The organism is Photorhabdus laumondii subsp. laumondii, from assembly GCF_003343245.1.
Lineage (GTDB): Bacteria > Pseudomonadota > Gammaproteobacteria > Enterobacterales > Enterobacteriaceae > Photorhabdus > Photorhabdus laumondii.
The window spans coordinates 3,056,589-3,114,259 of record NZ_CP024901.1; the positions used below are offsets into that span (position 1 = coordinate 3,056,589).

Annotated in this window: 50 protein-coding genes (2 of these 50 cut by a window edge); 18 read left to right on the forward strand and 32 right to left on the reverse strand. The window is 41.5% G+C overall.

Features of this window, described 5'->3' with window-relative positions; genetic code table 11:
* A protein-coding gene (gene pykF, locus PluTT01m_RS13435) for a pyruvate kinase PykF (protein WP_011146835.1) crosses the window boundary here: on the forward strand, positions 1–1,381 show its 3' portion. 29 nt of this gene lie to the left of the window's left edge; the window shows 1,381 of its 1,410 coding nt (coding positions 30–1,410); its start codon lies beyond the left edge, outside the window; its stop codon occupies positions 1,379–1,381.
* 252 nt (positions 1,382–1,633) lie between these two features.
* Here pykF and PluTT01m_RS13445 read toward each other — a convergent pair whose 3' ends face one another.
* Positions 1,634–2,485 carry an enoyl-CoA hydratase-related protein gene (locus PluTT01m_RS13445; RefSeq protein WP_011146836.1) on the reverse strand — a complete coding sequence of 284 codons (852 nt, stop codon included), beginning with the start codon at positions 2,483–2,485 and terminating at the stop codon, positions 1,634–1,636.
* Between the two features lie 441 nt (positions 2,486–2,926).
* Between PluTT01m_RS13445 and PluTT01m_RS13450 the strand changes: the two genes are divergently transcribed.
* Positions 2,927–3,163 carry a major outer membrane lipoprotein gene (locus tag PluTT01m_RS13450; RefSeq protein WP_011146837.1) on the forward strand — a complete coding sequence of 79 codons (237 nt, stop codon included), beginning with the start codon at positions 2,927–2,929 and terminating at the stop codon, positions 3,161–3,163.
* 110 nt (positions 3,164–3,273) lie between these two features.
* Here PluTT01m_RS13450 and PluTT01m_RS13455 read toward each other — a convergent pair whose 3' ends face one another.
* The 7 genes from PluTT01m_RS13455 to sufA form a co-directional block, all read right to left on the reverse strand.
* Positions 3,274–4,356, reverse strand: coding sequence for a L,D-transpeptidase family protein (locus tag PluTT01m_RS13455; protein ID WP_011146838.1), 1,083 nt, complete (start codon positions 4,354–4,356; stop codon positions 3,274–3,276).
* 121 nt (positions 4,357–4,477) lie between these two features.
* Positions 4,478–4,894 (reverse strand): cysteine desulfuration protein SufE, encoded by a 417-nt coding sequence (gene sufE, locus PluTT01m_RS13460; RefSeq protein ID WP_011146839.1) that lies wholly within the window; start codon positions 4,892–4,894, stop codon positions 4,478–4,480.
* Positions 4,895–4,931: 37 nt separating this feature from the next.
* On the reverse strand, positions 4,932–6,170 hold the full coding sequence (gene sufS / locus PluTT01m_RS13465) for a cysteine desulfurase SufS (RefSeq protein WP_011146840.1): 1,239 nt from the start codon (positions 6,168–6,170) through the stop codon (positions 4,932–4,934).
* Complete coding sequence (gene sufD, locus PluTT01m_RS13470; protein ID WP_011146841.1) at positions 6,167–7,483, reverse strand: Fe-S cluster assembly protein SufD; 1,317 nt, start codon at positions 7,481–7,483, stop codon at positions 6,167–6,169. Before sufD ends, sufS begins: the two co-directional genes overlap by 4 nt.
* Complete coding sequence (gene sufC / locus PluTT01m_RS13475; protein ID WP_011146842.1) at positions 7,458–8,204, reverse strand: Fe-S cluster assembly ATPase SufC; 747 nt, start codon at positions 8,202–8,204, stop codon at positions 7,458–7,460. The genes sufD and sufC overlap by 26 nt, the downstream gene beginning before the upstream one ends.
* A 57-nt stretch (positions 8,205–8,261) precedes the next feature.
* Positions 8,262–9,758 carry a Fe-S cluster assembly protein SufB gene (gene sufB / locus PluTT01m_RS13480; RefSeq protein ID WP_011146843.1) on the reverse strand — a complete coding sequence of 499 codons (1,497 nt, stop codon included), beginning with the start codon at positions 9,756–9,758 and terminating at the stop codon, positions 8,262–8,264.
* 12 nt (positions 9,759–9,770) lie between these two features.
* Positions 9,771–10,139 carry a Fe-S cluster assembly scaffold SufA gene (gene sufA / locus PluTT01m_RS13485; RefSeq protein WP_011146844.1) on the reverse strand — a complete coding sequence of 123 codons (369 nt, stop codon included), beginning with the start codon at positions 10,137–10,139 and terminating at the stop codon, positions 9,771–9,773.
* A gap of 884 nt (positions 10,140–11,023) precedes the next feature.
* Here sufA and PluTT01m_RS13490 point away from each other — a divergent pair.
* Together PluTT01m_RS13490 and PluTT01m_RS13495 are read left to right on the forward strand one after the other, a co-directional pair.
* A complete protein-coding gene (locus PluTT01m_RS13490) occupies positions 11,024–11,182 on the forward strand; it encodes a Hok/Gef family protein (RefSeq protein ID WP_071824117.1) in 159 nt (52 codons plus the stop codon).
* A 546-nt stretch (positions 11,183–11,728) separates the two neighbouring features.
* Complete coding sequence (locus PluTT01m_RS13495; protein WP_071824117.1) at positions 11,729–11,887, forward strand: Hok/Gef family protein; 159 nt, start codon at positions 11,729–11,731, stop codon at positions 11,885–11,887.
* A gap of 655 nt (positions 11,888–12,542) precedes the next feature.
* On the opposite strand, the gene PluTT01m_RS13500 is transcribed toward PluTT01m_RS13495, so the two are convergent.
* From PluTT01m_RS13500 to ydiJ, 4 genes are all read right to left on the reverse strand, one after another.
* A complete protein-coding gene (locus tag PluTT01m_RS13500) occupies positions 12,543–13,625 on the reverse strand; it encodes a DUF262 domain-containing protein (RefSeq protein ID WP_011146845.1) in 1,083 nt (360 codons plus the stop codon).
* Positions 13,622–14,212 carry a hypothetical protein gene (locus tag PluTT01m_RS13505; protein WP_049789780.1) on the reverse strand — a complete coding sequence of 197 codons (591 nt, stop codon included), beginning with the start codon at positions 14,210–14,212 and terminating at the stop codon, positions 13,622–13,624. The genes PluTT01m_RS13500 and PluTT01m_RS13505 overlap by 4 nt, the downstream gene beginning before the upstream one ends.
* Positions 14,213–14,410: 198 nt before the next feature.
* Positions 14,411–14,827: a 1,4-dihydroxy-2-naphthoyl-CoA hydrolase gene (gene menI / locus PluTT01m_RS13510; RefSeq protein ID WP_011146847.1), complete on the reverse strand. Its 417-nt coding sequence runs from the start codon at positions 14,825–14,827 to the stop codon at positions 14,411–14,413.
* Positions 14,824–17,883, reverse strand: a complete 3,060-nt coding sequence (gene ydiJ / locus PluTT01m_RS13515) for a D-2-hydroxyglutarate dehydrogenase YdiJ (RefSeq protein WP_011146848.1) — start codon at positions 17,881–17,883, stop codon at positions 14,824–14,826. The genes menI and ydiJ overlap by 4 nt, the downstream gene beginning before the upstream one ends.
* 356 nt (positions 17,884–18,239) lie before the next feature.
* On the opposite strand from ydiJ, the gene ydiK reads away from it, so the two are divergent.
* Positions 18,240–19,349 carry an AI-2E family transporter YdiK gene (gene ydiK, locus PluTT01m_RS13520; RefSeq protein ID WP_011146849.1) on the forward strand — a complete coding sequence of 370 codons (1,110 nt, stop codon included), beginning with the start codon at positions 18,240–18,242 and terminating at the stop codon, positions 19,347–19,349.
* A 444-nt stretch (positions 19,350–19,793) separates the two neighbouring features.
* Here ydiK and ppsA read toward each other — a convergent pair whose 3' ends face one another.
* Positions 19,794–22,172 carry a phosphoenolpyruvate synthase gene (gene ppsA / locus PluTT01m_RS13530; protein ID WP_011146850.1) on the reverse strand — a complete coding sequence of 793 codons (2,379 nt, stop codon included), beginning with the start codon at positions 22,170–22,172 and terminating at the stop codon, positions 19,794–19,796.
* Positions 22,173–22,384: 212 nt separating this feature from the next.
* Between ppsA and ppsR the strand changes: the two genes are divergently transcribed.
* The 8 genes from ppsR to PluTT01m_RS13570 all read left to right on the forward strand — a co-directional run bounded on the left by ppsR (position 22,385) and on the right by PluTT01m_RS13570 (position 30,646).
* Positions 22,385–23,266: a posphoenolpyruvate synthetase regulatory kinase/phosphorylase PpsR gene (gene ppsR, locus PluTT01m_RS13535; RefSeq protein ID WP_011146851.1), complete on the forward strand. Its 882-nt coding sequence runs from the start codon at positions 22,385–22,387 to the stop codon at positions 23,264–23,266.
* 141 nt (positions 23,267–23,407) lie between these two features.
* Positions 23,408–24,454: a 3-deoxy-7-phosphoheptulonate synthase gene (locus PluTT01m_RS13540; RefSeq protein ID WP_011146852.1), complete on the forward strand. Its 1,047-nt coding sequence runs from the start codon at positions 23,408–23,410 to the stop codon at positions 24,452–24,454.
* Between the two features lie 172 nt (positions 24,455–24,626).
* The gene (hemP, locus tag PluTT01m_RS13545; RefSeq protein ID WP_011146853.1) at positions 24,627–24,824 is read left to right on the forward strand and encodes a hemin uptake protein HemP; all 198 of its coding nucleotides are present in this window, start codon (positions 24,627–24,629) and stop codon (positions 24,822–24,824) included.
* Between the two features lie 89 nt (positions 24,825–24,913).
* Entirely contained in the window at positions 24,914–26,935 is a 2,022-nt protein-coding gene (locus tag PluTT01m_RS13550; RefSeq protein WP_011146854.1) for a TonB-dependent hemoglobin/transferrin/lactoferrin family receptor, read from the forward strand.
* Positions 26,936–26,965: 30 nt separating this feature from the next.
* A complete protein-coding gene (locus PluTT01m_RS13555; RefSeq protein ID WP_011146855.1) occupies positions 26,966–28,039 on the forward strand; it encodes a hemin-degrading factor in 1,074 nt (357 codons plus the stop codon).
* Positions 28,036–28,854 carry a heme/hemin ABC transporter substrate-binding protein gene (locus tag PluTT01m_RS13560; RefSeq protein ID WP_011146856.1) on the forward strand — a complete coding sequence of 273 codons (819 nt, stop codon included), beginning with the start codon at positions 28,036–28,038 and terminating at the stop codon, positions 28,852–28,854. The genes PluTT01m_RS13555 and PluTT01m_RS13560 overlap by 4 nt, the downstream gene beginning before the upstream one ends.
* Positions 28,851–29,852, forward strand: a complete 1,002-nt coding sequence (locus tag PluTT01m_RS13565; protein WP_011146857.1) for a FecCD family ABC transporter permease — start codon at positions 28,851–28,853, stop codon at positions 29,850–29,852. The genes PluTT01m_RS13560 and PluTT01m_RS13565 overlap by 4 nt, the downstream gene beginning before the upstream one ends.
* Positions 29,852–30,646: a heme ABC transporter ATP-binding protein gene (locus PluTT01m_RS13570; RefSeq protein ID WP_011146858.1), complete on the forward strand. Its 795-nt coding sequence runs from the start codon at positions 29,852–29,854 to the stop codon at positions 30,644–30,646. Before PluTT01m_RS13565 ends, PluTT01m_RS13570 begins: the two co-directional genes overlap by 1 nt.
* Positions 30,647–30,695: 49 nt before the next feature.
* Here PluTT01m_RS13570 and PluTT01m_RS13575 read toward each other — a convergent pair whose 3' ends face one another.
* On the reverse strand, positions 30,696–31,310 hold the full coding sequence (locus PluTT01m_RS13575) for a hypothetical protein (protein WP_011146859.1): 615 nt from the start codon (positions 31,308–31,310) through the stop codon (positions 30,696–30,698).
* A gap of 263 nt (positions 31,311–31,573) precedes the next feature.
* On the opposite strand from PluTT01m_RS13575, the gene PluTT01m_RS13580 reads away from it, so the two are divergent.
* A complete protein-coding gene (locus PluTT01m_RS13580) occupies positions 31,574–31,939 on the forward strand; it encodes a helix-turn-helix domain-containing protein (RefSeq protein ID WP_011146860.1) in 366 nt (121 codons plus the stop codon).
* Between the two features lie 828 nt (positions 31,940–32,767).
* Here PluTT01m_RS13580 and PluTT01m_RS13585 read toward each other — a convergent pair.
* From PluTT01m_RS13585 to PluTT01m_RS13595, 3 genes are all read right to left on the reverse strand, one after another.
* Complete coding sequence (locus PluTT01m_RS13585) at positions 32,768–33,241, reverse strand: hypothetical protein (protein ID WP_011146861.1); 474 nt, start codon at positions 33,239–33,241, stop codon at positions 32,768–32,770.
* Positions 33,242–34,058: 817 nt separating this feature from the next.
* Entirely contained in the window at positions 34,059–34,514 is a 456-nt protein-coding gene (locus tag PluTT01m_RS13590) for a hypothetical protein (RefSeq protein WP_011146862.1), read from the reverse strand.
* Between the two features lie 156 nt (positions 34,515–34,670).
* Positions 34,671–35,558: a LysR family transcriptional regulator gene (locus PluTT01m_RS13595; RefSeq protein ID WP_011146863.1), complete on the reverse strand. Its 888-nt coding sequence runs from the start codon at positions 35,556–35,558 to the stop codon at positions 34,671–34,673.
* A gap of 427 nt (positions 35,559–35,985) precedes the next feature.
* On the opposite strand from PluTT01m_RS13595, the gene PluTT01m_RS13600 reads away from it, so the two are divergent.
* The 3 genes from PluTT01m_RS13600 (at position 35,986) to PluTT01m_RS13610 (ending at position 41,890) form a co-directional block, all read left to right on the forward strand.
* Positions 35,986–38,736, forward strand: a complete 2,751-nt coding sequence (locus tag PluTT01m_RS13600) for an amino acid adenylation domain-containing protein (RefSeq protein WP_011146864.1) — start codon at positions 35,986–35,988, stop codon at positions 38,734–38,736.
* Positions 38,737–38,781: 45 nt separating this feature from the next.
* A complete protein-coding gene (locus PluTT01m_RS13605) occupies positions 38,782–39,981 on the forward strand; it encodes an MFS transporter (protein WP_011146865.1) in 1,200 nt (399 codons plus the stop codon).
* Between the two features lie 109 nt (positions 39,982–40,090).
* A complete protein-coding gene (locus tag PluTT01m_RS13610; protein ID WP_011146866.1) occupies positions 40,091–41,890 on the forward strand; it encodes a formyltransferase family protein in 1,800 nt (599 codons plus the stop codon).
* Positions 41,891–41,974: 84 nt separating this feature from the next.
* On the opposite strand, the gene PluTT01m_RS13615 is transcribed toward PluTT01m_RS13610, so the two are convergent.
* The 4 genes from PluTT01m_RS13615 to PluTT01m_RS13630 are packed head-to-tail and all read right to left on the reverse strand — an operon-like array spanning position 41,975 to position 46,666.
* Positions 41,975–43,252, reverse strand: coding sequence for an HlyD family secretion protein (locus PluTT01m_RS13615; RefSeq protein WP_011146867.1), 1,278 nt, complete (start codon positions 43,250–43,252; stop codon positions 41,975–41,977).
* Positions 43,245–44,723, reverse strand: coding sequence for a TolC family protein (locus PluTT01m_RS13620; RefSeq protein ID WP_011146868.1), 1,479 nt, complete (start codon positions 44,721–44,723; stop codon positions 43,245–43,247). Before PluTT01m_RS13620 ends, PluTT01m_RS13615 begins: the two co-directional genes overlap by 8 nt.
* Entirely contained in the window at positions 44,716–45,930 is a 1,215-nt protein-coding gene (locus tag PluTT01m_RS13625) for an ABC transporter permease (protein WP_041380106.1), read from the reverse strand. The genes PluTT01m_RS13620 and PluTT01m_RS13625 overlap by 8 nt, the downstream gene beginning before the upstream one ends.
* Positions 45,923–46,666 carry an ABC transporter ATP-binding protein gene (locus PluTT01m_RS13630; protein ID WP_244213445.1) on the reverse strand — a complete coding sequence of 248 codons (744 nt, stop codon included), beginning with the start codon at positions 46,664–46,666 and terminating at the stop codon, positions 45,923–45,925. Before PluTT01m_RS13630 ends, PluTT01m_RS13625 begins: the two co-directional genes overlap by 8 nt.
* A gap of 315 nt (positions 46,667–46,981) precedes the next feature.
* Here PluTT01m_RS13630 and PluTT01m_RS13635 point away from each other — a divergent pair, with 315 nt between their 5' ends.
* Positions 46,982–47,398: a flagellar protein FlhE gene (locus tag PluTT01m_RS13635; RefSeq protein WP_228902392.1), complete on the forward strand. Its 417-nt coding sequence runs from the start codon at positions 46,982–46,984 to the stop codon at positions 47,396–47,398.
* Positions 47,399–47,551: 153 nt separating this feature from the next.
* On the opposite strand, the gene PluTT01m_RS13640 is transcribed toward PluTT01m_RS13635, so the two are convergent.
* The 11 genes from PluTT01m_RS13640 to arnB all read right to left on the reverse strand — a co-directional run.
* Positions 47,552–48,094: a GNAT family N-acetyltransferase gene (locus tag PluTT01m_RS13640; protein WP_011146872.1), complete on the reverse strand. Its 543-nt coding sequence runs from the start codon at positions 48,092–48,094 to the stop codon at positions 47,552–47,554.
* Complete coding sequence (locus PluTT01m_RS13645; RefSeq protein ID WP_041380892.1) at positions 48,078–48,371, reverse strand: type II toxin-antitoxin system TacA family antitoxin; 294 nt, start codon at positions 48,369–48,371, stop codon at positions 48,078–48,080. The genes PluTT01m_RS13640 and PluTT01m_RS13645 overlap by 17 nt, the downstream gene beginning before the upstream one ends.
* Positions 48,372–48,553: 182 nt before the next feature.
* Positions 48,554–49,483 carry a sialate O-acetylesterase gene (locus PluTT01m_RS13650; protein ID WP_011146874.1) on the reverse strand — a complete coding sequence of 310 codons (930 nt, stop codon included), beginning with the start codon at positions 49,481–49,483 and terminating at the stop codon, positions 48,554–48,556.
* Between the two features lie 1,009 nt (positions 49,484–50,492).
* Positions 50,493–50,978 (reverse strand): C40 family peptidase, encoded by a 486-nt coding sequence (locus PluTT01m_RS13655; protein ID WP_011146875.1) that lies wholly within the window; start codon positions 50,976–50,978, stop codon positions 50,493–50,495.
* 105 nt (positions 50,979–51,083) lie between these two features.
* Positions 51,084–51,464: a 4-amino-4-deoxy-L-arabinose-phosphoundecaprenol flippase subunit ArnF gene (gene arnF, locus PluTT01m_RS13660; protein ID WP_011146876.1), complete on the reverse strand. Its 381-nt coding sequence runs from the start codon at positions 51,462–51,464 to the stop codon at positions 51,084–51,086.
* Positions 51,461–51,802, reverse strand: coding sequence for a 4-amino-4-deoxy-L-arabinose-phosphoundecaprenol flippase subunit ArnE (gene arnE / locus PluTT01m_RS13665; RefSeq protein ID WP_011146877.1), 342 nt, complete (start codon positions 51,800–51,802; stop codon positions 51,461–51,463). Before arnE ends, arnF begins: the two co-directional genes overlap by 4 nt.
* On the reverse strand, positions 51,799–53,460 hold the full coding sequence (gene arnT / locus PluTT01m_RS13670; protein ID WP_011146878.1) for a lipid IV(A) 4-amino-4-deoxy-L-arabinosyltransferase: 1,662 nt from the start codon (positions 53,458–53,460) through the stop codon (positions 51,799–51,801). Before arnT ends, arnE begins: the two co-directional genes overlap by 4 nt.
* 7 nt (positions 53,461–53,467) lie before the next feature.
* Positions 53,468–54,361, reverse strand: a complete 894-nt coding sequence (arnD, locus tag PluTT01m_RS13675; RefSeq protein WP_011146879.1) for a 4-deoxy-4-formamido-L-arabinose-phosphoundecaprenol deformylase — start codon at positions 54,359–54,361, stop codon at positions 53,468–53,470.
* Positions 54,361–56,343, reverse strand: coding sequence for a bifunctional UDP-4-amino-4-deoxy-L-arabinose formyltransferase/UDP-glucuronic acid oxidase ArnA (arnA, locus tag PluTT01m_RS13680; protein WP_011146880.1), 1,983 nt, complete (start codon positions 56,341–56,343; stop codon positions 54,361–54,363). Before arnA ends, arnD begins: the two co-directional genes overlap by 1 nt.
* On the reverse strand, positions 56,344–57,321 hold the full coding sequence (gene arnC, locus PluTT01m_RS13685; protein WP_011146881.1) for an undecaprenyl-phosphate 4-deoxy-4-formamido-L-arabinose transferase: 978 nt from the start codon (positions 57,319–57,321) through the stop codon (positions 56,344–56,346).
* A protein-coding gene (gene arnB / locus PluTT01m_RS13690) for a UDP-4-amino-4-deoxy-L-arabinose aminotransferase (protein WP_011146882.1) crosses the window boundary here: on the reverse strand, positions 57,322–57,671 show its end. It continues 796 nt past the right edge of the window; the window shows 350 of its 1,146 coding nt (coding positions 797–1,146); its start codon lies beyond the right edge, outside the window — the gene reads right to left on this strand; it ends in the stop codon at positions 57,322–57,324.

Below are 57,671 nucleotides of genomic sequence, written 5' to 3' on the forward strand. Positions count from 1 at the left end.
CGGACCAAAAACAGAATCCGAAGAAAAACTGGCCGAACTGTTGAATGCCGGCATGAATGTTATGCGCCTCAACTTTTCACACGGAGACTATGAAGAGCACGGCCAGCGTATTCAAAATATCCATTCAGTTATGACTAAGACAGGTAAACAAGCCGCTATTTTGCTGGATACTAAAGGCCCTGAAATTCGAACTATGAAGCTGGAAGGCGGTAACGATGTCTCTCTAACCGCAGGTCAGACCTTCACTTTTACCACTGACACTTCCGTTATCGGTAATAAAGACCGTGTTGCTGTCACTTACCGCGGTTTCCCCGCGGATCTGGCTCCCGGTAATACCGTGCTAGTTGATGACGGCTTGATCGGCATGACAGTTAAAGAAGTCACTAAGTCAGAGGTTATTTGCCAAGTTTTGAATAACGGTGATTTGGGGGAAAATAAAGGTGTTAATCTGCCGGGTATTTCCATCAGCCTGCCTGCCCTGGCTGAAAAAGATAAGCAAGATTTGATCTTTGGTTGCCAACAAGGTGTTGATTTCGTCGCCGCTTCTTTTATCCGCAAGCGCTCCGATGTTCTGGAAATCCGTGAACATCTGAAAGCGCACGGCGGTGAAAACATTCAAATCATCTCTAAGATTGAAAATCAGGAAGGTCTGAACAATTTTGATGAAATTCTGGAAGCTTCTGACGGGATCATGGTTGCTCGTGGTGATCTTGGCGTTGAAATTCCGGTTGAAGAAGTGATCTTCGCCCAGAAGATGATGATTCAAAAATGTAATATCGCTCGCAAAGTTGTTATCACTGCAACTCAAATGCTCGATTCTATGATTAAAAACCCGCGCCCTACCCGTGCGGAAGCCGGTGACGTCGCTAACGCTATTTTGGATGGTACTGATGCAGTTATGCTTTCTGGCGAAAGTGCAAAAGGCAAATATCCAATAGAAGCAGTGACTATCATGGCAACGATTTGTGAACGTACAGACCGCGTTATGCCAAGCCGTATCGAAGCCGTCCATTGCCGTAACCTGCGCGTGACCGAAGCGGTGTGTCGTGGTGCCGTTGAAACAGCAGAAAAACTGGAAGCCCCTCTGATTGTGGTCGCAACCTATGGCGGTAAATCTGCCAAATCCATTCGTAAGTATTTCCCTGACGCGCCCATTCTGGCATTAACGACTAATGAAGTGACTGCCCGCCAATTACTGCTTGTTAAGGGTGTTTTTACCCAAATTGTTAAAGAAATCGCCTCTACCGACGATTTCTACCGCATTGGTAAAGAAGCGGCGCTAGCAAGTGGCCTAGCGAAGAAAGGTGAAATCGTGGTTATGGTATCTGGTGCCCTGGTTCCAAGCGGCACAACCAACACGTCGTCTGTTCACGTCCTTTAATTTAATAAGTCGCTTTATTTCTGAAACACCGTAAATATGGCGGTGTTTCAGGATATTGAATATCTGGTTTTCTCCGCCAATACCAAATTACTTTCCCAATCGTCATATTATACCCGTTAAGATTAATAATAATGCCATTCTCTGTTTTCTCGCGGTCAGAAAATGGCTTAACTCTCAACAATGATGGCATTTTCCAGCACTACATTATTTGTGGAGAATCCACTTTACATATCATCAATATCTTTGTCTTAATCATGGCTCATCGAAAGCTTTACCGACTTCACTTAAATTTTGGAACTCACTTTTTGTTCCGGTCGCTTTCGCTTGAATCGAGCACAGGATATCTTGACGGCTAAAAATCGAAGCTTGCAAAAGTGCTATTTGTTGCAATGATTCGTAAACACCATGATCACGGCTGTAAAGCATGGCTCGTTTAACCCCGTTAATAGCAATTGGTGGCCGATCAGCAATACGCCGGGCAGTCGCGAGAGCACCTTCGATTAGTGTTTCCGTAGAAGGGAACACTTTTACCACCAGCCCCAAATCATGAGCCTGAACCGCACTCAACGTATCCCCAGTTAGCGCGAGATAGCGAGCTATACCACTTGGGATCAAATGTTGCAAACGTTGAAGAATACCTAAGTCAGCCATCATACCAATATTGGTTTCTTCTATACGAAACTTCGCATTTTCAGCAGCAAAACAAAAATCGCACGCAGCAATTAAATCAAAACCTGCACCAAGACAAGCGCCTTGTACTGCGGCAATAATGGGGAATCGGGCATGTTCCAATACGCTTATCGCCTCTTGCATTTGCAATAAGCTGAACTGCATCGCTTCCCGCTCATTAGGATTAGCCGTATTAGCCTCTTTGCTAGAGGCAAAGATTTGCAAGTCAAGCCCACCACAAAATGTGTTTCCCTGTGCAGATATCACCATTGCCCGCACTTCACCTGAACGACTGAGTTGTTCTACTGTTTCAGGAAACCGTTTCCAAAACCCAAGCGCCAAACTATTTGCCTTTTCGGGACGACTGAGTTGTAAATGAGCGACTCCGTTGTCAATGCTGATGTTAAAATATTCGTTAGATTGATCACTTAACATAACAAACTCCTCTTACCAGTTTGAATTTGAGCCTAGGATTCAACCTGAACATTGTCAAGTTATTCATCTACAATAAGATTTACTTAACAAATTTGTTTTAAGAGAAACCCTAAATTTATGTATAAAAAAATAGCTTCATAAATGAGATACTCCGATAGTTCAATAGAGGTAAGATGACCTGGATGTTGTATTTCTTATTTATAAGAATTTTTAACTAAAATTATTTCGAAGAATATCATTCCCTCATGGAATAGGCTTTTTTTGATTAAAATGTTACTCAACGGTTTTGTTTTTTTACATTTAGATGAAAATTATCCGCTCACTAAAGAGAAAAATTGAAATAATTGGTTTTCATGATAAAAATTTATTCTCTTTCTAAAAAACTTTGTGTAATACTTACATGGCTACTTGGAGATTAACTTAAATCTAGAGGGTATTATAATGAATCGTACTAAAATTGTACTGGGTGCAGTAGTTCTGGCTTCTACTCTGTTGGCTGGTTGTTCAAGCACTGCTAAGGTTGACCAACTGACTTCTGATATTCAGACTCTGAATGCAAAAGTTGATCAACTGAGCAATGACGTGAACGCAGTACATACTGACGTTCAAGCCGCTAAAGACGATGCAGCTCGTGCGAATCAGCGTCTGGATAATCAAGTTCGTTCCTACAAAAAATAATTTTTTGTAATTATGTACAAAAATGGCACACAGTCCATCTGTGTGCCATTTTTTTATCATCAGATTCTGTCAGGTAAATATTCGCTGACTTCCTTGTCCGCAATAAAATATTAATTTTCCCGATAGATTGGCCCAGGCTGATATAACGGCGGTAATTTAAACGATTCAGATACATCGTTATTCACTGCCTGTTCTGCACCTTTAACATCATCTTCCATCGGCACGATATTCTCTTCTGGATTCTCTTCTGGTAAATCCTGTTGTGTTTCAGGCTCTATACCTTTACTTACCAGCACTGGCATACCAGAACGACGTACCATCGCTTGTTCAACAATATTCTTATCTGTCTTGTTATTATCAATGAACTTGTTCAAATCGGCTGAGCGGACAATAGGTAATGTCTGTGGATTATCATCCTCTTTTTTAGACAATGGCTGATGTACTTCAATATAACGCTTACCACTTGGTTCTACAGAATACTTAACCGCTTCATTGATAATCTGTACTCGTGTTCCACGAGGAACGGCGTTGAATAACGTTTCAATATCATCAGGACGTAAACGGATACAACCGGAACTCACCCGCATACCGATACCAAAATCAGCATTCGTGCCGTGGATCAAGTATTCTCCACGCCCGGCTGCTAAGCGCAACGCAAATGCGCCCATTGGGTTTTCCGGACCAGCAGGAACAACCGCAGGTAAAATAACCCCCTGTTCAGCATAATGTTTACGGATATTCTTAGTCGGCGTCCAAGTTGGATCTTTAATTAGCTGACTCACAGATGTTGTCATCACTGGCGTATTACGACCGAGTTGCCCAATACCAATGGGATACACGATGACGTTGTTTTTTCCTTTAGGAAAATAGTAGAGTCTAAGTTCTGCAAGGTTAATCACAATTCCCTGCCTCGGTGTATCAGGCAACAACATTTGTGATGGAATAATCAGTTCAGAACCCTGAGCAGGCAAATAAGGGTCGGTACCTGGATTAGCTTCCAGCATTGCCAGTAAACCAATTTTATATTCAGCAGCAATGGCCTCTAAAGAACGTCCATCATCGGGTACAACCAATGTCGTATTTTCGCCAATTAAACGACTATTGGCCGCTGGCAAAGTATATTCTGTGGCACTGACTGTGTTAGTTAGCCCACTGAACAATAACACGCCAATAAACGTTAAAACTCGTTTCATGCTTGCTTCCTGGAATGACTTCTGAATGTTATTGAATAAATTTATACCCGTCATCTTTCAAGTTGCCTCTTTGTTGGCCGTACATATTATCAGTAGCTGAAGAAACGCGTAAGACTGGCAACTAAACCATTTTACTTGTCCTATTTCGGATGGCATGTATCATCGCGTGCAGCCCCTGCGTGCGTGAGGGTGTCAGATGTTGCTCCAAAGACAATTTTCCAAAATATTCAGTCACATCCAAATCCAGAATCTCCTGGGTTGTTTTACCTTGAAACAGAATAAAGACAATCGCAACCAATCCTTTAACAATCGCAGCATCACTATCACCAATAAATTCCACTTTGTTTTGGTGATTCATTCTCAGTAATATCCACACCTGGCTCTGGCAACCTGCGATTAAGTTCTCAGGTTGGCGTTGTTCGTCAGTAAGAGGAGGCAACTTCGCCCCCAGTTCAATCATATAGAGATATCTTTCTTCCCAATTCCGGCAACGGGAAAAATTACGTAACAACTTATTTGTGTCGGGCAAACTTGCCATGACTTTTTCCTTATCACTCTTTCGAGCTATACCTTACTCAACCCAGTAACTGTTCTATTCGTTGCAATGCAACAACAAGTGCATCAATATCTTCTTGCGTAGTATAAATCGCCAATGAGGCCCTACACATACTGGAAACGTGATAATGTTCCATCACAGGAAGGGCACAATGATGCCCGGTACGGATCGCTATCCCATATTGGTCGAGGAAACTTCCCACATCATAAGCATGATGTCGGCCAAGGTTGAAAGCAATAACCCCCTGACGTTGCTCAGGACCATACAATTTCAGGGTTTTGACCTCTTTCAGCCGTGCCATTGCATAATCCATCAGTGCCTGTTCATGCTGCTGAATTTCATCCAGCCCAAGTGAAGTGACATAATCGACAGCAGCACCAAGCCCAATAATTCCCGTAATATTTGGGGTTCCCGCCTCAAATCGCCACGGTGGTTCTGCATAGGTTATCCCCTTTTGCAGGCTGACCTGTTTTATCATCGCGCCACCCCCTTCCCAAGGTGGCATAGCATCCAGCAGGGATTTGCGCCCATAAAGCACACCAATGCCTGTTGGGCCATATAATTTGTGACTGGAAAAAACATAGAAATCGCAATCCAGATCCTGCACATCAATTTGCTTATGCATAATGGCCTGAGCGCCATCGACCAGAATATGTAACCGCCCTTCCTGCTCATCAGCCAGTTTTCTTGCCTGTTTTATGATTTGACGTACAGGATTCACGGTGCCAAGCACATTAGAGAGATGAGTAAAAGAAAGCAATTTAGTCCGTGAATCAATCAAAGAAGCTAAAATTGCTTGATCCAATTCGCCATTCTCATTCAATGGCCATACTCTAATTTCAAACCCAATCTGTTCTGCCAGCATATACCACGGAACGATATTGGCGTGATGTTCCATTTCAGTAATAACAATATTATCGCCATTATTGATAAACTTGCGGCCATAACTGTTAGCAATCAGGTTAATCCCTTCCGTCGTACCTTTGACGAAGACAATTTCTTCATGACTTTGAGCATGAATAAATTGCGCTATCTGGTAGCGCACATTTTCAACCATTCGAGTAGCCGCAGAGCTCAGGGTATGAATTCCCCGGTGCACTGCCGCATACTGGTGCAAACAAAATTCACTTTCTCGTTCAATAACCGAAACCGGCTTCTGAGCACTAGCAGCACTATCAAGATAAACCAGTGGATGCCCATTAACCTGTTGAGTTAATACCGGGAAATCTTGCCGCACCTTTTTTACAGAAAAAGTCATCTTTCCACTCTCGCTAAACGGTGCTTAATGTGGTTCATAACAATAGCCTTCAGGGATTCATCTTCAATAGATTCAGTCAGCTCCGCAGCAAAAGCAAATACCATCATATGCTCTGCATCGCGTCGGCTGATACCGCGTGATTGCAGATAAAACAGTTGCTCTTCATCTATCCGACCAACAGTCGCACCATGACTGCATTTCACATCATCAGCGTAAATTTCCAGTTGGGGTTTGGTATCCACTTCTGCTTGTTTGCCTAACAACAAATTGTTATTGGTCATTTGTCCGTCGGTTTTCAATGCGTGAGGAGCCACTTTAATCATGCCGTTAAATACCGCTTTGCTCTGATCCATCACAATGGTTTTATGCAACTGACGGCTTTCACAATGTCCCTTATGATGTTCCAAATAAGTACGCGTATCGGCAACCTCTTTTCCTTGCGGCAACAGTAAGCTGTTCAACGACAAATTGGCCCCTTCGCCATTCAACTTAACGCTGGTATTGTGTCGGCCAAGCCCTGAGCCTAATAAAAAGCTGGTACTTTTTACTTGAGCATCACGACCAATCACAATATCGTTATGGGCAAAGTGATAGCTTGCGCTGTTCTCAACCCCCAGTTTTATATGGGTGAAATGAGCATTATCCCCCACTTCCGCGGTTAATCGGCCTCCTGTCATATGAGGTTGTTGCCCATCAATACTGACGAAATGTTCAATCACGCTGGCGCTCGCATTCGTGCCTACAGCAATGTGGTAGCGGTAATGACTGCTATTCAACGCTTCACTACAGTGACTACTGGTTATATTCAGCAGGTAAAGGGGCTTTTCTGCCACTTGCCCAGCCTTTAACGTAATAACCAAAGGCTGTTGGGCCAAACTCTCTGTCAAATGCAGAAAAATCTCACCCTGTTGTATCGGTGCAGGAAGCCCACTTTTGTTATCCAGTAAACTGAGCTGATATGGCCCAAATTCACAGGAACTCAGTAACGGTGAAAAACAACCATTCACCATCACGACACGCCAACAATCCATTGAAATCGCTAGCTGTTCACATTGTGCTACTGTCAATTCCCAAGTTTTGCTGCTGTATTGCTGATTTAACAATTTATCCAGCGGCGTATAACGCCAATCTTCATGTCTGAATTGAGGAAAACCGGTTTTAATGGCTGTCTGCCAATGCAAACTGGCATGAAATGAATCCTCACCATGACGGCAGTGGTACAAATCAGCAAAACGTGCTAATGCTTGCTGGTTACGTTCTGCAACTTGCCGCACCTTTTCAGTTCGTTCACTGTTGGTCAATAAGCCAGCCATAACCTTGCTCCTCCAACTTTTTCGCCAGACTGAAATCACCGGATTTAATTATTCTTCCCTGATAAAGCACATGCACAAAATCAGGTTTCACATAATCCAAAATACGTTGGTAATGGGTCACAATAATGAATGAACGATTTGGATCACGTAGAGAATTCACACCATTAGCCACAATTTTCAATGCATCAATATCCAGCCCTGAATCTGTTTCATCCAGAATACAAAGTGTCGGCTCCAGCGCGGCCATTTGTAGAATATCATTACGTTTTTTCTCACCACCGGAAAAACCAACATTAACTGAACGTGTCAGCAAATCCGGTGGCATATCTAACAATTCAATTTTTTCTTCGATAAAATCGGCAAAATCAAAGCGATCCAGCGGCTCCTGATGGCGATATTGGCGGACAGCGTTCACTGCGGTTTGCAGGAAAAATTGATTACTGACACCCGGAATTTCCACCGGATATTGAAACGCCAGGAAAATCCCCTCACCAGCTCGCTCCTCTGGCTCAAATCCAAGTAAATTTTTTCCTTTAAAAGTGATTTCACCATCATCGATTTCATACTCTTCACGGCCAGCTAACGTTGCTGATAATGTACTTTTACCGGAACCGTTCGGCCCCATAATGGCATGAATTTCACCCGGTTTAACGTCAAGATTTAATCCTTTTAGGATTTCATTACCTTCAACACTGACTCGTAAGTTTTTAATACTTAACATATTACATGCCTTCGAACGACTTAACGTTCTGTCATAAAAAAGGGAAACAGGGAAAACTCATCCGACACTGTGTTCAAGGCTGATCGCCAGCAATTTTTGTGCCTCAACGGCAAATTCAAGGGGAAGTTCAGAGAACACATCCTTACAGAACCCATTAACAATCATAGAAATAGCATCATCTTCACTGATGCCACGTTGCAAACAATAGAACAATTGATCCTCACCAATGCGGGAGGTTGTCGCTTCATGCTCCAGTTGCGCCGTATTGTTCTGTACTTCCACATAAGGGAATGTATGTGCACCACATTCTGTACCAATCAACATGGAGTCACATTGGGTATAGTTACGGGCGTTTTCTGCTCCCGGTAATATTTTGACCAACCCACGATAACTGTTCTGACTACGGCCAGCAGAAATGCCTTTTGAAATGATGGTCGATTTGGTATTACGGCCAATGTGGATCATTTTGGTACCGGTATCTGCCTGCTGAGTACCGTTAGTCAAAGCCACGGAGAAAAATTCGCCAATCGAATTATCCCCTTTCAAGATCACACTGGGATATTTCCAAGTAATTGCGGAACCTGTTTCCGATTGAGTCCAAGACATTTTGGCATTTTCGCCTTCACATAATGCCCTTTTAGTGACAAAGTTGAGAATTCCCCCAGCACTGTCACCACCGGAAAACCAGTTCTGGACAGTGGAATATTTCACTTCGGCATCTTTATGGATAATCACTTCGACAACAGCAGCATGAAGCTGATAGCTATCACGCACCGGTGCAGAACACCCTTCTATATAGCTGACATAACTGCCTTCATCAGCAATCAGGATAGTACGCTCAAATTGGCCCGTTTTCGCCGCGTTGATACGAAAATAGGTGGACAGTTCCATTGGACATCGGACGCCTTTTGGCACATAAACAAAAGTACCATCAGAAGCCACTGCGGCATTCAACGCGGCAAAAAAATTATCGTGGCTTGCAACCACACTGCCGAGGTATTTACGGACCAATCCGGGATATTCCTGTATCGCTTCACTAAATGAACAGAAAATAATCCCTTCTTTCGCTAACTTATCCCGATAGGTCGTTGAAACAGAGACGGAGTCAAAAATAGCATCTACCGCAACAGCTTCACCTTCCCGTACAGGAACACCCAACTTATCAAATGTTTCTTCAATTTCCGCGGTTAAATAGCTATTAGCTTGCTCCGACCCTGTCCCTTGAACAGCACCAGATTGTGAATTGCAACTATCACTACAAGCACCGCATGAAGGTGCTGAATAGTAACTGTAGTCCTGGTAATCAAGATTAGGATAATTCGCTTTCAACCAATGGGGTTCTTCCATTCCTAACCAATGGCGATAAGCCTCCAACCGAAATTCAAGCATCCATTCGGGCTCATTGCGTTTTGCGGAAATAGCCCGCACAACATCTTCACTCAAACCTTTAGCTAGCTCATCCGTCGCTACCTGAGTAAAGAAGCCTTCTTTATAGCGATGATCGCTGAGCCAAGTCTGCACATCATCACTGATTTCTACATTGCTCTGAGACATATATTGGTACACTTATATACCAAAGCTTTCACCACACCCACAGGCATGTTGTGCTTTTGGATTATTGAATTTAAATATCTGATTTAAACCTTCACGAACGAAATCCACTTCCGTACCATCAATAAATGGCATTGCTTTCAGAGGGACATATAAACATGCACCTTCATTTTCATACCTCAGATCATCAGGTGCGGGATCGTTAACCATCTCAAACACATAGCCAAAGCCGGCACATCCCGATTGCTTAACCCCCAGATATAACCCTTTGCTTTGTGGGTTTTGCTGCATCAACTTTAAGATCTGCGCTGCGGCTCTCGCGGTGATGGTGATTCCTTGCCATGCGGTTTCATTCAGAGAAAAGGTTTCAACACTGTTTGTCATAGTTGACCTCACATTTATTCTATAGCTATTCTTGCCGCCGTTATCGGAGTGCTCTCCTCCTGTATAATGGTAATGATAACCTTTATCACTTCAACCATTTGTTTTAAGAGGATATACCTTGATCAGCCCAAATTTTATACAAATACGATGATTTATGTTCATTTCACATGAAGGTATATCTTTAATTTATTGTTTTATCTATAAATTATTAGTTTGATCAATTGTGCTATATTTTACTTATTAGCGTAAAATAAAAGCACAAAAAGTTCATCAGAAACACTATTTGATGTGAACTTTCAGATATACGGGAAAATAGTTCCTTTCCCAGTATGAAAATAGCAGCCAACCAGATAAAATTGACATAGTTAGCCGAAGATGCAAAATAGAGATTGTCATTATGATCATAATATATAGAAATAGAATTTCTATTTAATCGAGACAATTAATTAAACGCATTAAGAAACAATTTTATCTATATATACCCTATGGATTTCAAGTTGCATCGCGACGACAAGGGAACGAATCCCCGGGAGCATAGATAACGATGTGACCGGGGTGAGTGAGTGCAGCCAACAAAGAGGCAGCTTGAAAGATGACGGGTATATTCCATTTTCAACACGCCTTCCTTTCTTTATTAATAGCTTTATTAGCTGGTTAATTTAATTCGAAGGTATTACATGACAATAATAAATATTTTCAAGATCTTGCATCTTATATGAATAAAAGTATACTGCCTCCGGGTGCTTGAGACTTTCTGTCTTAAGCATTATGTTTCAGGCAGAAAGAGAAAAGCCCCATCCGACTATAAATCGAAATGAGGCTACCCCTATGCCTAGCAACGTAAGGCTAGCCTCTTACCTGATAAAAAGCAAGGAGAGAAGGCTATGAAGCCGCAAAAAATCGCAATATTTAGTTTGATCATTATTTGTGTGACATTACTCATATTCACGTGGATAACAAGGGGTTCAATCTGTAAACTCCATATCAAACGAGGTAATACAGAGGTTGCGGCAATCATGGCTTACGAATCCAGCGACAGGTAAGGCAACCTTAGGCGGGAGGTTTTTACTCCCGCCCTTTTAGATGTTGTTATGACTTGGTTCTCAGGCACCCTTCATATTTAAGCGGAATTAAGCATAAATTAAAGCTACTGAAACTCTGGCATTCTTGGATTCACATAATAAGTGCAACATCGTTAACCGGAGATGTAAAATAGAGGTTGTTATTATATATTTTCTATTTAATCAACTCAATTAATCAAACGCATTAAGAAACCATTTTATCTATATATTCCATCATCAACATTCTTTCCTTTCTTTATTAATAGCTATACTGGCTGGTTAATTTAATTAGAAGGTATTACGTGACTATAATAAATATTTTCAATATCTTGCATCTTAGATGAATAAAAGTATACTGCCTCCGGGTGCTTGAGACTTTCTGTCTTGAGCATTATGTTCTAAGCAAGAATTATGTTTCAAGCAGAAAGAGAAAAGCCCCATCCGACTATAAATCGAAATGAGGCTACTCCTATGTATCAGCAACATAAGGCTAGCCTCTTACCTGACAAAAAGCAAGGAGAGAAGGCTATGAAGCCGCAAAAAATCGCAATATTTAGTTTGATCATTATTTGTGTGACATTACTCATATTCACGTGGATAACAAGGGGTTCAATCTGTAAACTCCATATCAAACGAGGTAATACAGAGGTTGCGGCAATCATGGCTTACGAATCCAGCGACAGGTAAGGCAACCTTAGGCGGGAGGTTTTTACTCCCGCCCTTTTAGATGTTGTTATGACTTGGTTCTCAGGCACCCTTCATATTTAATCGGAATTAAACATAATTACAGTCACTGAAACTTTAGCATTAATTGATATATACCCAATGGATTTCAAGATGCATCGCGACGGCAAAGGAGCGAATCCCCTGGAGCATCGATAACGATGTGACCGGGGTGAGTGAGCGCAGCCAACAAAGAGGCAACTTGAAGGATAACGGGTATATCAGCATTTATAGATTTTAGTAAGAATTTTCAATTAGATCTTTCCCTATTACAGTATTAATTCTTTTAAGATAATTCACCATTTCTATTCATCAGACATATACAATCAAACAACCCATAATATTATAAAAACACCCACAAGCTCCATAAATATACTTCTTAAAGGTTATCATAACTCAATTCAATTACCGCAAAAGGTAACTTTTATCTATAAATTATTAGTTTGATCAATTGTGCTATATTTTACTTATTAGCGTAAAATAAAAGCACAAAAAGTTCATAAAGAGGCATGATTTAAGATAGGGTTTAAAATATACCGGAGAATAATTTATCCTCCGGATTAAAATAACAATCAGCCAAATAATAATTAGGAAGCCTTGCCGCTTTAAAAAAAATAGTTCAAAGCTGACAGCTAACACATTCAGAAACTATTTTATCTATATATACAGCCCTTAACTGTCTTTCTTTTTTATCATTAACAGCCTCACTAGCCGCCAATTTATAATCATCAGGAAGATGATCTGAAAAATAATTCAGTTTTTCCTTAAGTAAGGATATATTTATAATATTTTTATTTCTAACATTACTTACAATAGACAAGAATAAAGTAAAAAAATTAGCTTTATTCAACCAATAGGATTTACTAGTAAATTTCATTTTTAATATAATATAAGCTGTTTTTTCAAAATTATCAATAAGCTCGTCTTTTTCTTCAAACACATAAGAATAACTATTCAAATAATCATATGTTTTTTCATTCCTATGAAAAAATGAATATAAATACGTTGACATAATATTCAATATATGAATTAAATGTACTTTTCTAATAAAATCGCTTGATGTATAAATACCTTTCTCTAAAATTAATTTTCTAAAATTATTAACTTCCTTAGTTTTTGCCCAAGAATAGAATTCTACAGGAATATTTGGATCTTCTTTGAACATAGCTTCCCCATCTTCTATCCAAGATATATCGATCTGATCAGTCAATAATTTCGCAACAAGCATATAATCTGATGTAGAATATTGAGATGCTAATTTTTCTATATTTGTCAAAGAATTTGATGTTCTATTAATTCTCTGAAATATATCATTAACCTTAGGATCGTCATTTTCAAGATCAAGCTCAATGACTGCTATCTCATACTTTAGAAAATTAGCCTTCTCATCACCATCTAATTCATTAAAATATTTATTCCTAACAGGAAACTTATCATCAATAAATTCCATTATCGCATTTGTTCTTTGCTGTCCATCAACAATACAAGAAACTGTTATCATTCTATCCACATCAATTTTCCCTTTCGATATAAATATCTGAGGGAAAGGATAACCAGACAATATTGTATCAATAAAATCTACTTTATGTTTTTCTCGCCAAACCAAATTTCTTTGAAAATATGCGTCAGGTATTAATTTTTTACTACGAATATCATTCACTAAATTTAGTAAAGAAACTGAGCGAACTCTATAATCTATCATATTACCCCCTCTCTATATTTTTCAATTATATCAGATTGTTTAATTTCAAAAAAGCATTGTGATTGATATATACCAGCATTTATAGATTTAAATAAGCATCTATAACTTTGAGACAACTTGTTAAAAAATGAGAACCAATCTTCTTTTTCAGGGCAATACGGCATTAAATCCGGCCTAAATATTCCTTTAGAAATACAATTTTTATATTGTGCAAATTTACTTCTATTATTCTCTCTATCTTGAGGAAAGTCTCTTATATCTTGAAATCCTTTTGTTTTATAAAAAACAATTTCCGAGTACCTAATAAATAACTCATTACTAATAATCGCAATATCTAAATCAGAATCTCCTGGAGAGAACGTAGAAGATTTATATATGCTTTGACCAATTTTTGCAGATCCAACAACATGTATTGACGAAAATGGTATGCAAAATTTAGAGCTAATCTGATTAAATATTTCATATTGTAGCTCTTCATTATTATGAAAAACATGTGTTGGATAGCATAAATATATTTTCCTCACTATTTCATGATGTGGAATATTATTATCTATACCAACATCAATCCCCCTCATATAATCTGCCATTTCTGTTCCAGTTAACATTTAATTTTATAAGATATATGAAAACACAATTTGTACAAATAATAATATTATAAAAACATCAATAATATCTATAAAAAATCTATTTCTTGGAGGATTATCACAATTAAATTTAATACGTAAATAAATAACCATTTCACTTAATAAGTAGGTTATTTTTCTATTAAATAACCTACCTTCATTTTATCCAGGCAAAACTGATGTGGTTAACCGAGAGGTACAGCACAAATGTTGCCGCTCATCAAAAATATCAATTCGCCACACCTGGTGATTGCGGCCAATATGAAGAGGTTTACATACGCCTTTCACTTCACCACTACGAACCGACCGAATATGGTTAGCATTGATTTCCAGCCCAACAACTTTTTTCTCACCTTCGGAACAGAGATACCCAGCTAAAGAACCGAGTGATTCTGCCAGCACAACAGATGCCCCGCCATGCAATAAACCAAATGGTTGACGCGTGCGATAATCAACCGGCATTGTGCCTTCGATATAGTCATCACCGATATGCGTGATTTTTATGCCCAGATGGCCCATCATACATTGGCTATTTACTTGATTCAGGCTATCCAGTCCAATATCACGTTTCCAAATCATGGGATTATCTCCAATAAAGCTTGCAACGGATGCTTAAGTACTTGCCCTTCTATCCGCTTAACCTGACTTCGGCAGGAATAACCGGAGCTTAAACAACGCTCCAATGGTAATTTCTGCAAGGCAGGTTGCCAGGATAACTTATAGATACCAATAGAGTGTTCTATGTTTTTGTTTTCATGACCATAGGTTCCGGCCATGCCACAGCAGCCTACACTGATATTATCCAGCTTGCTACCCAACCGATGGAAAATTTTTCCCCATTGTTGACTACTGCCCGGTAGCATAGTCACTTCGGTACAATGTCCAAATAGATACCATTTATCACCGGATTTTTCTTCATGGTCACTTTTCTCCGGTAAGGTATTAATCAACCATTCATGAACAAGCTGAACCTCAAACTTTCCACGCTGTTCTCCCAAAATTTCTTTATATTCGTCCCGGTAGCACAGCACCAGCGCTGGATCAACACCCACCATTGGAATACCCAACTCCGCAACCCGGTTCAGAAAGTCTGACGTCTTTTTGGCCGTTTTAGTAAAACGGGATAAGAAGCCTTTGATATGTTGTGCTTTACCGTTTGGAGAAAATGGCAGCAATACGGGTTTATATCCCAATTTTTCTACCAAATAGGCAAAATCAGCCACAACTTTAGCATCGTAATAGCTCGTGAACGGGTCCTGAACAATCAACACATGTTCGTCACGATGAGCCTGTTCCATTTTTTCAAGCTGTTCCAGTGTGGTCGAAAGTGCATAATGACCCGCCAGTTGTTGGGGCAGCGTCGGGCTGGATAACAAGGGTAAATCCACCATGCCGATAGTCCGGCGACTCAATTCTTGTATCCACGGTTGTTTCAGGAAGAAATTGAAGACCCGAGGGACCTTAGCCATTAATGGTGTACTGCTTTCCGCACTCGCCACAATATGATCACGTAAAGGGCGAAAATAGCGGCCATGATATAACTCAAGAAAACGTGCACGAAATGACGGAACATCAATTTTAATCGGGCACTGCGTTGAGCAAGCTTTGCATGCCAGACAACCCGACATTGCCTCTTTCACTTCGTGAGAAAAGTCATACTCCCCACGCCATGCCTGCCAACTATTGTGAGTCTTCTCAATCAACCCACGCAAACTTGGTCGTTTTTGTTCTAATCCCTGTTTCAGTAACGTCGGATCTACCCCCTGTTCAGTTAAAAGACGCAGCCATTCACGCACCAGTGTCGCGCGTCCTTTCGGTGAATGGATACGTTGCTGACTCACTTTCATTGATGGACACATCGGGCTTTTTACATCGAAATTAAAACAGAGCCCATTCCCATTACACTCCATAGCACCACGGAATGTATTCCTGACATTTATCGGAATTGTCCGATCATACGTTCCTCGCTTAACAGCATCGACTTTCATCATAGGGGCATCAACCCCCATCGGCGGACAAATTTTGCCCGGATTCAAACGGTTATCCGGGTCAAAGGCAGCCTTAATTCGGCGTAATTCTTCATACAAGATGCTACCGAAAAATGCCGGGCTGTATTCAGCTCGAAATCCTTTACCATGCTCTCCCCACAACAAACCACCATAACGTGCGGTGAGACTGACAATTTCATCAGAAATCTGTTTCATCAGTATCTCTTGCTGAGGATCACACATATCCAGCGCCGGCCGAACATGCAGCACCCCCGCATCCACATGACCAAACATACCGTAATTAAGATGATGGCTATCCAATAGCTGCCGGAATTCCACAATATAATCAGCGAGATACTGTGGCGGTACACACGTATCTTCTACAAAAGGAATGGGTTTCGCCGCACCTTTACTGTTACCCAACAAGCCAACTGCTTTCTTGCGCATTGCATAAATACGCTCAATATCAGCTAACTCTCGGCAAATTTGATAACCAATAATCCCAGCTTGATTGCCATCCATCAGTTCATCAAGGCGCTGGCAAAGTGTTTCTACTTGCCGGTCTATCAAAGGCTGATCATCGCCACTGAATTCAACAATATTCAACCCCTGCATATCTTTGTTAGGAATATCCGTTATCAATTCCTTAACTGAGTGCCAGACGATATCCTCACGCGCCAAATTCAGCACTTTGGAATCCACGGTCTCAACCGATAATGCCTTTGCCTCCACCATAAAAGGAGCATTACGCAGTGCAGAATCAAATGAATCATATTTCACATTCACCAATCGCCTGACTTTTGGCAACGGGGTAATATCCAAAACCGCTTCGGTAATAAAAGCTAGCGTTCCTTCTGAACCAGTTAAGATACGACCTAAATCAAATTTCCGCATGTCATCACTGAACACATGGCGCAAATCATAACCGGTCAAAAAGCGATTAAGTTTGGGGAATTTTTCAACGATAAGTTCACGTTGTTCACGGCAGCGGCTAAGCACCGTGTTATAAATGCGACCGGTAACCGAATCCTCTTGCGCAATCGATTCCGCCTGGACTATATCCATAGCGCGGGTGTCAAGTAATTCCCCCCCTAATAGAACTGCCCGTAGGCTAAGAACATGATCAGAAGTTTTACCATAGACTAATGAACCCTGACCGGATGCGTCAGTATTAATCATGCCGCCCAATGTTGCACGGTTACTGGTTGAAAGCTCCGGTGAAAAGAAATAACCATATGGACGCAAATATTGATTCAGTTGGTCTTTAATCACCCCCGCCTCAACTCTGACCCAACCTTGCGCCGGGTTAATCTCAAGAATGCGATTCATATAACGGGACATATCCACCACAATGCCGTCATTAAGCGCCTGGCCGTTTGTGCCTGTACCGCCACCGCGTGGCGTAAATGTCAAATTCTGATACTCTTTTTCACCTGCGACACGAGCCAGTAAAACCACATCTGCACTGGATCGAGGGAAAACGATAGCCTGTGGTAAGAGTTGATAGATACTGTTATCTGTCGCCATTGTCAGACGATCGGCATAACTACTGGCAACATCTCCGGTAAATCCTTGTTCCTTCAATGTATCCAAGAACTTCTGCGCCACCTCACTGACGTGCGGTGCTTGTGATATGCGTGGGATCATTATCGTTTTGACCCTTTTAAAATGAGTGTCCACATTGCTCCATTTATACTATCTTTGAATCAATGCCTTAATCAGCCGTAACCATTTACTACCGTTAACTGATTTGTCTGATAAGGCAAGCGTTTACCTTATCATAATATTCACCTATTTTGAGTAACCTATATACCCAATGGATTTCAAGATGCATCGCGACGGCAAGGGAGTGAATCCCCGGGAGCATAGCAAACGATGTGACCGGGGTGAGCGAGTGCAGCCAACAAAGAGGCAACTTGAAAGATAACAGGTATAGATAACATCCTATTTATTCATTATCTTTAGCACCTTAGCGCCACTAACTCCCTGAGAGAAATTAACTTATGGACAAATCTCAACCGTATTATGACCTGCCAAAACTATTATTTACTTTAATTTTCCTGTCACTGTTAATTGTTACCAGCTTTTGGGTGATAAAACCCTTTATCTTCGGTTTTGTCTGGGCCGGCATGGTTGTTATCGCCACCTGGCCATTATTAGAAAAACTACAGGACAGCTTGTGGGGTAAACGCTGGATTGCGGTCTCCATCATGACGCTACTGCTAATTCTATTATTCGTGATCCCTATCGCATTACTGGTTAGTAGCTTATTGGAAAACAGCGCGCCATTAATCCAGTGGACTAAATCCCCCTCTCATTTTCAAATACCGACAATGACCTGGCTGAATAGTATCCCTCTGGTTGGCGATAAACTTTACAGCGCTTGGAACTCACTTATTACTGACGGTGGCAATGTTCTGATAGCTAAAGTCCAGCCTTATGTTGGAGAAGCAGCAACCTGGTTCTTTACTCAAGCGGCAAATGCCGGGCGTTTTGTATTCCATCTCTGTTTGATGGTGCTATTCAGCGTGCTCTTATATCTAAAAGGCGAACAGGTGACGATGAGTATTCGCCATTTTGCCATTCGCCTGGCAAATAAACGCGGAGATGCCGCCATCCTGTTGGCAGCACAATCCATCCGTGCCGTCGCGCTCGGCGTGGTGGTTACCGCATTGGTCCAAGCCATTATCGGTGGTCTTGGCTTGGCTGTTTCGGGCATTCCTTATGCTACGTTGTTGACAGTACTCATGTTTGTCTGTTGCGTCGCTCAACTCGGCCCATTACTGATTTTAGTTCCCGCTGTTGCCTGGCTTTATTGGACAGGTGATACAACCTGGGGAACCGTGCTACTGGTCTGGAGCTGTATCGTAACGACAATGGATGGATTTCTTCGCCCATTTTTAATCCGTCTGGGCGCAGATTTACCTATGGCGCTGATATTAATAGGCGTTATTGGTGGAATACTCTCATTTGGCATGATTGGCTTATTTATCGGCCCCGTTGTATTAGCCGTTGCTTACCGTTTATTAATCGCATGGATGAATGAAGTCCCAGAACCTGAAAATGATTTAGCCGAAACTGAAAAATATCTGGAACAGAAATTTTCAGAATAAATTTTTATGATAATGAATTCTGACTTATATAGCGAAAGAGTGTTAGCTCTTTCGCTAAAGCATAATTTTAATAAAACTTCTCACTTTTCTGAGGTGCTGATTTATTAAATATCATTATTGTGAATAAATTGTTAAAAAATAGTTAAATTTGGCTCATTTTAGCCGTAAATAATACTGAAATTAGGACAATTCTTAATGAATAAACTATTTAACTAAATTAATATAAGTGGGCTATGAACGAGACGTTTATTTCTCCTTTTGATGGTTCTACTTGTTAGAAACGCCTATATTGCTGTGTGTAGTCCTTGCCTATCACGCCCATGATAGGCTTTTTTTTTCGCTATTTTTATACTTTCCCGTAGAACTATAATTAACGACTCAAGTTGTTAAAAAGCCCGCCATTATTTTGACGAGCCTTTAGTTTCAATCGAGTATTATTCTCAATTAACTCACTTTCGCTAATCCTAACCAAGTTTTTACAACGGTATCTGGATTTAATGACAGGCTATCAATCCCTTCTTCCATCAACCAATGAGCAAAATCCTGATGGTCTGAAGGCCCCTGACCACAAATTCCTACATACTTGTTTTGACGCTTAGCCGCTTGGATAGCCAATGAGAGCAGAGCTTTGACCGCATCATTACGTTCATCAAATAGTTCAGATACCACCCCAGAATCCCGATCCAAACCAAGCGTCAGTTGAGTCATATCATTAGAACCAATAGAGAAACCATCAAAATGTTCAAGGAACTGTTCTGCCAGAATTGCGTTGGACGGAATCTCGCACATCATAATGACTTTCAATCCGTTTTCACCGCGCTTCAACCCTTGGGATGCCAGTTCAGCAATCACTGCTTCAGCCTGCGCTACCGTACGAACGAACGGGATCATAATTTCAACGTTGGTCAACCCCATATCATTACGTACACGTTTAACGGCTTCGCACTCTAATGCAAAACAGCGACGGAAACTGTCAGAAACATAACGCCCTGCACCACGGAAACCTAGCATAGGGTTCTCTTCATCAGGTTCATAAATGTCACCCCCCACCAGATTGGCATATTCATTGGATTTAAAATCAGACAAACGGACAATCACCCGTTTCGGCCAGAATGCAGCCGCCAGAGTGGCAATCCCCTCCGTCAAACGCCCAACATAGAACTCAACCGGGTTGTCATAACCAGCCATCAGCGATTTTATCTCTTGCTGCAACTCAGGAGTTTGCTGATCAAACTCCAGTAATGCACGGGGATGTACACCAATCATCCGATTAATAATAAACTCCAAACGAGCAAGACCTACGCCATCATTCGGCAAACGGGCAAAATCAAATGCACGATCTGGATTACCGACGTTGAGCATAATTTTTACATCAAGTTCAGGTAACTGATCGACTTGGGAACTTTGTACAGTAAAATTCAGTTGATTCTGATAAACAAAACCCGTATCACCTTCCGCACAGGAAACTGTCACCGACTGATTCTCTTGCAAACGTTCCGTTGCATCACCGCATCCAACAACCGCGGGAATGCCCAATTCACGGGCAATAATCGCTGCGTGACAGGTCCGGCCACCGCGATTAGTTACAATCGCAGCCGCTTTTTTCATAATAGGCTCCCAATCCGGATCAGTCATATCAGTGACCAAAACATCACCCGGTTGGATGCGATCCATTTCATTCAAGTTGTGAATAACTTTTACTCGACCTGCACCAATACGATGGCCTATGGCACGTCCTTCCACCAATACCTGACCTTGTTCATTCAGTTGGTAACGCTCCATAACTTGCTGGTTTGAGCGGACAGTCTCAGGACGCGCCTGAACAATGTATAACTTGCCATTATGACCATCTTTAGCCCATTCAATATCCATTGGTCGGCCATAATGTTTTTCAATTAATAACGCCTGACGCGCCAATGCCTCAACTTCTTCATCAGCTAAAGAGAAACGATTGCGTTGTGATGCTGGTACATCTTCGATACGTACCTGCTTGCCATGTTCTTTATTGTCAGCATAGGTCATATGCAGTTTTTTAGAACCCAGATTGCGTCGCACGATTGCTGGTTTACCCTTATTCAGAGTTGATTTATGAACATAGAACTCATCCGGATTCACAGCGCCTTGAACAACCATCTCGCCCAATCCGTAAGCAGAGGTAATAAAAACAACCTGATCAAACCCTGATTCAGTATCAATAGTGAACATCACACCGGAAGAAGCGAGATCAGAACGCACCATACGTTGTACACCCGCTGATAGTGCAACTCCTCGATGGTCATATCCCTGATGGACACGATAGGAAATAGCGCGATCATTAAACAATGAAGCAAACACATGCTTGATGGCAACCATCACAGCATCAATGCCTTGCACGTTTAGAAAAGTTTCCTGCTGCCCGGCAAAAGAGGCATCAGGCATATCTTCAGCCGTTGCCGAAGAACGTACAGCAAAAGAGGCTTCAGGCTCTCCTTCAGACAACTGTTGATAAGCATCCTGAATATCTTTTTCCAGTTGTGACGTAAATGGCGTATCAATCACCCATTGGCGAATTTGTGCACCTGCTTTAGCCAGTTGATTGACATCATCAACATCCGTTTCATCCAGCAAGTCATAAATACGCTGATTGACACCACTTTGTTCCAAGAAATCATTAAATGCCTGTGCTGTCGTGGCGAAACCATTCGGGACAGAAACCCCCAACTCTGACAGGTGAGTGATCATTTCTCCCAGGGAGGCGTTTTTACCACCAACCCGGTCAATATCATGCATACCTAATTGGTTATACCAAAGCACATTACGCGGGGTGAGGTCATTATTGGGCATTAAAACAATCCTTTTAGCATTTGGGTACAAATCGGGAAATTAGCACTGCATAGAGCAGTCACAAATAGACTAACACAATGTTTTCGCACACATAGAAAGGTGAATCGATCAACCCAACACATTATTTTTTTCTTAGGTATACTTTGCAGAAAATCGACTCTCGGTTTCATTTAACTAAACGATTGGAAAGATAAAAGGTCACTGTAAATATCATGGCAAAATTCAGATTAGAAACATCAGCAGAACGTAATGGTCGTAATAGTGTTGAAGGCGTTGAACGCACTGTCTTTTTTATTTCAGATGGTACGGCAATTACCGCAGAAGTATTGGGCCATGCTGTCTTATCACAATTTCCCATCAAAATAACTTCTTATACTCTTCCTTTCGTTGCCAGTGAAACCCGCGCAGAAGAAATAAAGCAACAAATAAATCAGATATATCAGGATACGCGGATAAGACCTTTAGTTTTCTATTCTATTATCTCTTCTGGAGTGAAAAATATTATTACCAGTAGCGAAGGATTTTGTCAGGACATTGTACAAACACTGGTCGCCCCATTACAGCAAGAAACCGGGTTAGAGCCAAAACCCGAACTTAATCGCACTCACGGTCTGACTGAAAAGAATCTCAGCCAGTACGATGCACGTATAGCAGCTATTGATTATGCCCTGGCACATGATGATGGTATCTCTTTACGTAACCTTGACCAGGCACAGGTTATCTTATTGGGCGTATCCCGCTGTGGGAAAACACCCACCAGCCTCTATTTAGCCATGCAATTTGGTATTCAGGCTGCAAATTATCCTTTTACTGCGGATGATATGGACAATTTACAATTACCTGCGACATTAAAACAATTTCAACATAAGTTATTCGGTTTAACTATAAGCCCTGAACGGCTGGCAGCTATTAGGGAAGAACGTCGAGAAAATAGCCGTTATGCATCATTGAGGCAATGTAGAATAGAAATTTCCGAAGTTGAAGCTTTATTCCGTAAGAATAAGATTAATTATCTTAACACCACCAATTATTCTGTTGAAGAAATCTCAACCAAAATAATCGACATGATGAAGCTAAACCGCCGAATGTTTTAAAAATATATCAATAGGAATAATGGAAAAAAATTTATCATATGACTAATTATATCATTTGTTTAACTTAGCCGTTTTCGTTTATTGTAATTTCCATTATCTATAGATATGCCTGCTAATGTGAAACGAACTTTGAGAAAATATATGTACAAAACAGATGGTTTAAGGACTCACCGTGTCGATAGTTTAGTCACACCTCAAACTCTTGCAATTCAATTTCCTGTATCCGAAAAAATCGTCAATAATGTGACAGCGTCACGGAAACGTATTGCCGATATTCTCAGCGGGAATGATCCACGGCTTATGGTAATCATCGGTCCTTGTTCTATTCATGATATTGATGCTGCTTTAGATTATGCTCAGCGACTGAACAGGTTACGTGAAAAATACCAGCACAGACTGGAAATTATTATGCGCACCTATTTTGAGAAACCACGCACAGTGGTGGGCTGGAAAGGTTTAATTTCAGACCCCTATCTCGACGGTTCTTGCCAGGTAAATCGGGGTATTACTTTGGCCCGGAAATTATTGGTTGATGTCAATGAGTTGGGTTTACCCACAGCAACCGAATTTCTGGATATGGTGACCGGCCAATATATTGCCGATCTGATCAGTTGGGGCGCGATCGGAGCCAGAACAACAGAAAGCCAGATTCACCGAGAAATGGCATCTGCCCTCTCCTGTCCAGTTGGCTTTAAAAATGGAACGGATGGCAACATCCGTATCGCCATAGATGCAATCCGCGCAGCCGGGGTCTGTCACACATTCCTCTCGCCGGATAAGCGCGGTCAGATGACCATCTATCAAACCGAAGGCAACCCATACGGCCACATTATTATGCGTGGAGGCAAACAGCCTAATTACAGTGCCAAAGATATTGCTACAGCTTGTACTCAACTACGTGAATTTAATTTACCAGAACATTTAGTTATCGATTTCAGTCATGGTAATTGTCAAAAAATTCATAAACGCCAACTGACTATAGCAAAAGAGGTGGGTCACCAGATTCAAGAGGGTTCTACCGCTATTGTCGGTGTAATGGTTGAAAGTTTTCTGGTTGAAGGCACCCAGCAAGTCATTCAGGGACAACCGCTAAATTACGGTCAATCGATCACCGATCCTTGTCTAAACTGGCAAGATACAGAACAGCTTATTGACATTCTCGCCGAAGCAGTAAGTTACCGTTTCTGAATCCTTATTCCGAGTTAGCCTTTTTCATTCATAAGAGGCTAACTGACAACACATTAATTAAATTTCATTAATGTGTTGCTCCTGACCACCAAAAATATTGCTTGAAGTCACCTCTTTATATAACGATAATAATTCTCACTATGATAATAGTTAGTATTCGCAAAGTGGTTTTATGACTAAAATATGTCACCAACATTCTTGCATTGCACTTAAAAAACAATGCAACACTTATCCTGCTGAAATTGTAGAAATTGACTACATTGACAGTAAACAACTATTAGGTGAGCTAGGAATTACCAGAATTCTTCACCAAGGAGAATTCTACCAATTGCGCCAAACTAAAGCCGGTAAGCTGATACTAACTAAATAAAATAATAACTCAGCCAGCCACCCAGATCACGTATCGGGGCAGCCAGCTATATCCATAACTCATAAAATATTATTATGGAGATTCGCCTGATGTCTCAATCTGCAAGATCAACACTCAAATTATCAGCATTAAGCTTGGCAATTATCAGTAACATTCCGGCTGTTTATGCAGCAACAAAATCGCCCGATGCTAACAGTGATAAATCATCCCGCGAGGTGATAACGGTTTATGCCACAGGCAATGAAAGGGACAGTTTCGAAGCTCCCATGATGGTAACGGTGATAAATAGTCAGTCACCACAAAGTCAGACAGCCGGTAATGCTAACGATCTCATCAAAAAAATACCCGGCATTAATATAGCCGGTATAAACCGTGCTAATGGGCAAGATGTTAGTCTGCGTGGTTACGGTCCAAAAGGTGTTTTGACGTTGATTGACGGTATTCGCCAAGGTACCGATACCGGCCATATCAATGGTACGTTCCTGGACCCAGCACTCATTAAACAAGTCGAAGTTGTACGCGGCCCTTCTGCCCTACTCTACGGCAGTGGTGCCTTAGGCGGTGTGATCGCTTATCAAACTGTCGATGCCGCAGACCTTTTGCAAGCGGGTCAAGATCACGGATTCCGCGTTTTTGCTCGCGGTGCAACAGGTGACCATAGTATGGGTTTTGGTGGTGCAACTTTTGCAAAATCGGAATCCCTGGATGGTGTATTTGCCTTCAGTACCCGTGATTCAGGTAACATCCGTCACGGTGGTGGTGTGGTTGGCGATAATGATGAATTTATCAGTAACTTAATGGCAAAAGGCAGTTGGAAAATTGATGACAACCAGTCCCTGAGCAGTCAATTACGCTATTACCGTAATGAGGCTAATCAACCTAAAAATCCACAAACACTCACCGGAAAAAATAAAAATCCTAGCACTTGGACTGACCGCACGACAACTCAACGTGATGCCCAACTCAGCTACCAATTAAATCCAGCAGAATATGATTGGTTAAATGCCAAAACTGACCTCTATTATTCCGATATCACTATTAATGCTCGTACTAAGGCGAAGGGTTTCGAAGGCCGTAAACAGAAAACCTATGGCGTAAAATTGGAAAACCGCTCCCGCCTGTGGACAGACAGCCCGCTGGCACATCAATTTACTTACGGTGGTGAAACTTACAAACAGAAACAGACCCCAGATGGTAATACAGATAGCTTTCCTGACGCGGATATCCGCTTTTATTCCGGCTGGTTACAAGATGAGATAACGCTGCGCGACCTGCCAGTCTCTATTGTCGCGGGTACGCGCTATGACAACTATAAAGGAAACAATTCTAAAGATGAGGCTGTCAGCGCCGATAAATGGTCTTCCAAAGGGGCTATCAGTATCACACCAACTGACTGGTCGATGCTGTTTACCTCTTACGCTCAAGCTTTCCGTGCACCGACAATGGGAGAAATGTATAACGATTCTATGCACTATCCTGGAAACTTCTGGACCCCTAATCCAAATCTCCGCCCAGAAAGCAACGAAACGTGGGAGTCTGGTTTTGGATTACGTTTCAATGATCTACTAGCAGATAACGACGAGCTGAAATTTAAAGCGAGTTACTTTGATACTAAAGCCAAAGATTATATTAAGTCAGATATAGTCAACCGAGGAAGGAACACAACATCTGTTAATATATCCAGCGCCAAGATCTGGGGATGGGATGCTTCTATAAACTATGAATCCAATCTGTTCTCTTGGGAACTGGCTTACAACCGCACAGAAGGTAAAGATGAAAAAAGCGGTGGATCTCTTGATAACCTCAGCCCAGATACTATCACTAGCATACTGGAAATCCCTATTGCACAAACCGGTTTCTCTGTCGGCTGGGTAGGTCAATTCACCAATCATACTGACTTCAAAGGTAAAGATGCTAGAGGTAGAGATCCTAAACAACAGGCAGGTTATGGCGTTAATGATTTCTATGTCAGCTATCAAGGTGAAGGAATGCTCAAAGGTGTGACTACTACGGCAGTTTTAGGTAATGCTTTTGATAAAGAATACTACTCACCACAGGGAACACCGCAGGATGGCCGCAATGCCAAACTGTTCGTCAGTTACCAGTGGTAATTAAATAAATGTATTTCAAGGAGTTAAATTGTGAATTCTTCACTTTATGAACGTTATCTACAAGCCAAATCTGATAACAAAGCCAAATATGCCCGTGATCTGGCAGCCTATCTGAATGTCAGTGAAGGCGAATTATTACATAGCCGCGTTGGTATCGATGCCAAACGCCTCAATGTTGACGCCCCAACTTTACTGGAAGAGTTAGCTGTTGTTGGTGAAATTAAAGCGATCACCCGCAATGATTTTGCTGTTCATGAACATATTGGCCGGTATGTAAATACCCATTTCAGCAGCCACGCAGGGCTGGTCTTGAACCCTCGTGAACTCGACTTGCGGATATTCTTTGGACACTGGAGTAGTGTATTTTATCTGGTTGAACCCGCAAAAAATGGTATGCGCCACAGCATTCAATTTTTTGATCATCAGGGTGACGCATTGCATAAAGTTTATGCAACAGGTAATACTGATATGACAGCCTGGGAAGCACTGATCGAAAAATATCAGACAGAAGACAACCCCGCACTGGTCATCAAACCTATAGAAGAAATCACCTATTCAACTCTAACAAATGAACTGAAAGCACAGCTTGATGAAGAATGGCGAGCAATGACTAACGTTCATCAATTCTTCACGTTACTTAAAAACCATAATCTGAGCCGTCAACAGGTTTTCAACGCGGTACATGATGATCTGGCTTACAAGGTGGAAAATTCCGCACTGAATGAACTTATCAACACCGCTTATAACGATCAGAATGAAATCATGATCTTCGTCAGCAATCATGGTTGCGTACAAATTTTCACCGGAAAGCTGGAACGCCTGATGCCCCATCAGGAAGAAAACTCAGATCAGAAATGGATTAATATCTTTAACCGCAATTTCACACTACATTTAATAGAGAGTGCTATTGCTGAAAGCTGGGTAACCCGTAAACCAACAGAGGATGGTTTTGTCACCAGCCTTGAGCTATTTGATGCTAATGGCGATCAAATTGCGCAACTGTTTGGTCAGCGTACAGAAGGCACTCCTGAACAAACTCAGTGGCGTGAGCAAGTGGCTGCTCTGCCAAAACTGCAATCAATACAGGAAGAGCGTGTAGCATGAAACAATGGCTTCTAACATTTGCCCTTGCGGTATCGTTCAGTGCTTTCTCCACCGAACGGATCGTCACTATCGGTGGCGATGTATCTGAAATTGTTTTTGCACTTGGTGAAGGTGATAAAGTTGTCGCCAGAGACAGCACCAGCCAGAAACCAACCGAATTGCTTACCTTACCCGATGTCGGCTATATGAGAATGCTTAACCCTGAAGGTATTCTCTCTATGAATCCGACACTGGTGCTAACCAGTGAATTGGCAAAGCCTTCACTGGCACTTAAGCAGCTCCAGGATTCTGGTGTAGAAGTGATTCAGATAACCGGAAAAGCAGCGTTAGAAGCCGTTCCTGAAAAAATTAAGACCGTCGCTAAGGCGGTCAATCAGGCTGAACGTGGTGCACAACTGATTCAACAATATCAAAAAGCACTGGCAGAAATACCAACAACCACCTTGCCGACCCGTATTCTGTTTGTGATGAGTCACGGCGGTATCATGCCAATGGCTGCCGGCCAAAAAACCGCAGCGGACAAAATGATTCGCGCTGTTGGTGCCACTAATGCCATGCAAGGTTTCAACAATTACCGCCCACTTTCCCAGGAAGGTGTTATTGCCAGCGCACCCGATCTGTTATTGGTGACGGAGGATGGTATTAAATCAATGGGCGGTTTGGATAAAATCTGGCAATTACCCGGATTGAAACACACCCCTGCCGGCCAAAAACAACGGGTTTTAATTGTAGATGATATGGGGCTACTCGGTTTTGGCCTCGAAACCCCCTCAGTGATGAAACAACTCAGACAGGCGGCGGAGAAGACTCAATGAGCCGTATGAAGTCTCCGGGTTTGGGCTTGGCGTTTCTTTGTTTGTTACTGTCCGGGTTGGCTATTGGTTCTGCTAATCTTGGCGCATTATCATTATCTTTCAAGACATTATGGGAATCTTCCATTAGTGAACCCCAGTGGCAAATCTGGCTGAATATCAGATTACCAAGGGTGCTATTAGCCATACTGGTTGGCTGTGCTTTAGCAACTTCCGGGGCTGTAATGCAAGGGTTATTTCGCAATCCACTCGCTGATCCTGGCCTACTCGGTATTAGCAGTGGAGCTGCATTGATGGTGGCAATGGCAATTGTTCTGCCCGTTAGCCTGCCATCTGTCATTACTGTGTACGGACATATTATCGCCGCTTTTATTGGCAGCCTGTTAATTTCATTACTGATTTTTTCACTCAATAAATATAACTACGGAAATCTGGCCCGCTTATTACTCGCCGGGATTGCTATCAATGCCCTTTGTATGTCTGCTATTGGTCTCCTGAGCTATATCAGTGACGATCAACAGTTACGACAATTCTCCTTATGGATGATGGGTTCACTCAGCCAGATAGAGTGGCCGACGTTGGCAATTACAGCTTCTTTAATTATTCCCACTATTATCCTAACGTTCAGCCAAGCCCGTAAACTGAATCTGCTGCAATTAGGAGATGAAGAAGCCCACTATCTTGGTATAAATGTCCAACGTACTAAATTCCAGTTATTACTACTCAGCGCCCTGCTGATTGGCAGCGCTGTTGCATTAAGCGGTGTTATTGGATTTATTGGGCTAGTTGTCCCACATTTGATCAGAATGCGATTTGGTGGTGATCATAATTGGCTACTTCCCGGCGCGGCTTTAGGCGGAGCTTCTCTCCTGCTTACCGCAGATACACTGGCAAGAACATTAGTCTCACCAGCAGAAATACCCGTTGGCCTAATTACTGGTTTAATCGGCGGTCCATATTTTCTATGGTTGATACTCAAACAACCAGGGAGCCGCACATAATGAATGCCATAAAAAATAATATTTCTCTGCAAGCGCAGAATTTAAGCTATTCAATTGGCAACCAGAAAATTATTGATAATGTTTCGCTCTCGGTAAATAAAGGTGAGATTGTCGCCATTATTGGGCCAAATGGCGCGGGGAAATCCACATTATTGCGGCTATTAACGGGATATATAAAACCTGAGCATGGGCAATGTGATTTACACGGCACACCTATTGAGCAATGGCCTGCTGAACAATTAGCCCGCACTCGTGCCGTCATGCGTCAACATAGCTCACTCTCCTTCCCTTTCAGTGTGGAAGAAGTGGTCGCTATGGGGCGCTCTCCTCATGGTATTCATCATAAACAAACAGCAATTGATACCGTTATTGAACAAACGGATTGCCAAGCGTTACGTCACCGCGACTACCGGCAACTCTCCGGTGGTGAGCAGCAAAGAGTACAACTCGCTCGTGTCCTTGCCCAACTTTGGCATCCAACACCAATAGAATGCTGTTTGTTTCTTGACGAACCCACATCAGCCTTGGATCTCTATCATCAGCAACACACTTTGCGTCTGCTTTACCGACTGACACGGGAGCAACCTATGGCTATGTGTTGCGTTCTACATGATTTAAATCTTGCTGCTCTCTATGCAGATAAAATCTTTCTATTACATAAAGGGAAGTTAGTCGCTGCGGGTACACCAGAAGAAGTACTGAATGATCATACTCTGAGAAAATGGTATCAAGCAGATCTTGGCATTACCCGCCATCCTGAGACTCAACAGCCTCAGATTTATTTGAGGCAGTAACAGTAAATTTGACAGGCAAATTATTTCAATCGCTTGCCTGTCTTACTCTTTACTTACGAAGTTTTATTGCATCAGGCAAATACCAAAAAGTTGAAATCAGGCACAAGCAATAACCCAGAAGTTCACACCCTTCCTCAACCATATTTTTTGCTGTTCGATCAAAATGTTCGAGCATCAAACCTTTCCATAATTCTCCCATACCAAACAAACGGGAAAAAACGAGTACACATAAAATACCTGCAACCATCATGCTGTAACTTTGATGGCGCGTAAAATGAACAAGCCCAGCCAACGTATCCCTGCCTTTATAAGCAGAATAAAAAATACAAATTAGTGCTAACGGAATAGCAATCCACGCCCAAGCACCATGAAATATTTCATCAAATATAGCATCCAGCTCTCTTATCAATAAACAAGCAAAAAAACCTGATATCAAGACTAATGCAGGACGTAATTGACTATTCTTTTTTGCTTCCAGCAGAAATACAGCAGAAATAACAAACAGTATACTCTCCTGAGCAATTTCAGTTAATGAGTTCTCCTTCACTGCATTCTGCAAATAGATAACATCAATAAAGAGTAAACCTATAACCGTGGCTAAAATCAGAGCATAAAGTACAAAAAATGCCAACTTTTTAGTTAAAAAAGCCAAGTCCGATTGCATTACAACCTCCATTAAATTAAACGACGAACGATGATACTGTTTTAAGTAAATTAGTGAAGATCATTTGATGCTACTTATTATTAAAACAAAGGAAATTTGCATAAATGATAATAATTATCAATTATAAATAGCATTTTTTGCCTATAGATATCCCGGATTTATTTTAAAATACACTCATTAATAACTACCGTTATTATCTTTATGAAAATAACTAACGAAATCTAATATTTTAGCAACTAGCCCACCATCAGTGGGAGGTGAAAATGTCAGAAAGTGTAGTAAATGATATTGTCAGATGGCTCGAAACTCAGCTTCAACGTAACGAAGGTATAAAAATAGCGACCATTGCTGACAGAAGCGGTTATTCAAAGTGGCATCTACAAAGAGTGTTTAAAGAAGTGAAAGGCTATACCTTGGGTGAATATGTTCGTAAGCGGCGTTTACACGAAGCAGCAAGATCTCTGTGTGAAGAAAACCTACCAATCCTTGATATCGCCTTACAGTATGGTTTCAGTTCTCAGGCAACATTTACCCGGATCTTCAAAAAACACTTTGATACCACGCCTGCTAGATTTAGAGAAAATGGTAATCTACCTGAATTAAAGTACTTCTTAGGGCATAAGCAATAACCGAGTTCCTAATAACCTTATTGATGGTATTCCCTAATGGTCAATATTTTATTGACCATTTAACTCTTATACTATTTTAATTCGCTAACATCCTAATATACCTGTTATCTTTCAAGTTGCCTCTTTGTTGGCTGCACTCGCTCACCCCGGTCACATCGTTTGCTATGCTCCCGCGGATTCACTCCCTTGCCGTCGCGATACATCTTGAAATCCATAGGGTATAGATCAAAAAACCAAATAAGAATTTTCCAGATAACTATTGGCTAGCCTCGTTTTATTTACTAAAAATAAAGAACAAATCCCCATAAGTCTTCTAGAACAATTACCACATATACCAGAATAAGTGATTTCGGATAATAACTTTATTAAATGACAATAAAACCCATTAAATTACATTAACGCACGATAAACAAACTGATTAATATAATTAAAAAATAAAAATATTTTCATATAAATCATAACTATAATATATAGTATTCTTTATTCAATCATCAGGATCATTTTCACTGTCAACAAGTAAATAAAAAACACTAAAAAACACTAAAAAATCCGATCAGAAATATTAAAACACTGCTCCTAAAATTTAGTTTATATTCAGTCATTAAAAAGTAAAAACCCTGAAAATTAAATATCAGGGTTTTCATTTATAATTAATTACAATTCACTACTTACCTAATAGACGTTATTTTACAAAAATCTTGAACACTACCAAAATTTAAAATAGCAAATAAAATAACATAATGGGATAAACTTTTAATACCTTTAACGTAAATAATAGCGAATAATATTTTCTATAAGAATTCTCATTCCTAATTTCTACCGTCCTTATCATCCCCCGCTTCCACCTCCTGCACTACCTTTTGCACCGCCACCTGTTCCACCTCCTGCACCGCCTCCTGTTCCACCGCCTGTTCCACCACCTGTTCCACCACCTGTTCCACCACCTGTTCCGCCACCTGTTCCACCGCCTGTTCCACCGCCTGTTCCACCACCTCCCTTATCCTCCTTAATTAATACGCCGTTGATATATCCATGTTTATTATATTCATATCCGGTAGTTCTAATAGTGACTTTTTTTGAATTAAGATGTGCAAGAATCAAAGCTATTAAACTACCACTCCCTTGATAACCACCATCAGAGTTATCTAAAAGAAAATCCCGTGGAGCACCTTTGTCATCAACAATGATTACATGAACATTGTCTCTGGCTATTTCCGGAGCAATTTGAATGGAGGACACAGTTACATCAGAAATCGTTACATTAGGGGTAACTATATTATTAGAATTGTTTTGATCAATCATAATATATTATTCCTTACAAGGTTAAATTCACACCAAATTATAAACATAGAAATTCACATTATACCGAAAAACTCAACTAATTTACTGAACATCCATATTCAACTATCATAATCCATAAACTTATAAAAAATTAAAACACTTTCCAACTTTAAAAATAGTGTAGAACCAATAGTGCGTCAATAAAAGACCAAAGAAAATCAAAACTAAAAAAAATAAACATTCAGCATTAATTTATAATAATAAATTAAATTACCGTATGTTTTTTTATTTTTAACCTAGTGCTAACATGTTGCATATATTTCGTTATTTACACCAAACATACAATAAATAAAAAACCAGCCTAATAGTAGTGGTTAGTAATTATATAACCAACAGAAAATTCAAGACAAAAAATATAACGGACAGATAATCTAAAATTCATATGCAATGCATATAGTATTTAATTGAATTTAATTGAATATCAATTCACTAGACAGAATTAGTCATGAGATGTTTACTTAAAAGCAACGTGATATCTGCGATTATATAGCCGATACAATAGATAACGAGGGAATTCTATTTCGCATTGAAATCCGATCGGCCATTAAAAATCACAATAGCCAGTTGAATTACAATCACTACATCAGAAAAAAATGATAAAAAACAAGATGAGCCAGATCTATCTCTTATATACCCTATGGATTTCAAGATACACCGCGACGGCAAGGGAGCGAATCCCCGGGAGCATAGGTAACTATGTGACCGGGGTGAGTGAGTGCAGCCAACAAAGAGGCAACTTGAAAGATAACGGGTATAGAATAATCTGACTCAGTGTTCACTACTTCATCGTAAATTCAACTGACCATGCGTAGGTAAAATAATTAGTATAGGTGATGGTTGCATTACAAACAGCACCACCACTCGGCGTTGCTCCTTTATTCCATTTCGGAATTTTAACGCCATTAACATATCCGTTCACAAAAGTGGTCATAAATTCGCAGGTTTTACCCCCTATTTTATATCGCACCATTGCATAATTTACGTCAGGTGAAAGCGGGCTTTGAACCTGATAACTATTGACTCCTCCTGGCGCTACACTTGCACTAGGTTTAGGTGTTGCATTGGCATAGGTACCGGATTCATTATTAGTAATGATGGTATAAACAGCATCTGCGCTACCAGACGCACCAAGATGCTTAAATGTAACCGTTACAGGCGGACCTGCATAAGCGATACCCGCGGCAGTTAGGGAAGTAGTTGCAAACAGGGCCAACAACGATTTACGTACTAACATGTTAGATACTCTCCTTTATGTTATTTAGGATGGCTTACTGCGTTTTAATACAACTTTTTTTTCTATAATTTATTTTTACGTACAATATATGCTCAACCTCATAAAGTAAATTTCCACTTTATGTCTCTATAATATAGACCACTTTGCAGAATTTATTTAAGAAGGTAAGAGGTTCTCCGCCATAAAATCTACAAATACCCTGACCTTAGGGGATAAATGACGGCTTGATGGCCAAAGTATACGAAAAATTGTGGAACTTTCGTTATATTTATCCAAAATAGTGACCAAAGAACCTTCTTTCAACTGTCGGTAAACAGCGATATTCGGCACACAAGCTATCCCAAGACCATGCTCGGCAAAACAGACTTGCGGTTCTAAACTATCCGTTACCATATTACACGGTAAGTTAAGCTCAATTTTCTTACCATCACGATTCAAAGGCCATACGTTTAATTTCCCATTTGTTGGAAAGCGATATAATAAGCACGGATGGCTAACAAGATCTTCGGGCTCTTCTGGAAAACCTGCGGCCGCAAAATAGGCAGGAGAGCCGACAATAACCTGGCGGTAAGAACCAAGCATCCTAGACATTAATCTAGAATCACGTGGATCACCGGTTCGGAGTACAGCATCAAATCCCTCTTCAATAACATCCACTATTCGATCGGAACAACTTATATCAAGTTTAATCTCTGGATAAAGGCGAGTAAAAGCAGCAAATTTCGGCATAAACAGCATACCAACTGACGGTAGGCTAATTTTTAGCTTTCCACTTGGCATTTTCTGCATCTGGGATAGTTCAGTTTCAGCAGCCTCAACCTCATCAAGGATTCGCTTGCACCGCTCAAAGAATAATGTCCCTTCAAGCGTTAATGTGACGGTTCGCGTAGATCGATGGAAAAGGCGTATTCCCAGACGCTCTTCTAACCGAACAATAGCCTTACTAACCGCCGACGAAGAGATGCCAAGTTGTTGACCTGCAACTGTGAAGCTACGGGCATCCGCAGCCCGAACGAACACGTTCAATGATCCCAAACTATCCATATTTCCCCCATTGCTGACAGATTGGTCATAAGTGTTTTGAACATCATCCTACTGTTCACTAGTCTATGGTAGCAAGTAGTATAGGCGTTAGGAGAAATTATCTTATATCTACATATTTATTAATAAAAAAAACAGATAACTCAGGTTTGCTAAATACAAGAATCATCAAGTCGATAGAGATAATTTATCCCAGGTATTTAATAAATAAACGTCAGAGTGGAAAAAGAGCAAACATGATAGTTAATAATATTGAATTACCGCAATTTATTGAATAGCCCCTTCCTAAAGGAAGGATTTATAAGACCAGGAAATGATTTTTCTAAGTTGGAATATTTTAATTTTATTCCACAGAAATATCAGCTAGTTAAAGAAGAAGCCGATACGCTCTCCTTTTGGCTTCTCTCCTTAAATAAAGGTATAAAATAAGATGCAATCAACTCTCCCAATAATAAAATGGCGCAATATATTAAAAACAGGACAGTATCGAAAATACGATATCTCCAGCGCTCAACCGGCAAATGAAAATTGGATAACGTTAAACAACATTAAGTTACCAGCGAGTTTTCAACGAAAAGAGTGCCTACCGGGATTACTCTTTTCACACGTCAGATCAACTCCCTGGGCTACAGCAGTCATTCACGGTGAAGAGCAACTCAGTTATTTGGAAATGGCAATTGGCAGTGTACATCTGGCCTGCTATCTGCAAAACCTGGGATGTTTAGCGGGTGATTGCGTCGGTATATTTGTTGAACCGTCGATTGAGCAGATGATCGGAGTTTGGGGAACTCTTTTTGCCGGTGGTGCATATCTGCCATTGTCTCATGATTATCCAGAGGAACGACTTCGTTACATGATCCACGATAGCAATCTGAAAATGATATTTACCCAAGAAAAATTAAAGGAAAAATTGGTCAGGTTGGTTGCAGAAAATATCCATATCGTGACTCTTGAAGACGTAGAGAAATCATTTGAATCCAGTGCCATTACCAACAACACCCTCCATGACTACCTTAGCCCAGATAACTTGGCTTATGTCATTTATACCTCTGGAAGTACAGGGAAACCGAAAGGTGTAATGATTGAGCACCGCAGTATCGTTAACCAAATGTGTTGGTTAAATGAAAAATGCGATTTAAATATTGAAAAAACAATTATTCAGAAAACGCCCATCAGCTTTGATGCTGCTCAATGGGAAATATTATCAGTCAGTTGTGGTAGTCGGGTTGTTATTAGCTCATCTGGAACACACAGGAATATTCCCCAACTCATTGACCTGATTATTCGCCACAATGTGACCACGTTACAGTGTGTTCCCACGCTATTACAAGCACTGATCGATAATCATCAATTCCGGGAATGCCACACCCTTCGGCAAATATTCATCGGAGCAGAGAGCCTATCAAGAAAACTCGCCACTCAATGTATCCATACACTACCAAACTGTCTACTGATTAATATGTATGGCCCGGCGGAATGTACAATTAATGCTTCAGTTTTCCTTGTTAATCACTACCCAATATCTGACGAAGTTAATTCAGTCCCTATTGGTAAGCCGGTATCCAATACGGAATTTTTTATTCTCGATCACCACTATCAGCTCGCCTCAGAATATGAAATTGGAGAGATTTATATTGCGGGCACTCAAGTCGCAAGAGGATATCTGAATCGTCAGGATCTCACAGAAAAGCACTTTCTTGAAATTGCAATACCACCAAATACGCAAAAAATCCGGCTTTATAGAACCGGAGACCTGGCTTATTGGGATAAAGAGGGTAATGCCCACTTTGCTGGTCGGAAAGATAATCAAATTAAAGTGAGAGGGATGCGGGTCGAATTAGAAGAAATAAAAAATGCAATAGAGGTTATCGATCAAGTGAAACACGCTGCAATTTTGGCAGAAAAAGACCCTCAACACCGTTCGACACGATTAACCGCCTGTATTGAATTAGCCGATGAAACAATACGCCAGCAAGCAAAGTATGACATTACTTCAATTCTGCGGAGTGAACTTAGCAAAACATTACCGGACTATATGTTACCTGACAGATTTTTGTTCCTGGATACCATGCCGCTAACTTCCAGTGGAAAAATCGATTTCGACACATTACAAGTACTGGTCAGCACAGTATCACACAGTCCACAGGTACTCCCAAGCACCTCGACAGAAACACAGATCGTAAAGATATGGGAAGAAGTGCTAACGCGAGAAAGCATATCTACCGAAGATGACTTCTTTGCTTTAGGTGGCAATTCTCTGATAGCCGTCCATCTGATACAACGTTTAAATGAAGAATTTGCGTTATCGCTACCTCTCCATACTCTATTTGAGGCCGCAACGGTTAAACAATTGGCAAAAATCGTTGAAGGTGAAGTAACCAGATTATCTTCACGATTGGCCTGTTTACAGGAAAAAGATGCTGGATTACCTGTCTTTTGCTGGCCAGGATTGGGTGGATACCCAATGAATTTACACCTGCTGGCTACACAGATCTGCACTGATCGATCATTTTATGGCATCCAAGCTTACGGAATTAATGAAGGAGAGGTTCCATACTCCACCATAGCCGAAATGGTGATTCAAGACATAACAGAAATCAAAAAATTACAACCTACTGGCCCATACACGCTATGGGGATATTCTTTTGGCTCTGTATTGGCTTTCGAAGCGGCTTACCAATTAGAACGAGCCGGAGAACATGTCGAAAAGGTGGTTCTAATCGCTCCAGGGCTCTCGAAGATAAAATATCACGTTAATTCCACGGGAACAGAAAACGGGTCTACTTACCAAAACAATGAGTTGATATCACTATTATTCTCTGTATTTGCGGGCACTTCTCACAGTTCAGCGTTGAATGAATGCCTGGCTAACGTTATCGATGAGCAAAGCTTTGTCTCTTTTGTTCATAAGCACTACCCAACTCTGGCCCCTACGTTAATTGTTCGAATTGCCAGGATAGTTATTCAAACCTACGGACAGAAATATTCAGCAACAGAACTGCAAGAACGAATAATCAAGGCGCCAATTACGGTGTTTAATGCACGTGACGATGCCGTTTCTTTTATCGAAGAAGCAACACCCTACCTAAAACATCCCCCAGAAAATATCAATCTTAACGTTGATCATTTCGAGGTACTTAAGGAATCAGGTGTTAACGAATTAGCTCGATTCTTGAGTTGATTGCTTCTGCAAACAACACAATGAAAATTATTTAAGGGGGGTTCCATGATTAAAGAAAAAACTGCCACTCATGCGGGCAGTACCAATTTTCCTTTCGTTGCTCTACTCGCGTTAGCAATGACGGGATTCCTTGCACTGCTCACAGAGACATTCCCGGCGGGCATTCTATCCCAAATAAGTGACAGCTTGGCCGTTTCTGAAGCATTAGCTGGTCAATTCGTTACACTCTACGCAATTGGCTCACTTGTCGCTGCGATTCCACTGACGACAGCAACACAAGGTTGGCGCCGTCGCCGATTACTCTTGATGGCACTTACGGGTTTGTTAGTCTTTAATACGCTCACCGCGTTAACGTCTAACTATATAGTGGCACTTGCGGCCAGACTTCTTTCAGGCATGGCAGGCGGCTTAATCTGGGGAATGTTGGTTGGCTATGCCCGACGGATGGTACCCGATCATTTAAAAGGACGTGCATTGGCTGTAGCCGGTGTCGGGGCACCACTGGCACTCTCTCTTGGCGTGCCATTAGGAACATTCATTGGTGGAATTGTTGGCTGGCGTACAACTTTTGGTTTGATGTCTATTCTAACATTGGTCGTTATCGCATGGGTCATGTTGAAAGTCCCTGACTACCCAGGACGGACTGCCGAAAAACGTATACCGATCAAAAAAGTTATCATGATCCCTGGAGTACGACCGGTATTAAGCGTTCTTGTTTGTTGGGTACTGGCTCACAGTATTCTTTATACCTATGTATTGCCTTTTGTGACACAGGCGGGGCTTGCTACCAGGATTGATCTTGTGTTGTTAGCCTTTGGTGTGGCGTCGTTGCTTGGAATATGGATGACAGGGCTGTTAATTGACAAGATGTTACGTTCGTTGGTACTGATAAGTCTTGCCCTATTTACATTCGCCTCTCTCATACTTGGTGTTATCGGTACTCTTCCTGTCTTTGTTTTTCTTGCCGTGATCTTATGGGGGCTAACCTTCGGCGGTGCCGCTGCCCTACTTCAAACTGCATTGGCCGAATCTGCCGGGGAAGGTGCAGACGTTGCTCAGTCGATTCTTGTTACCTTATGGAATTTAGCCATTGCAGCCGGGGGCATTATTGGCGGGATATTACTTGAAACACTTGGTGCCAGCTCGTTCCCGTGGACCTTACTTGTTCTGTTAGTGCTAGCTTTGTTGATCGTCTGGAATTCAGGCAACTATGGCTTCCCTCATAAAGGAATCAAAGGTAAGTGAGCAATATCGGGGTTTGTCTGTGTTTAAATGCAGTTCAAGGCAACTAAGCCTATGAACTTTACTTACTCTCAAACAAATCCCTTCACTCAATAACGATAAAGGGGATAACATGCCCGGCGAATTCACATCTTCAACGCAAGAGAAAAAAAATAGCACTGATAACACACTAACCGATAACACACTAAAAGTTGAAAAGTGCAAAATTGTAAACCACTCCACTAGAAAAGCTCGATCTTGTGTCGTCATCGGTGGTACAACACTTGCGATACGTTGTACCCAACAACTTCAAGCGGCCGGATACATAATTGTGGCTATTTTTCCCACGGAATCTCTGTTTTTCGAATGGGCAACTTCTCAAAATATACACTGTGTTGAAGCACTAGAAGATCTCTTGACGCTCTCCAAAACTGAGTCAATATGCTGGCTTTTTTCCATAGTCAATCCAGTTATTCTCCCTACTCTATTAATCAATCAGTTCTCTCAAGGTGCTTTCAACTACCACGACGCCCCTCTACCACGCTATGCCGGCAGCCATGCCACTTCTTGGGCTATCCTTGCCGGTGAGTCTCAGTATGCTATTACCTGGCATTTAATCGGATCTATGGTCGATAGCGGCGATATTGTTGTGCAACGTCATATTGATCTTAAAAATACCGACACCGCACTTTCACTGAATCTTAAATGTTATCAGGCTGCTGCCGAAGGATTTACCGAACTATTAAACAACCTAGAGAACGGTGATATACCCCGCCGACAACAAGATCCTGATAACCGCAATTTTTTCTCAAGACGTCGCCGGCCAGACGCTGCTGGCTGTCTATTGTGGAATAAAAAAGCTCAGGAATTGTCATCTTTGGTCAGATCTTTAACTTTCGGAGTTTACTATCCTAATCCACTCACATTACCTAAAGTTCTGCTGAGAGATCGCCTGGTATCGATAAGCACACTACAAGTGATGTATACACGTTCCGATCATAAACCAGGTACATTGTTGGGTATTAGCGAGGACCATTGGCTAATGACTACAAGTAGTGAAGATATACGTATTTCGTTTGTTAATAGCCGTGGCAACCCAATAAATGCACTCACCTTAGCCAATCAATGCAAACTTGACATTGGTGATCAACTCCCCACAATTGAAAGATCAGATATTAAGACGTTAACAGATATACATGAACAACTTACCGAACAAGAGCTATTTTGGCAAAAAAGACTAGAGCGTTTTTCAACACTAATGCTGCCTTTTAAATTGCGGGCAACGATAGATAAAATACCGGATTGGCATGTGTCTGAATGGAAAACAGTACTCAATCATAGTTCTTTTATTTCAACTGAGCTCGTTCAACATATTATATGCGCTTGGTTTATCTATTTGGCTCACACATCAAATGATACTCAATTTCAAGTCGGATGGGCGCAAGCAGGAGATGCTGTTCATTCTTCAAAATGGTCCTCCTTTTTCGCCATGATCGTCCCAATGGAGGTCCATATCAATTTACAACAACGTCTTACAGAGATTTTAAATTCAATATCGTCTGAACAGCAATTGCTTGAACAACATAGAGTTTATCCCCGCGATATGGTCTCCAGACAGCCAGTATTACGCACAATCAATCTATTACATAACAACCGTCCGTGGCCGATTGGTATTTCTGTCATCTCTGGTTACAGTAAAGATCTAACGAACAAAAATGCCATACAGGAACATGCAATTGTCGGAGAAATAATGACATTACAGATTGATCAAAATAAAGGAAATTTCCGCTTCATATATAACAGCAAATTAGTTGCAGTAAATAATATTGAACATGTGGCATCTGATCTGGCGCTATTGTCGAATGTCATTGCAGACACGAAAAATTTAAATATGACTGCAAATGAACTTCCAATATACGCATTTTCACGGTGAGATATTGCACCAAAATTAGCAAAAACTGCCGTAAACCCTCGCTCAATGCGAGGGTGTCGCAAAAAATCAATGAGGTTGCGTCAGTTATTTCCGCGCAGGAACTTCAACATAGCCTGCCTCCAACCCGATCACCTCCACACCTTGAAGAACGGCATGCCCCGGTGTCACGACAATCTGCTGGGTTTGTGCGTTTAATTCACGGCGATAAGTGACGAAAGTTCGTCCATCAGGGCCGGTATGTAATGCCTCGGCTGGCAAGGCCAATCCACGTTCATTGCGATAGGTGACAATAGCCAGTTTCGCACTCATACTCAGCCGGATACGCTGCCGCTGTTCGGGAGTAAGAGGATCAATTGCCACTAATAGATCATAGGTTACACCCGCTCCCTGCATCTCCTTTGAACTCCCTTGTACACCAATTGTCTTAATTTGCCCCCGTAGAGATAGCCCGGCAAAACCATCCCCGGTTATCTCAACCGGCATTCCTTCATACACCTGATAAAGGTCAGCCTCTTCAATACGCGCTACCGCCTGGATTTGCTCCAAATTGATTACCCCTAACAGAGGTGTTCCCTGAGTGACACGTGTCCCCTTTTGAATAAATACCCCCTTATCTGATTCCGGTACCTGAGGGCGAATAACAATGCCATCAAAAGGAGAAACCAATTCACGTTGGGCTTGCTGGATCTGAAGCGCCTGATAACGCGATTGAGCATTAGCTAATTCCATATCAGCAATCTGGCGATTCTCCCCTGTGCCTTTATCGAGAGCAACACTCAGTTCCGCCTTAGCGGCGGCAAGATCGAGCTGTTGAACTCTGACCTGCTGCTCCAGTATATCAACCTCCATACGGGGAACAATGCCACGCTCGAACAAAGCCCGGGTATCGGTTAGCTTACGTTCGGTATCGCTCAAACTTAACTGAGCATTCGTTAAAGCTCTACGTACCCTAGCGACATCCTGACTGTTCTCCCACCCCACCAAATCTTGTACGGTTTTTTGGGCTTTCAACAGTTCCGTGAGCGCCTGCCGCAACTGAATGTCCAATTGTGTCGTATCAAGGCTCAACAGGGGTTGCCCACGCTTAACGCGCTGGCCTTCAGTTACCATCACTTCAGCAATAACACCATCAAATGGCGCGGCAATCGTCAAACTGGTTGCCGCCTGAATACGGCCAACTAACCCAAGACGATTTTCGAGTCGTTGAGGTTCAACATGCACCCACCGTTGCGGTGATGATGTATCAATTGAAGAAGAAAACAAAACATAAGCAATGGTAGCCCCAATGACTAATGCAACAGCAAGTGTCACGAGCCAACGAGTCTTATATCTGAAACGGGCAAGTCCCCTGATCTTAGTCATTAAGTGCAATATCCCAACTCCCTAACGTAGTACCCAACGTTTCGTCCAACTCCGCTTGTGCATTTAAGTAAGTGATCAACGCATTGAGACGAACATTCTCTGCATTACGCAAATCGGTTTCAAAACTCAAGACTTGAAAGTTACTGGAGCGGCCCACCGTCAATTTTTCACGTTCAATCTCCAGCTTGCGCAGAGATAGATCCCTGGCACGCTGGGCGATCTCATATTGACGCCAACGCGTACCAATATCGCGTACCGCATTACCCACATTACGTTCTAGTGACTGTTTCGCCTCAGCAAGACGAATGTCCTGGTTCTGAACATCAACCCGCGCCCGCACTTCCGCCTGGCGCTGACTCAAATCGCCAATGGGTATCTCTACCTGAACACCGGCGTAATTTTCCCAATTACGAGAACGGTTTGATCCTGTTCGATCACGTACCTGACTAGCACCACCCACTAAAGAGACATCCCATAAACGTTCGTTACGGGCAACGGTCAGGTTAATTGCAGCCTGCTCCGCCGTAATCAATTGAGTGAGATACGATGGCTGTTGCTCTTGTGCCAAATGTTGCGCTTGGAGCAGGTTAATATCTACGCGCTTAGCTTCCAATCTGTCAGTAGCCTTTACCTGAGTTTGTAAGTCTAAGGCGAGCAATCGCAGCAATTCTAAACGACTGGTATCCAATTGATTAGCCGCTTCCTCCGCAGCCAGCTCCTGCATTGCAACATCAGCCTCCGTCTGGACAATCTCAAAAGCTGCCATTCTGCCTGCGGAAATCATAGCCTTGTTAACCTCCAGCAGTTGACGCGAACGTTCAAGAGCATCACGTGCGATTTGTAATTGTTCTTGAGCACGCAACAATCCACGATAAGCCATAATAACTTGCGTGATAGTCTGGGATACCGTCGCTTTTAGGTTCAAACGATTTGTTTGCTCCATCAATTGAGCAAGACGTACAGGTGCTGTGGCCACATCTTTGCCGGCACCACGCAACAAAGGCTGAATAACTGAGAATGAAACACCATCATTACGGCTACGACCTGCATTGTCTGCCCATGTCGTCCGATTCGTCCAAGATAGACTGAATCGAGTACCATATTCTCCAAGCAGCGTAGATGTGGGTGTAATCTCGCTCTGGCGATAGCGATCGCTTTGATTACGAGCAGCAATATAACGGCTATTAATCAGTAATTTTGGCGTAAAACGATCTTCAGCAACGCGTAAATCGAATTTCTGTGCAATTCGATCCAGATAAGCACTGCGAATCGAACGATTATTTCGTAACCCTAAATAGATTGCATCGCTGAGTGTCAGACCAATAGTTTTCTGATTAAGCGAAATTGTATCCGTTGCAGGCATGGTTGCCTGTGATGGATTCAACGGCTCCGCTAACGCTGGTTTGACAGATGCAACTATTATCAAGGCAATGATGATGCCAATAGCACGTTGAAAAACTTGGCTAATCATCACGAAGTGCCTCTACAGGTTGTAATCTGGCAGCCGCTAATGCCGGATTGATACCGAAAAATAGACCAATCACTAATGAACTAGCAATACCCAGAGGCAAAGAGAATAGGGATAACGTAAATACCCAACCCGAAAATTTTACAAATAGGTATCCCGCCACTACCCCCAATAATGAACCAACCATTGCACCAGCAATTGCCAGAATGGCAGCCTCCAACATAAACAGTATACCAATATCCATAGGCCGAGCTCCCAAAGCCATACGAACACCAATTTCACGCCTACGTTCCGAAACATTCATCAGCATGACATTCATCACGCCCACACCTCCCACCAGCAACGAAATTCCCCCTAAGCCCGCGAGCAAATAGGAAAATGTTCTTGCCTGACGCGTCAATCCATCAAGCAATTGTTTCGGGATATCAACTTCAACCTGACGACCTTTTGATAATGAGACAAGATAGTCACGTAACGACACCGCGTCACTGTTTAGCGTTGTTGTGTCACGTGCTCTGGCAATAACGCTTCCAATTTCTGGCGCAGGCCGCAACCGCCGCATTGCTTCGATAGGCAGTATGACGGAATCATCAATAGAACCGGGGAGTAAAGGGTTCGGTCCCTGAACAGCGAGAATTCCTATCACTTCAAATAGATATTCCCCAATCTGCAATTGATTACCTATCCGAATAGGTTGATTAGCGACTTTTAATTGTTTGGCAATATTCGCTCCGAGCACGGCATAGGTCGTTTGGCGATCATAGTCCGATAGAAAACGCCCCTGCTCGATTTGTAAATCCAACACCGCAGCCAGATCAGAGGATGTACCAGTAATATTCGTATCGATCCCTTGTCCTTGAAAGCGTATACGGGTTGAGTGCAATGTGAGGGGCGCAGCATGTGTGATAGTCGGTATTGTACGAGTCAGCGCCTGAGTATCCAGCGTAGATGGCGCGGGTTTGACATCGGTACCTGGAGTAAAACTGAAATGAGCAACTAAAATATTGCTTCCCATACTTTTAAAAGTGCTGATAGCTTCATTAACAGCATTATGACCGATGTTTAAAAGTGCAATGACAGAAGCACACCCAACTGCAATACCAAGCAAAGCAAGCAAGGAGCGCCTTCCTAGCAGACGCAGACTACCCAGTGATTCACACAGGGCCTGCGCGAAGGAAAAACCGTAGCGACCAGAATTCACATTAAGCATCGAGGCTATCCAGCCACAGATCAGTTTCGGAAAGCCGCCCACCATTAACATAGAGGCAGCGCTGCATATTTTTGGCTATGGCTTCATCATGTGTAACCATGACGAGCGTAACGCCTTGCTCACGGTTCAATGACAGAAGAAGTGCCATAATATCACGTGCTGTAGCACTATCGAGATTGCCTGTCGGCTCATCTGCCAGAATCAAAGAAGGCTTACCAACCAAGGCTCTGGCAATGGCAACACGTTGCCGCTGTCCCCCGGAGAGATCAGCCGGACGATGGTAAATACGACCCGCCAGACCAACCAACTCAAGCTGGTATTTCGCTTCCTGCCGAGCTAGAGAACGAGAATATCCACGATATAACAATGGTAGCGCTACATTATCCAACGCCTGCATTCTGGGAAGTAAATTAAAACTCTGAAACACGAAACCAATTTCCTGATTTCTTATTCTCGCCCGTTCATTAGGAGTAACATTTGTTATATTAACGCCACTAAACTGAAAATATCCAGAAGAGGGTTGATCCAGTAAACCAAGAATATTGAGTAAAGTACTTTTACCCGAACCGGAAGCACCGACAATAGCACAACTTTGTCCGCGCATGATGGTGAATGATATTTCATCAAGTACTGGGTAATATTTTTCCCCCATACGATAAGATCGACAAATATTTTCCATGTAAATCAGGGCTTCCTGACATGGGGAAGTGGTGATTGTCATGTCTAATTTATTCATCGTTTTTAACATCCATTAAACGTATCGCTGACTCCACTTGATTGTTTAGCAGGTTTTATATCATGGGGAAATCCTGTTGTAAAAGATTACGGTCTAAGTGACTGGCAAAAGCATCGAATAGCAAAATATATTAGATTAACTTAACATAAATTCAAATTCCCCATTGCTTTTTGGTGTTAATCCACCCAAATTACTCCTGCCTACTTTGGTATTGCGTACATGCTTTTATAAAAATTCAGGAGATACACGGCGCGAGATCAAAATGTATATCTAAGTTCTCGCAATAGAAAATTATCAGGTATTGGGGTAATGGCTATGAAATTAAAAAAAATATTTGGTATTGGTGGCGCTTTATTGTTAACTATATTCTCACAGACAGTACCTGCGGCAAGTGGCAGCTATCACTCTTCAGTTGTTTTGCCCACACTATATTCTAAAAATTTCTTAGAAACTGTTAACGTTCCTATTGTCGGTTCTCCTCCTGCAACAGGAAAGATTAACAATGTATCTTGGACTTGGAATGTTGTTGGATGGCCTCAGAATTTATCGGTTTATCTTTGTCAGGGAGATACCAGCAGTTGCATAGATATATCACGCACACGAAGAATGTCGACAGACGCATTTAATAAGAGAAGCCCGGCACAACAGTTCCTTTTCGCCTTAAAGGTTGGAAACGGTAACGTTATGCCGATAGCAGGTCAAACCGGAGAAATTACTGTCAGTTGGCAATAACACTTCAATATACCCTATGGATTTCAAGTTGCATCGCGACGGCAAGGGAACGAATCCCCGGGAGCATAGATAACGATGTGGCCGAGGTGAGTGAGTGCAGCCAACAAAGAGGCAGCTTGAAAGATGACGGGTATAACTCGCCAAAGATTGCCGTCAGCATGATAGGCGGCAATTCTGACTTATTTTGAAGGTACTCGTGACTTCTATACAAGTTTTGATGGGTAGCCACATTTCGAGACGTGAATTATCGTTAGGATCGGCTGGCAAAAATCCATATTGCTGATAAAACGGAATAACTTCTGAGGTCATAGGATCAACAAACAGCCCAATCGCTGAAACTTGCTGTGCGACCAACACTGTCCGATAAATGGCATCAATCAATAGCTGTTCACCTATCCTTTGCCCCTGATGTGAACAATCCACAGCAAGTCGGGCCAATTTTACCGCACTAAGTGGATGAGGATATTTTTTGTAATCCCTATAGGCAAGCGGAGTTGTCACCGAATATCCGGTAAGTGTGTGATATCCGATTATAATCGTGGGCACGGAATCTCGGCAGGCCACATAAGTTTTTGAAATATGCTTTACGGTTTTCTGCCGAGCTTGCTGTTGTAAGAACTTATTTAATTCACTGACACCACAATCAAACGCTTTACGACCATGTTGCTGGGTGATTTCTTTAATGATTACCGACATTCACTGTATCCTTATAGTGCTTTGCGGCTTTAAGTAGTTTAGCATTTGCTTTTGGCGGGTTTTCCAAAGCTGCCAGCAAAGCATCAGCCCCCTCTATCGAAAGATGTAAGGTTTCAGTTCGTTCAATCACGTTACGCGCTCTCTCCATTGCCGATTCAATAAGAAACTGTGAAAGTGTTGCGCCGGAGTAATCAGCCGCCCTTTGTATGATCTCTTGAATCTCTATGGAAGTTCTTGCAACTAAACGGGTCTCTTTACGTTCTGTATTAGTAGCCATGATTTCATCTGCATTTTTAGTCCATATAAACATGGTGCCATTATGGCATACAAAATAGACGTTTATCCATATGTATGCCGAAAAGGCATACATAGATACTCAAGGATATATTATTCCTACCGATAAGATGACGGCTCTAGCCGCCATCTTGGTATCTCTTGGATGGTTAATCCTATTTAATCCTATGGCAGTTCAACCCCCTTATAACCAGATAAAATCAACTCCCATTCCCGTTGGGCAAACCATGTCTGGGCTTTGCCATCATAATGAAGACTATCAGGTAGAAAAACACCAAACTCAGTCGCCTTTCCGGTATAGTCGGGCGAATTCCGTGCATCAATTAGCGTTCGATATTGGGGATCATCAGCGATAACATTATTGATTGCCTTGAGCACATAGCGGGTGTTGATGGGATCAAACGCAACTGAAAGTGGATAATACAATCTCCACGGTATACTGCGAGAACCCAAAGCATCACTGATACCAGTAATGATACGGGTAAAATTCCGCTCTGATGCCTGTGCCGCCAATAAACTCTCGGTCTCTGCTTCCCACTGGTTCCAATGAACAGCCAAAATGCAAGGATTTTTTCCTAGTTTACGCAGTGATTCAACTGCCATGCGCAAGGTTCTGATCGCACGCGGATAGAGCGATTCCACATCGCAAGGATCTCGTTCAGGAGCCCAACGGTTATCCGGCGGATTATCCAGATACATGCCCTGACCGCCCCACCCCATTAAAATGACATAAAGATCAGGTAAATTAAGTGCATTACCCCGGTTAATATGGTCTTGCCAGAGTTTGGCAAAACGGTTGGCGGCATTGACTGAGTGATCCTGATTGCCACGAGATAAACCGACAGGAGCGCCAATATTGGCATCACCAAAGCTAGTCAGCCCCGTCCAGTTGATTGCGGGAAAGTCAACGCTGTAAACTTCTGATAGAGATAATGTGAATATATTTTTTAAACCTTGTGTAATTTCTTCATCTTGTGGTAATTGTGTTCCATGTCCATAACTATTTGATTGTCCAAGTATGATAAATAATGGGGCATCATTAGGTCCCCACGGAGAATATTTTATTTCTGGAAAATAAGGTTGTTTATCTGTCATCAGTTTTCCTCTTGATATGATTTAAGTTATTAGGTCTATTCTCTTCGCCAAAGTATAATTAATTTATGGAAGATAAAAATTATTTGGCTAATCAATCATATTTATGGTGCGAGAATGTAAAACTGTTTTAAAATAAAATAAATAAATCCCTGATTAGCCATTATTAATATCAGATTATTATGTTCTTACTTTTTTCTTTAAAATATAAATCTAATATTGTTCTTCATAGGTTAATTGTTAATATTTCACGATGTATTCCCCTTTGGCAAAAAAGATGCTGAAATATAGCAACTGATCTATACCCTATGGATTTCGAGATGCATCGCGGCGGCAAGGGAGCGAATCCCCGGGAGCATAGATAACTATGTGACCGGGGTGAGTGAGTGCAGCCAACAAAGAGGCAACTTGAAAGATAACGGGTATAATCCTCATGAAAATACACCTATTAGTCTAATCTGGCAAATAAAAACACAACTCATAAAAACAAGTCGATTTAATAAATAATGTTTAAGTTTTCCGTCATAAAATAAGATTTTATTTCTGAAAAAAAATTTATTGAAAATATGCAAATAATATATTGCTACATTTAAAAATATAGTTATAAACTATAAAAACATTAATCCAGTAATTCATACAATAAATAAATAAATAAATAAATAAATAAATAAATAAATAAATAAATAAATAAATTACGCATCCCTAAAAATTATAATAGCGGCACACTATAAATAACAAAATAATAAACATTATAACCAGCTCATTGTATATTAAGGAACTGGTTATTTATTTTTAAACTTTTTTAACTAATATACCTTAAAACAAAATCAGATATTACCTGACCAAGTTAAATGCAATATGGATAATTTATTTACTGTTATAAAATAATTATTGTTTTAGATGGTTAAAATGCAATTAATAAAATTAGAATTACTGATAATAATTACTGAGATTTAAATAAAACTGCTATCTTAATAAGAATAATTTTTACAATTCGCGGATAAAAACGGACTTAAATTCTCCGGGCTTGCCAAAAAGCTTTCTTCCAGTAAACATTATTCATAGATGAACGAGTAACACCTTTATGGGTTGATGCATGAATAAACTGGTTATTGGCGTCATAAATGCCAACATGTAACCCATGTTCGCCACTAGCTGTTCTGAAAAAGACCAAATCACCCGGCATTAAATCGCTTTTATCAATACGGGTCCCTAATTTTATTTGCCCACCGGTAGTACGAGGTAATTGAATATCAAACCGATCACTGAAAGTACGGTAAACAAAACCAGAACAATCTACCCCCCGGCGATCCATTCCACCATAATGATATGGTGTACCACGCCATTGATTAAGCTGCTCCTTAAGCTGAGCAATCACCATGATTGGATCAGAAAGCGCCGTCTTTAACACAGGAGCCGGAGTCCTGGGGGCATGACTGGAACAGCCAATAAGTAACAGACTGAACAATAAGAGTAACTCTTTTATTCTTATTATCATTAACCCCTCCTCATAAAATCAGCAAAGCAAGGTGACTCTATCCAGAACTCAATAAAAAAACAAGTCTGTACTTTAAGTAAAACAGTTAAATAGTTATTTCCTTCTTCATTCTGGACGGCTAATCAACCAGACACCATACAAAATAAAAATCACGCCCGCAGTTTTCAATAATGTGATGGTTTCATTAAACCAAGGCAATAAAGCCACCATTAAATAGACAAAGACATAACTTAAGCTTATTAATGGATAAGCTTTATTTAATGGTAAATATTTTAGCGTAAATAACCAACACAACATAGATAATAGATATCCAGCCAGACCAGCCATTACCGCCACCAGAGAATGGCGATGACTCCATAGCCACTCAATATCAAACCAATGCAAACCAAGATTCAACGCTGGCAAATTGACAACACCCCATTTCAGTAATAACTGGGCTATTGTCACCAGTAATACACTAATTAATCCCCAAATATAACCTTTCATTCATTCAAGCTCATCAGCAAAATTCCCAACATGATAAACACAACCCCACTCCAATGTTTTATGCCCGCTTTTTCCTGATAGAAAAATTTCCCCGCCAAAGTGACCATAATAAAATTTATACTCAACATTGGATAAGCAATTCCTAACGGCAATATCTGTAATAAACGAAGCCAAAATAACATGCCAACAGCCAATAGAATCACAGCCCCTATTAACCATTTCAGCGCAGATGCCCGCTGATAAACATCACTGCGCCAACACATCACAGCCTGCTTCTGACATAACTGACCAGCACATGTCAGCAAGCTAATCAGCAACAATAAAGAGAAACTTATCATGGTTGCTTCTCATAAACCAAAATAGCAAAGCGATAATTGCGACTAATTTGATCTGCCTTTGGCAAATCAGGTAATTTTTCATCTTTATATAAATGAAAGAGTACTGATACCCGCCCTTCTTTACGTGCTTTCGCTAACCATTGCGGAAAATCTTTATAGCTGATATATCGATATCGGCTATCTGGATAATTCAACCCATATTCCAGTTCTCCCCAACGTTCAAACATATAAATATCACTACGCTTCATCTCCCAAGCGACACTGGTCGCAAGACCAACACTTTCCGACAGGATATAGCGACTGCCTGCAAGTTCCTGATGGTGTAACTTAATAAAGTTCTGCGGTAATTTGGAATTAACGGTATTTTCAGGCAAAGCATGACCTATCACTAAACTGACAACAATGGAGCAAAATGCCGCCAATAACCAGTATTTCCCATTCAACGCAAAACACAGATAACCGATAATTCCCCAAATACCAAAAGCAACAATCGCTAAAACCCATTTAAGCCATTCTGATGGCTGATATAAAGCGTGTTTTGTCACTACTTCCATAGCAAACAGAACTATTACCGCCAGCAGACCAAGAAATACGTTAACCATTCCATTGATCTTAAGTAACTCCATCTTGCCATTTTTAACGCAATCGACACCAAATTTAGCCATCATCATTGCCAATGGCGCCATACAGGGCAGGATATAAGTTGGCAATTTTCCCTTCGCAATACTGAAAAATAACAATGGCACGACAAACCAGCAAAGTAGAAAAAACATTTCAGGATTGGATTTTCTTTCTTTCCAACTTTTCATCACTGCCCCAGGTAATAATCCCAACCACGGGATCACACCAAGAATAAGAATGGGTATGTAATACCAGAACGGTGCAATATGCTGTGCATCATCGGAAGAAAAACGCTTAATATGTTCAACCCAGAAGAAATAGTGCCAATAATCAGGCTCACGTAGGGCAATTGCAATCACCCACGGTAAACTGATTGCTATCGCCGAAATAATGGCAAGTGGGCCAAAGCAGACTATTTGCAGGACCCGCTTCTGATAAATGACAATGGGCAACATCACAATGACCGGAACAGCCAATGCCAGAAACCCTTTAGTCATAAAACCCATACCACAGCACAAACCGAGCACCAAATATGCCATTATCCGCCGTCTGGTACAGTCTGTTTTTAGCCCCCAGAAGCTACACATCATGGCAGCCGTTACCCACAAAGAAAACATCGGATCGAGTACGCTATAAGTGCCAATGGCAAATACCAGAAACATTGAGATGTAGATAAGGCTAGTGGCAAAAGCAATATGCCGGTTATGCCACATCATCATAGCAAGTCGATATAATAAAATTGCGCTGATAAAAATACAGAAAACCGATCCAAAACGGACAGCAAAATTATTATCACCAAAAATCCATTGGCTAATATTATTGATCCAATAACCCGCTACAGGCTTTTCAAAATAACGAATATCCAGCAAATACGGAACAATCCAGTCTCCTCGTTGCAGCATTTCACGACTGATTTCTGCATAACGAGTTTCATCAGGCTGCCATAATAGGCGGCCATTCAGGGGTAATAAATAGGTAATGACAAAAAAAAGAGCCATCAAAAAGGCCCCAACCTTACACGCCCGGTTATTCAACATAGATAAGTTAAGCCTCTTGTTGGCATCCTAACCACCCTTCTCTACCGGGAAATTCAGAACGAACAATTCTCCCGACAGGTAGTCTTTGTATATTTTCAGGTAGTAGATGACTCAATGCACAAAATTGTATGTTTTCCTGATGAACCATTTCCAACAGTGTTGCAAACTCTGTGGACTTGGACATCCCTTCAACTTCCGTATGGATGGTATATACCGGAACTCCCTGGCTGTTTTTCATCTTATCCAAGATAAACTGGTTAAAATCTTCATCTTTAACCTGAATGCCTATCACTTCGTCATAAGTTGGCAACGTCACCGGAATTTGCACGGTACCAAGAGTACCATCAGGCAAGATGGGCCTGAATGGATGAGTTCCCCGACAATCGCTGTTGTAATCAAAACCAAACTGTTGCTTTACCGCGAGTACGCGTTCATCAGCCCGCCAACCCGCAACAGCAGAACACGTTACCCGTTGACCAATTGCCTGTACCAATGCATCCACGCCCAATTTAACCTGCTCTGTTAACTGAGCTTCAGACCAACGGCCAACTTTCGCCTGCCAACGCTGATGATCCCAGGCATGCAGACCCACTTCATGGCCTGCATTCAGCGTTTGTTTCATCAAGTAGCCTAAATCTTTAGCAATCTTCTTACCCGGCCATGCAGTCCCCGCCAGTAAAATATCAAGACCATACAGAGATGCTGCATTTGACCTCAACATTTTCCATAAGAATTTTGGCCGTAAAAGACGCCACAAATGGCGCCCCATATTATCCGGCCCAACACTAAAGAAAAAACTGGCCTGAATCTGATGTTTTGCCAAAATTTTGAGCAGCTTCGGTACTCCTTCAACGGTTCCTCGATAAGTATCCACATCAACTCTCAAGCCAATTTGTTTCATTAATTTTTCCCTAATTCTTCCACGGCGCCACGCAAGAAGAAATCCAGTGTTTCATTTATCGTCTGTTTCATGTCAATGGTTGGTTTCCAATCGAGTAACCGCTCCGCATTTTTAATACTTGGCTTACGGTGTTCAACATCCTGATAACCTTTACCGTAGTAACTGCCACTTTCAACCTTTTTAAATCCAGCAAATGGAGGAAAATGATCTCTCAATTCATGGTCTTCAAAGCTATCAAGTAATATTTCTGCCAATTGGCGAATACTGGCTTCATTAGTTGGATTACCAATATTGATAATTTGACCGTCACATAGCCCCTCTCGGTTTTCAATAATACGAAACAGCGCCTCAATACCATCATTAATATCAGTAAAACAGCGTTTCTGTTCGCCACCGTCTACTAGTTTGATCGGTGAACCTTCAACTAAGTTCAATATTAATTGTGTGATCGCTCTGGAACTGCCAATACGTGCGGAGTTCAAATTATCCAAACGTGGCCCCATCCAGTTAAATGGACGAAATAGTGTGAATTTGAGTCCTTCTTTCTCGCCATATGCCCAGATAACACGATCTAACAATTGCTTAGATACAGAATAGATCCAACGCTGTTTATTGATTGGACCAACAATCAGACGAGAGTCATCTTCATCAAATTCTTTATCATCACACATTCCATAAACTTCTGATGTGGACGGGAATATAATTCGTTTATTGTATTTAACGCAATAACGGACAATCTTTAGATTCTCTTCAAAATCCAATTCAAATACACGCAGCGGATTACGGGTATATTCAATTGGAGTCGCAATGGCTACCAATGGCAAAACGACATCACACTTTTTAATGTGATATTCGATCCATTCAGTATGAATATTGATATCACCTTCAATGAAGTGAAAACGCGGATTACTAATAAAACGCTCAATGGCGGAAGAACCGATATCCATACCATAAATATCATAGTTGCCATCACGTAATAGACGTTCTGTTAGATGATTACCGATGAAGCCATTCACACCGAGAATTAATACACGTTTCCGGTGGTTAATTTGAGTAGTTGCCTTTGGGCCAACACGTACATCAGTCACCATGCTCATATCTACTGCCAGGCGGTGGCCCTGAACATACAAACCCGATTCACTTTGCCCATTGATAATTTCTAACGTGCCTTTTCCACAGGCAATAATTAACGGATCTACCGATAATACTGTTCCCGGCTGTTTGTCATGCGTCTCATTCAACGGGCAGGCACGCCAGATAGTAATCTTACGCTCACCTAAGAAAGTAAATGCCCCAGGATATGGCTCAGTTACTGCCCTGACAAGATTGTTAATTTCAGTAGCTGATTTGTGCCAGTCAATCTCACCATCCACGGCAGTACGACGCCCAAAGTAAGTTGCCTGACTTTCATCTTGAGGTATGGCAGGATAAATTCCCGCTTTGATCTGGGGTAATACTTGATCAAACAGTTTTTCCGCTGCTTCACGAATTTTACCGTGCAAAGTCAACGCGGTATCTGTCTCTGCAATAGCAACCTTATACTGAGCAATAATATCCCCTGCATCAGGTTTCAACACCATTTTATGCAGGGTTACACCTGTTTCCACTTCACCATTCAAAATCGCCCAGTTAATCGGGGCACGACCACGGTATTTTGGCAACAGTGAACCGTGCAGATTGAATGCACCTGTACTCGCCAGCGATAAAATATCTTCACTCAACATATCTCGGTAATAAAAAGAGAAAATCACATCAGGTTTCAGTTCCCGGATACGTTCAATCCAAAGAGGATGATTAACATTTTCTGGCGCAAAAACCGGCAGCGCCAAATCTGCACTTAAACGGGCAACAGAAGAGAAAAAATGGTTTTCATTAGGATCATCTGTATGGGTAAATACCGCCTGAATATCAAAACCAGCTTTGGTTAAAGCATTGATCCCGACACAGCCGATATCATGATAGGCAAATACAATTGCTTTCATTTAGTACTCTTCCTGGTTGTCGTTGGTCTTGTTATCTCCGACCACTTTTTGAATAAAATAACGTGGGCGTGCACGAACATCGTTATAGATACGGCCTATGTATTCACCTAATAAGCCCATCGCGACGAACTGCGCGCCAATAAATATGAAAAGGAGAGCAAACAGGGTAAATACCCCTTCTGCTGCCCATATGGCACCGAAAATCAGACGTAAAACCATCAATAATACAGCCAGCAAAAAACCAGAAACTGCAATCACGCTTCCTACCACACTCAGTAAACGCAAAGGTGCTGTTGTCAGGCAGGTTAGCAAGTCATACATCAGATTAATCAGCTTCATGAAGCTATATTTGGAATCACCAAATTCACGCTCTGCATGAGCGACATCAATCTCAATGGTTTTACGGGCAAAAGTGTTTGCCAGAATAGGAATAAAGGTGCTGCGCTCATGGCACTGCAACATGGCTTCAACAATATGGCGACGATAGGCACGGAGCATACAGCCATAATCGCCCATAGAACGGCCTGTTGCCTTAGTAATCATCGCATTGATGATTTTTGAAGCTGTTTTACGGAACAGAGAATCCTGCCGATTAGCTCGGCGAGTACCCACAACGTCATAACCTTGTTCAGCTGTTTTCACAAGACGGGGGATCTCTTCTGGCGGATTCTGTAAATCAGCATCAAGCGTAATAATTAAATCACCATTGACCTGATTAAACCCCGCCATAATCGCTGAATGCTGACCATAATTACGATTAAGTAAAATTGCGATAATATGATTTTCAGGTTGTTCCGCGGCCTGAATCAGAATTTCCGCAGATTTATCACTACTACCATCATCGACAAGAATAAGCTCATATTCCTGAGTCAATTGTTTACAGGCTGCTAAGGTTCTTTCCAATAAAAGAGGCAAACTTTCTTCTTCGTTATAAATTGGAATAACAACAGAAACTTTTTTAATTTGTTCAAATGACACTTATCTGTGCTCCGAAATAATTTCTTGTAAAGCATCAGTGACACGATCTACATCATCATCACTCATATCAGGAAAGAGTGGCAATGAACAGAGTGTTACTGAATTCCATTCTGATTCAGGTAATGACAACTGCGGATACCGATCTCGATAATATTTTTGTGTATGTGCAGCTCTGAAATGCAAACCTGTGCCAATATTCTTGTTTTTCAAACGTTCCATTAATGTGTCGCGATCAATGCCACAAACATCCTTATTAACCCGCACCATAAATAGATGATGTGCATGAATATGCTCATAATCGGGCACACTTAACATCTGCAAAGGAGAATCTTTTAATGCCGTTGAATAAC

Coding starts and splice junctions, on each gene's coding strand:
- PluTT01m_RS13445 (WP_011146836.1), bottom strand. CDS start 2,485: ATGTTAAGTGATCAATCTAACGAATATTTTAACATCAGCATTGACAAC.
- PluTT01m_RS13450 (WP_011146837.1), top strand. CDS start 2,927: ATGAATCGTACTAAAATTGTACTGGGTGCAGTAGTTCTGGCTTCTACT.
- PluTT01m_RS13455 (WP_011146838.1), bottom strand. CDS start 4,356: ATGAAACGAGTTTTAACGTTTATTGGCGTGTTATTGTTCAGTGGGCTA.
- sufE (WP_011146839.1), bottom strand. CDS start 4,894: ATGGCAAGTTTGCCCGACACAAATAAGTTGTTACGTAATTTTTCCCGT.
- sufS (WP_011146840.1), bottom strand. CDS start 6,170: ATGACTTTTTCTGTAAAAAAGGTGCGGCAAGATTTCCCGGTATTAACT.
- sufD (WP_011146841.1), bottom strand. CDS start 7,483: ATGGCTGGCTTATTGACCAACAGTGAACGAACTGAAAAGGTGCGGCAA.
- sufC (WP_011146842.1), bottom strand. CDS start 8,204: ATGTTAAGTATTAAAAACTTACGAGTCAGTGTTGAAGGTAATGAAATC.
- sufB (WP_011146843.1), bottom strand. CDS start 9,758: ATGTCTCAGAGCAATGTAGAAATCAGTGATGATGTGCAGACTTGGCTC.
- sufA (WP_011146844.1), bottom strand. CDS start 10,139: ATGACAAACAGTGTTGAAACCTTTTCTCTGAATGAAACCGCATGGCAA.
- PluTT01m_RS13490 (WP_071824117.1), top strand. CDS start 11,024: ATGAAGCCGCAAAAAATCGCAATATTTAGTTTGATCATTATTTGTGTG.
- PluTT01m_RS13495 (WP_071824117.1), top strand. CDS start 11,729: ATGAAGCCGCAAAAAATCGCAATATTTAGTTTGATCATTATTTGTGTG.
- PluTT01m_RS13500 (WP_011146845.1), bottom strand. CDS start 13,625: ATGATAGATTATAGAGTTCGCTCAGTTTCTTTACTAAATTTAGTGAAT.
- PluTT01m_RS13505 (WP_049789780.1), bottom strand. CDS start 14,212: ATGGCAGATTATATGAGGGGGATTGATGTTGGTATAGATAATAATATT.
- menI (WP_011146847.1), bottom strand. CDS start 14,827: ATGATTTGGAAACGTGATATTGGACTGGATAGCCTGAATCAAGTAAAT.
- ydiJ (WP_011146848.1), bottom strand. CDS start 17,883: ATGATCCCACGCATATCACAAGCACCGCACGTCAGTGAGGTGGCGCAG.
- ydiK (WP_011146849.1), top strand. CDS start 18,240: ATGGACAAATCTCAACCGTATTATGACCTGCCAAAACTATTATTTACT.
- ppsA (WP_011146850.1), bottom strand. CDS start 22,172: ATGCCCAATAATGACCTCACCCCGCGTAATGTGCTTTGGTATAACCAA.
- ppsR (WP_011146851.1), top strand. CDS start 22,385: ATGGCAAAATTCAGATTAGAAACATCAGCAGAACGTAATGGTCGTAAT.
- PluTT01m_RS13540 (WP_011146852.1), top strand. CDS start 23,408: ATGTACAAAACAGATGGTTTAAGGACTCACCGTGTCGATAGTTTAGTC.
- hemP (WP_011146853.1), top strand. CDS start 24,627: ATGACTAAAATATGTCACCAACATTCTTGCATTGCACTTAAAAAACAA.
- PluTT01m_RS13550 (WP_011146854.1), top strand. CDS start 24,914: ATGTCTCAATCTGCAAGATCAACACTCAAATTATCAGCATTAAGCTTG.
- PluTT01m_RS13560 (WP_011146856.1), top strand. CDS start 28,036: ATGAAACAATGGCTTCTAACATTTGCCCTTGCGGTATCGTTCAGTGCT.
- PluTT01m_RS13565 (WP_011146857.1), top strand. CDS start 28,851: ATGAGCCGTATGAAGTCTCCGGGTTTGGGCTTGGCGTTTCTTTGTTTG.
- PluTT01m_RS13570 (WP_011146858.1), top strand. CDS start 29,852: ATGAATGCCATAAAAAATAATATTTCTCTGCAAGCGCAGAATTTAAGC.
- PluTT01m_RS13575 (WP_011146859.1), bottom strand. CDS start 31,310: ATGCAATCGGACTTGGCTTTTTTAACTAAAAAGTTGGCATTTTTTGTA.
- PluTT01m_RS13580 (WP_011146860.1), top strand. CDS start 31,574: ATGTCAGAAAGTGTAGTAAATGATATTGTCAGATGGCTCGAAACTCAG.
- PluTT01m_RS13585 (WP_011146861.1), bottom strand. CDS start 33,241: ATGATTGATCAAAACAATTCTAATAATATAGTTACCCCTAATGTAACG.
- PluTT01m_RS13590 (WP_011146862.1), bottom strand. CDS start 34,514: ATGTTAGTACGTAAATCGTTGTTGGCCCTGTTTGCAACTACTTCCCTA.
- PluTT01m_RS13595 (WP_011146863.1), bottom strand. CDS start 35,558: ATGGATAGTTTGGGATCATTGAACGTGTTCGTTCGGGCTGCGGATGCC.
- PluTT01m_RS13600 (WP_011146864.1), top strand. CDS start 35,986: ATGCAATCAACTCTCCCAATAATAAAATGGCGCAATATATTAAAAACA.
- PluTT01m_RS13605 (WP_011146865.1), top strand. CDS start 38,782: ATGATTAAAGAAAAAACTGCCACTCATGCGGGCAGTACCAATTTTCCT.
- PluTT01m_RS13610 (WP_011146866.1), top strand. CDS start 40,091: ATGCCCGGCGAATTCACATCTTCAACGCAAGAGAAAAAAAATAGCACT.
- PluTT01m_RS13615 (WP_011146867.1), bottom strand. CDS start 43,252: ATGACTAAGATCAGGGGACTTGCCCGTTTCAGATATAAGACTCGTTGG.
- PluTT01m_RS13620 (WP_011146868.1), bottom strand. CDS start 44,723: ATGATTAGCCAAGTTTTTCAACGTGCTATTGGCATCATCATTGCCTTG.
- PluTT01m_RS13625 (WP_041380106.1), bottom strand. CDS start 45,930: ATGCTTAATGTGAATTCTGGTCGCTACGGTTTTTCCTTCGCGCAGGCC.
- PluTT01m_RS13630 (WP_244213445.1), bottom strand. CDS start 46,666: ATGAATAAATTAGACATGACAATCACCACTTCCCCATGTCAGGAAGCC.
- PluTT01m_RS13635 (WP_228902392.1), top strand. CDS start 46,982: ATGAAATTAAAAAAAATATTTGGTATTGGTGGCGCTTTATTGTTAACT.
- PluTT01m_RS13640 (WP_011146872.1), bottom strand. CDS start 48,094: ATGTCGGTAATCATTAAAGAAATCACCCAGCAACATGGTCGTAAAGCG.
- PluTT01m_RS13645 (WP_041380892.1), bottom strand. CDS start 48,371: ATGGCTACTAATACAGAACGTAAAGAGACCCGTTTAGTTGCAAGAACT.
- PluTT01m_RS13650 (WP_011146874.1), bottom strand. CDS start 49,483: ATGACAGATAAACAACCTTATTTTCCAGAAATAAAATATTCTCCGTGG.
- PluTT01m_RS13655 (WP_011146875.1), bottom strand. CDS start 50,978: ATGATAATAAGAATAAAAGAGTTACTCTTATTGTTCAGTCTGTTACTT.
- arnF (WP_011146876.1), bottom strand. CDS start 51,464: ATGAAAGGTTATATTTGGGGATTAATTAGTGTATTACTGGTGACAATA.
- arnE (WP_011146877.1), bottom strand. CDS start 51,802: ATGATAAGTTTCTCTTTATTGTTGCTGATTAGCTTGCTGACATGTGCT.
- arnT (WP_011146878.1), bottom strand. CDS start 53,460: ATGTTGAATAACCGGGCGTGTAAGGTTGGGGCCTTTTTGATGGCTCTT.
- arnD (WP_011146879.1), bottom strand. CDS start 54,361: ATGAAACAAATTGGCTTGAGAGTTGATGTGGATACTTATCGAGGAACC.
- arnA (WP_011146880.1), bottom strand. CDS start 56,343: ATGAAAGCAATTGTATTTGCCTATCATGATATCGGCTGTGTCGGGATC.